General features: G+C 71.7%; 53 protein-coding genes and 1 pseudogene (1 of these 54 running past the window's edge). 27 read left to right on the top strand and 27 right to left on the bottom strand.

Features of this window, described 5'->3' with window-relative positions:
- The 9 genes in view from ACHUEU_RS11350 to ACHUEU_RS11310 are tightly spaced (at most 48 nt apart) and all read right to left on the bottom strand, a layout consistent with a single transcriptional unit that may run on beyond the window.
- Positions 1-41, bottom strand: the 5' portion of a protein-coding gene (locus ACHUEU_RS11350; RefSeq protein WP_394216235.1) for a PAAR domain-containing protein. Its footprint begins 235 nt before the window's first position; 41 of the gene's 276 nt are visible here — the first part of the coding sequence; its start codon is at positions 39-41; its stop codon lies beyond the left edge, outside the window.
- 4 nt (positions 42-45) lie between these two features.
- Entirely contained in the window at positions 46-1,770 is a 1,725-nt protein-coding gene (gene vgrG, locus ACHUEU_RS11345; protein WP_394216234.1) for a type VI secretion system tip protein VgrG, read from the bottom strand.
- Positions 1,767-2,474, bottom strand: a complete 708-nt coding sequence (locus ACHUEU_RS11340; protein WP_394216233.1) for a LysM peptidoglycan-binding domain-containing protein — start codon at positions 2,472-2,474, stop codon at positions 1,767-1,769. Before ACHUEU_RS11340 ends, vgrG begins: the two co-directional genes overlap by 4 nt.
- A gap of 6 nt (positions 2,475-2,480) precedes the next feature.
- Positions 2,481-2,657: a DUF5908 family protein gene (locus ACHUEU_RS11335; protein WP_394216232.1), complete on the bottom strand. Its 177-nt coding sequence runs from the start codon at positions 2,655-2,657 to the stop codon at positions 2,481-2,483.
- A 23-nt stretch (positions 2,658-2,680) separates the two neighbouring features.
- Positions 2,681-3,157: a phage tail protein gene (locus tag ACHUEU_RS11330; RefSeq protein WP_394216231.1), complete on the bottom strand. Its 477-nt coding sequence runs from the start codon at positions 3,155-3,157 to the stop codon at positions 2,681-2,683.
- Between the two features lie 22 nt (positions 3,158-3,179).
- A complete protein-coding gene (locus tag ACHUEU_RS11325) occupies positions 3,180-3,617 on the bottom strand; it encodes a phage tail protein (protein WP_394216230.1) in 438 nt (145 codons plus the stop codon).
- Positions 3,618-3,665: 48 nt separating this feature from the next.
- Entirely contained in the window at positions 3,666-5,216 is a 1,551-nt protein-coding gene (locus ACHUEU_RS11320) for a phage tail sheath family protein (protein ID WP_394216229.1), read from the bottom strand.
- An 18-nt stretch (positions 5,217-5,234) separates the two neighbouring features.
- On the bottom strand, positions 5,235-6,260 hold the full coding sequence (locus ACHUEU_RS11315; protein WP_394216228.1) for a hypothetical protein: 1,026 nt from the start codon (positions 6,258-6,260) through the stop codon (positions 5,235-5,237).
- Between the two features lies 1 nt (position 6,261).
- The gene (locus ACHUEU_RS11310; protein WP_394216227.1) at positions 6,262-6,888 is read right to left on the bottom strand and encodes a Pvc16 family protein; all 627 of its coding nucleotides are present in this window, start codon (positions 6,886-6,888) and stop codon (positions 6,262-6,264) included.
- A 215-nt stretch (positions 6,889-7,103) separates the two neighbouring features.
- Between ACHUEU_RS11310 and ACHUEU_RS11305 the strand changes: the two genes are divergently transcribed.
- Positions 7,104-7,748, top strand: coding sequence for a dihydrofolate reductase family protein (locus tag ACHUEU_RS11305; protein ID WP_394216226.1), 645 nt, complete (start codon positions 7,104-7,106; stop codon positions 7,746-7,748).
- Positions 7,749-7,776: 28 nt separating this feature from the next.
- Here ACHUEU_RS11305 and ACHUEU_RS11300 read toward each other — a convergent pair whose 3' ends face one another.
- A complete protein-coding gene (locus tag ACHUEU_RS11300; RefSeq protein WP_394216225.1) occupies positions 7,777-8,079 on the bottom strand; it encodes a hypothetical protein in 303 nt (100 codons plus the stop codon).
- 549 nt (positions 8,080-8,628) lie between these two features.
- Here ACHUEU_RS11300 and ACHUEU_RS11295 point away from each other — a divergent pair.
- The 10 genes from ACHUEU_RS11295 (at position 8,629) to ACHUEU_RS11250 (ending at position 18,489) form a co-directional block, all read left to right on the top strand.
- On the top strand, positions 8,629-9,831 hold the full coding sequence (locus tag ACHUEU_RS11295; RefSeq protein ID WP_394216224.1) for a substrate-binding domain-containing protein: 1,203 nt from the start codon (positions 8,629-8,631) through the stop codon (positions 9,829-9,831).
- Positions 9,831-10,586, top strand: coding sequence for an ABC transporter ATP-binding protein (locus ACHUEU_RS11290; protein WP_394216223.1), 756 nt, complete (start codon positions 9,831-9,833; stop codon positions 10,584-10,586). The genes ACHUEU_RS11295 and ACHUEU_RS11290 overlap by 1 nt, the downstream gene beginning before the upstream one ends.
- Positions 10,583-11,353 (top strand): ABC transporter ATP-binding protein, encoded by a 771-nt coding sequence (locus ACHUEU_RS11285; protein WP_394216222.1) that lies wholly within the window; start codon positions 10,583-10,585, stop codon positions 11,351-11,353. The genes ACHUEU_RS11290 and ACHUEU_RS11285 overlap by 4 nt, the downstream gene beginning before the upstream one ends.
- The gene (locus tag ACHUEU_RS11280) at positions 11,350-12,225 is read left to right on the top strand and encodes a branched-chain amino acid ABC transporter permease (RefSeq protein ID WP_394216221.1); all 876 of its coding nucleotides are present in this window, start codon (positions 11,350-11,352) and stop codon (positions 12,223-12,225) included. The genes ACHUEU_RS11285 and ACHUEU_RS11280 overlap by 4 nt, the downstream gene beginning before the upstream one ends.
- 9 nt (positions 12,226-12,234) lie before the next feature.
- A complete protein-coding gene (locus ACHUEU_RS11275) occupies positions 12,235-13,338 on the top strand; it encodes a branched-chain amino acid ABC transporter permease (protein WP_394216220.1) in 1,104 nt (367 codons plus the stop codon).
- Positions 13,325-14,899, top strand: coding sequence for a class I adenylate-forming enzyme family protein (locus tag ACHUEU_RS11270; protein ID WP_394216219.1), 1,575 nt, complete (start codon positions 13,325-13,327; stop codon positions 14,897-14,899). Before ACHUEU_RS11275 ends, ACHUEU_RS11270 begins: the two co-directional genes overlap by 14 nt.
- Positions 14,896-15,651, top strand: a complete 756-nt coding sequence (locus ACHUEU_RS11265) for a TetR/AcrR family transcriptional regulator (RefSeq protein ID WP_394216218.1) — start codon at positions 14,896-14,898, stop codon at positions 15,649-15,651. Before ACHUEU_RS11270 ends, ACHUEU_RS11265 begins: the two co-directional genes overlap by 4 nt.
- Before the next feature lie 95 nt (positions 15,652-15,746).
- A complete protein-coding gene (locus tag ACHUEU_RS11260; RefSeq protein WP_394216217.1) occupies positions 15,747-16,493 on the top strand; it encodes a 3-hydroxybutyrate dehydrogenase in 747 nt (248 codons plus the stop codon).
- Positions 16,490-17,428 (top strand): alpha/beta hydrolase, encoded by a 939-nt coding sequence (locus tag ACHUEU_RS11255; protein ID WP_394216216.1) that lies wholly within the window; start codon positions 16,490-16,492, stop codon positions 17,426-17,428. The genes ACHUEU_RS11260 and ACHUEU_RS11255 overlap by 4 nt, the downstream gene beginning before the upstream one ends.
- A complete protein-coding gene (locus ACHUEU_RS11250) occupies positions 17,425-18,489 on the top strand; it encodes an alpha/beta fold hydrolase (protein ID WP_394216215.1) in 1,065 nt (354 codons plus the stop codon). Before ACHUEU_RS11255 ends, ACHUEU_RS11250 begins: the two co-directional genes overlap by 4 nt.
- 130 nt (positions 18,490-18,619) lie before the next feature.
- On the opposite strand, the gene ACHUEU_RS11245 is transcribed toward ACHUEU_RS11250, so the two are convergent.
- On the bottom strand, positions 18,620-19,702 hold the full coding sequence (locus ACHUEU_RS11245; RefSeq protein ID WP_394216214.1) for a PQQ-dependent sugar dehydrogenase: 1,083 nt from the start codon (positions 19,700-19,702) through the stop codon (positions 18,620-18,622).
- 404 nt (positions 19,703-20,106) lie between these two features.
- Here ACHUEU_RS11245 and ACHUEU_RS11240 point away from each other — a divergent pair, with 404 nt between their 5' ends.
- The gene (locus ACHUEU_RS11240) at positions 20,107-20,868 is read left to right on the top strand and encodes an SDR family NAD(P)-dependent oxidoreductase (protein ID WP_394216213.1); all 762 of its coding nucleotides are present in this window, start codon (positions 20,107-20,109) and stop codon (positions 20,866-20,868) included.
- A gap of 72 nt (positions 20,869-20,940) precedes the next feature.
- Here ACHUEU_RS11240 and ACHUEU_RS11235 read toward each other — a convergent pair whose 3' ends face one another.
- Positions 20,941-21,825, bottom strand: a complete 885-nt coding sequence (locus ACHUEU_RS11235) for a hypothetical protein (protein ID WP_394216212.1) — start codon at positions 21,823-21,825, stop codon at positions 20,941-20,943.
- A 39-nt stretch (positions 21,826-21,864) separates the two neighbouring features.
- Positions 21,865-23,040: a MalY/PatB family protein gene (locus tag ACHUEU_RS11230; RefSeq protein ID WP_394216211.1), complete on the bottom strand. Its 1,176-nt coding sequence runs from the start codon at positions 23,038-23,040 to the stop codon at positions 21,865-21,867.
- 131 nt (positions 23,041-23,171) lie between these two features.
- Here ACHUEU_RS11230 and ACHUEU_RS11225 point away from each other — a divergent pair, with 131 nt between their 5' ends.
- From ACHUEU_RS11225 to ACHUEU_RS11215, 3 genes are read left to right on the top strand one after another with little or no spacing between them, the layout of a single operon-like run.
- A complete protein-coding gene (locus ACHUEU_RS11225; RefSeq protein WP_394216210.1) occupies positions 23,172-24,584 on the top strand; it encodes an FAD-binding oxidoreductase in 1,413 nt (470 codons plus the stop codon).
- Positions 24,585-24,641: 57 nt separating this feature from the next.
- Positions 24,642-24,950, top strand: coding sequence for an MGMT family protein (locus ACHUEU_RS11220; protein WP_394216209.1), 309 nt, complete (start codon positions 24,642-24,644; stop codon positions 24,948-24,950).
- Positions 24,947-25,699, top strand: a complete 753-nt coding sequence (locus ACHUEU_RS11215) for a pyrimidine reductase family protein (RefSeq protein WP_394216208.1) — start codon at positions 24,947-24,949, stop codon at positions 25,697-25,699. Before ACHUEU_RS11220 ends, ACHUEU_RS11215 begins: the two co-directional genes overlap by 4 nt.
- Positions 25,700-25,706: 7 nt before the next feature.
- On the opposite strand, the gene ACHUEU_RS11210 is transcribed toward ACHUEU_RS11215, so the two are convergent.
- Both ACHUEU_RS11210 and ACHUEU_RS11205 read right to left on the bottom strand, forming a co-directional pair.
- Entirely contained in the window at positions 25,707-26,357 is a 651-nt protein-coding gene (locus tag ACHUEU_RS11210) for a VOC family protein (RefSeq protein ID WP_394216207.1), read from the bottom strand.
- A gap of 268 nt (positions 26,358-26,625) precedes the next feature.
- A complete protein-coding gene (locus tag ACHUEU_RS11205; protein WP_394216206.1) occupies positions 26,626-27,156 on the bottom strand; it encodes a Dps family protein in 531 nt (176 codons plus the stop codon).
- A 167-nt stretch (positions 27,157-27,323) separates the two neighbouring features.
- Between ACHUEU_RS11205 and ACHUEU_RS11200 the strand changes: the two genes are divergently transcribed.
- Complete coding sequence (locus ACHUEU_RS11200) at positions 27,324-27,668, top strand: hypothetical protein (RefSeq protein WP_394216205.1); 345 nt, start codon at positions 27,324-27,326, stop codon at positions 27,666-27,668.
- 22 nt (positions 27,669-27,690) lie between these two features.
- Here the strand turns inward: ACHUEU_RS11200 and ACHUEU_RS11195 are convergent, their stop codons facing one another.
- On the bottom strand, positions 27,691-28,254 hold the full coding sequence (locus ACHUEU_RS11195; RefSeq protein WP_394216204.1) for an Lrp/AsnC family transcriptional regulator: 564 nt from the start codon (positions 28,252-28,254) through the stop codon (positions 27,691-27,693).
- A 153-nt stretch (positions 28,255-28,407) separates the two neighbouring features.
- Between ACHUEU_RS11195 and ACHUEU_RS11190 the strand changes: the two genes are divergently transcribed.
- From ACHUEU_RS11190 to ACHUEU_RS11170, 5 genes are read left to right on the top strand one after another with little or no spacing between them, the layout of a single operon-like run.
- Entirely contained in the window at positions 28,408-30,006 is a 1,599-nt protein-coding gene (locus ACHUEU_RS11190; RefSeq protein ID WP_394216203.1) for an ABC transporter substrate-binding protein, read from the top strand.
- 11 nt (positions 30,007-30,017) lie between these two features.
- Positions 30,018-31,085, top strand: coding sequence for an ABC transporter permease (locus tag ACHUEU_RS11185; protein ID WP_394216202.1), 1,068 nt, complete (start codon positions 30,018-30,020; stop codon positions 31,083-31,085).
- The gene (locus tag ACHUEU_RS11180) at positions 31,082-32,041 is read left to right on the top strand and encodes an ABC transporter permease (RefSeq protein ID WP_394216201.1); all 960 of its coding nucleotides are present in this window, start codon (positions 31,082-31,084) and stop codon (positions 32,039-32,041) included. The genes ACHUEU_RS11185 and ACHUEU_RS11180 overlap by 4 nt, the downstream gene beginning before the upstream one ends.
- Positions 32,038-32,841 (top strand): ABC transporter ATP-binding protein, encoded by an 804-nt coding sequence (locus ACHUEU_RS11175; RefSeq protein WP_394216200.1) that lies wholly within the window; start codon positions 32,038-32,040, stop codon positions 32,839-32,841. The genes ACHUEU_RS11180 and ACHUEU_RS11175 overlap by 4 nt, the downstream gene beginning before the upstream one ends.
- Complete coding sequence (locus ACHUEU_RS11170) at positions 32,838-33,680, top strand: ATP-binding cassette domain-containing protein (protein WP_394216199.1); 843 nt, start codon at positions 32,838-32,840, stop codon at positions 33,678-33,680. The genes ACHUEU_RS11175 and ACHUEU_RS11170 overlap by 4 nt, the downstream gene beginning before the upstream one ends.
- 55 nt (positions 33,681-33,735) lie before the next feature.
- Here the strand turns inward: ACHUEU_RS11170 and ACHUEU_RS11165 are convergent, their stop codons facing one another.
- A complete protein-coding gene (locus ACHUEU_RS11165) occupies positions 33,736-35,298 on the bottom strand; it encodes an arylsulfatase (protein WP_394216198.1) in 1,563 nt (520 codons plus the stop codon).
- A 554-nt stretch (positions 35,299-35,852) separates the two neighbouring features.
- The gene (locus tag ACHUEU_RS11160) at positions 35,853-37,214 is read right to left on the bottom strand and encodes a CynX/NimT family MFS transporter (RefSeq protein WP_394216197.1); all 1,362 of its coding nucleotides are present in this window, start codon (positions 37,212-37,214) and stop codon (positions 35,853-35,855) included.
- 282 nt (positions 37,215-37,496) lie between these two features.
- Here ACHUEU_RS11160 and ACHUEU_RS11155 point away from each other — a divergent pair, with 282 nt between their 5' ends.
- A complete protein-coding gene (locus ACHUEU_RS11155) occupies positions 37,497-38,135 on the top strand; it encodes an endonuclease (protein WP_394216196.1) in 639 nt (212 codons plus the stop codon).
- A gap of 200 nt (positions 38,136-38,335) precedes the next feature.
- Here the strand turns inward: ACHUEU_RS11155 and dld are convergent, their stop codons facing one another.
- Complete coding sequence (dld, locus tag ACHUEU_RS11150) at positions 38,336-40,045, bottom strand: D-lactate dehydrogenase (RefSeq protein ID WP_394216195.1); 1,710 nt, start codon at positions 40,043-40,045, stop codon at positions 38,336-38,338.
- 509 nt (positions 40,046-40,554) lie between these two features.
- Here dld and ACHUEU_RS11145 point away from each other — a divergent pair.
- Complete coding sequence (locus tag ACHUEU_RS11145; RefSeq protein ID WP_394216274.1) at positions 40,555-41,190, top strand: SDR family NAD(P)-dependent oxidoreductase; 636 nt, start codon at positions 40,555-40,557, stop codon at positions 41,188-41,190.
- Positions 41,117-41,653 carry a nucleoside deaminase gene (locus ACHUEU_RS11140; protein WP_394216273.1) on the top strand — a complete coding sequence of 179 codons (537 nt, stop codon included), beginning with the start codon at positions 41,117-41,119 and terminating at the stop codon, positions 41,651-41,653. The genes ACHUEU_RS11145 and ACHUEU_RS11140 overlap by 74 nt, the downstream gene beginning before the upstream one ends.
- 43 nt (positions 41,654-41,696) lie before the next feature.
- Here the strand turns inward: ACHUEU_RS11140 and ACHUEU_RS11135 are convergent, their stop codons facing one another.
- From ACHUEU_RS11135 to ACHUEU_RS11110, 6 genes are all read right to left on the bottom strand, one after another.
- Complete coding sequence (locus ACHUEU_RS11135) at positions 41,697-42,794, bottom strand: diaminopropionate ammonia-lyase (RefSeq protein WP_394216194.1); 1,098 nt, start codon at positions 42,792-42,794, stop codon at positions 41,697-41,699.
- A complete protein-coding gene (locus ACHUEU_RS11130; protein WP_394216193.1) occupies positions 42,791-43,960 on the bottom strand; it encodes an amidohydrolase in 1,170 nt (389 codons plus the stop codon). Before ACHUEU_RS11130 ends, ACHUEU_RS11135 begins: the two co-directional genes overlap by 4 nt.
- Positions 43,961-44,008: 48 nt before the next feature.
- Positions 44,009-44,974: a sucrase ferredoxin gene (locus ACHUEU_RS11125; RefSeq protein ID WP_394216192.1), complete on the bottom strand. Its 966-nt coding sequence runs from the start codon at positions 44,972-44,974 to the stop codon at positions 44,009-44,011.
- Positions 44,975-44,987: 13 nt separating this feature from the next.
- A complete protein-coding gene (locus ACHUEU_RS11120; RefSeq protein WP_394216191.1) occupies positions 44,988-46,220 on the bottom strand; it encodes a cupin domain-containing protein in 1,233 nt (410 codons plus the stop codon).
- Entirely contained in the window at positions 46,217-46,468 is a 252-nt protein-coding gene (locus ACHUEU_RS11115) for a BatC protein (RefSeq protein WP_394216190.1), read from the bottom strand. The genes ACHUEU_RS11120 and ACHUEU_RS11115 overlap by 4 nt, the downstream gene beginning before the upstream one ends.
- Positions 46,469-46,582: 114 nt before the next feature.
- On the bottom strand, positions 46,583-47,122 hold the full coding sequence (locus ACHUEU_RS11110; RefSeq protein ID WP_394216189.1) for a TetR/AcrR family transcriptional regulator: 540 nt from the start codon (positions 47,120-47,122) through the stop codon (positions 46,583-46,585).
- A gap of 99 nt (positions 47,123-47,221) precedes the next feature.
- Here ACHUEU_RS11110 and ACHUEU_RS11105 point away from each other — a divergent pair, with 99 nt between their 5' ends.
- The 3 genes and pseudogenes from ACHUEU_RS11105 to betT all read left to right on the top strand — a co-directional run bounded on the left by ACHUEU_RS11105 (position 47,222) and on the right by betT (position 52,406).
- Positions 47,222-48,733: an MFS transporter gene (locus tag ACHUEU_RS11105; protein WP_394216188.1), complete on the top strand. Its 1,512-nt coding sequence runs from the start codon at positions 47,222-47,224 to the stop codon at positions 48,731-48,733.
- Positions 48,734-48,783: 50 nt separating this feature from the next.
- Entirely contained in the window at positions 48,784-50,067 is a 1,284-nt protein-coding gene (locus tag ACHUEU_RS11100; RefSeq protein ID WP_394216187.1) for a flavin monoamine oxidase family protein, read from the top strand.
- Positions 50,068-50,145: 78 nt separating this feature from the next.
- Positions 50,146-52,406 (top strand): annotated as a pseudogene (gene betT / locus ACHUEU_RS11095) (choline BCCT transporter BetT).
- A 114-nt stretch (positions 52,407-52,520) separates the two neighbouring features.
- On the opposite strand, the gene ACHUEU_RS11090 reads toward betT, so the two are convergent.
- Positions 52,521-53,438, bottom strand: coding sequence for a ribokinase (locus tag ACHUEU_RS11090; protein ID WP_394216186.1), 918 nt, complete (start codon positions 53,436-53,438; stop codon positions 52,521-52,523).
- Between the two features lie 75 nt (positions 53,439-53,513).
- Entirely contained in the window at positions 53,514-54,542 is a 1,029-nt protein-coding gene (locus tag ACHUEU_RS11085; RefSeq protein ID WP_394216185.1) for a LacI family DNA-binding transcriptional regulator, read from the bottom strand.
- Positions 54,543-54,698: the final 156 nt, after the last annotated feature.

Here is a 54,698-nt window from a genome sequence, read left to right as displayed (position 1 = left end):
ACCACCAGGTCGGTGAGGCGCGCGGCGGGGAACATGGTCATCTCCTCAGTTCAGTCGGATCAGGCTGCCCGCAAGGGTGAGGGCACCGGTGGCGGTGACGTCGGCGCCGGCCATGCCCTCGGCGACGAACCGTCCCTGGGCCGCCAGGGAGATGTCCATCGCCGAGACGGTCACGGAGCCGGCCGCCTCGAGGGTGAGGTCGGAGGTGCTGGACAGGGTGATTCCGTTCCCGTCCAGCACCACGGTGCTGCCGTGCTGGTCGGCGAGCGTCACGGCCGTCTCGTCCTCGCTGAGGGTGAGCCGGTTCCCTCCGGGGGTGGCCAGGCTGATCTCGCCGGTCCCGTCATCGAAACGCAGCTCCAGCCCCTCCCGGCTGCGGTAGCCCTTGACCTGGTTGTCCTCGGTGGCGGGGAACGGAGCCGGGTGGGCACTGCTGTGCACCTGCCCCAGCACGACGGGATGGCGCGGGTCCGCGGCGAGGAAGCCGACCACCACCTCGTCGCCGATCTCCGGACGGAAGCAGGTGCCGCGCCCCTCCCCCGCGTCGAGGGTGGCCAGCCGCGCCCAGGTGCCCTCCGCGGTGTCGTCGGCCAGCGGCAGACGCACCCGGATGCGCTCCTGACCGGCGGGATCGCCGTCGAGGTCGGTGACCACACCGCTCTGCAGGGCGGGCACCGAGGGCAGCAGTCCGCCGGCGGGTGCAGCGCTGACCGGTGCGCCACCGCAGCCGGTGCCGGTCCCGGCAGCGGCCGGCAGGCCGATCACGAGGTCCGTCTCCCACGCCCCGTCGGTCATCGTGTGGCGGACAGCGGAGACGTAGTGACGGCCGGCGAAGCGGCGGCCGATACCGGTCACCTCGATGACGTCTCCGGCGGTGATGCCGCCGACGCCCCGCACCCGGACCCGGCCGCGCACCTGCGCCAGCCGCTCGCGCAGCAGGCGACCGTCGGCCCAGGCCTGCAGCTCCTGCGCGCTGAGCCGACCGCCGTGGCGCAGGGCCACGGGCGCGGTGCCGAGCACCTCGGCGAGGTCGGCGGGGGCGAGGTTCCCGGGGGGATCGAGCCTCGGCTCGGCGGCGTCGACCTGCAGGACCTGCTGATCGGCCGCGTCCCAGGCCGCCGCGGTGATGCCGCTGACCTGTACGGAGGCGTCGAGCTCGGCGTCGAGCTCGAGCAGGTCCTCCCCGAAGTCGGCGGTGGTCACCGGGTCGACGTCCAGGCGCGGCGGGCCGACAGTGACGATGCCGTCCCGGACGGCGACCACGTGCCCGTTGGCCTCGGCACGGGAGAGCAGGAAGTCCCAGTCGGTGGCGTCGTGCTGGACCAGCATCGGGTGCTCAGCACCGGTGGGGGCGACCTGGGCGACGAGGCCATGGGCCTCCACCAGCTCCTCGAGCGCCGCGGCGTCGGTGGAATCACCGAAGCAGCGGCTGCGGCGGCCCCGGGTCATCCGCACCGCCTCATCCCGGCATTCGACGGTGAGGCTGTTGCTCTGCCGTCGCACCCGGATCCGCTGGCCGATGACGGGACCGCGGAACACGCTCCACTCCCCCTCGTCCGTGCCGAGGCGGATCTCCAGGCGCCGCCCGGGCACCAGCTGGTCGGTGTCCGAGAGCGGGAAGGTCTGCCGGGCGGGCTCACCGTCGGCCAGGCGGAGGGTCGCCCGCGGGATACGGCCCAGCTCGTGGGCGACCGTCAGCGACAGCACCGCGTCGCCGGCGAGGATCTCCTCGTCGTCGACGAGCAGGCGGAGGCGCGTGGGCCCGCTCATGGTGTCCTCTCCTGTGCGGACAGACGAGGGAACAGCAGCGAGCTGCCCACCCTCAGGGTGCGGAAGTCATCCAGCCCGTTGGCCTCGGCGACGCGGAGATAGTGGCGGGGGTCGCCGTAGACGCGGTGGCAGAGACCGGGCAGGGTGTCCCCGGGGCGGACGGTGCGCTGGTGGGTGAGGTCGGGGGATTCCTTGGCCTCCTCCGCGCGGCGCCGCGCATCGGCGATCGAGCTGACGAACTGCACCGTCATCACCGCCCGCAGCGGCTTCCCATCGGGTCGGAACAGCTTGTACAGGGTGCTCGCGGAGACGGCCCGGCCGCTGAAGATCGCCTCTCCCCACACCAGCTTGAGGTGATACGGCTCGTGGCTCTTCCCGACGAAGCCCACCAGCACGGAGCGGAAGTCGTCGACGTCCTTCTGGATCCCCTCCGGCTTCGCGTCGCCGTCGATGATGCCGGAGGCGTCGAAGAGGAAGTCCAGGGTCAGTCCCTGCGGTGGGCTGTACAGGTACACCAGCTCGGTCCCGCCGGTCCCCTGCCCCTGCCGCTTCGCGAGCTCGAGCGTGTGCTCGAGGGTGTAGGACTCCGGATTGATCAGCACCTCGAACTCGCGCGCCGCCTGCAGGCGACCGCCCTGGGACGCGTCCTGCGCCGTCAGAAAGGCGAGGACCAGCATCTTCTCGAGGGTCCCGGACTGCGCCATGGCTGCTCAGCGCTCCTCTCGGTCCCGCAGGATCCGCAGCACCTGCTCGACGCAGTCGGCCAGGAGCTCGTTGCGCTCGGTCTGGCTGAGTCCGCTCCGGCCGCCGCCCGTGCCCGGCCCGCCGGTGGCGGAGTCGCCGTCGACGGTCATCCGGATGCGCAGCTCGTCGATCTCGATGGGCATGGGGCTGTTCCTGTCTGCTCTGCTCAGGCCGTGCGGGTCTCGGAGGCCTGCGGGGACGGGCTGACGTGGAAGTACCGGTAGGTCAGCTCGAGGGTCTCGATGACCACGGCGCTCTCCTGGGCGTCGAGGTCGCTGATCGACCACTTCTTCGGGATCGCGTGGACCACGTTCCAGGTGCGCAGCGGCTCGGACCGCTCGTTCAGCAGGGTGACGGTGAGGGAGCGCGGGGAGAAGACCCGATCGCGGAACGCCTCCAGGAACCAGGCGATCGTCTCGGAGCCGGTGAACATGCCACGGGTGAGCACCAGGTCGGAGTACGTGGTGCGCACAGGCAGCTTGTGCACGAAACGGTTCTCCCCGCCCTCGGCGTACTCCTCGGTCTCGTACTCGACGCTCAGCCCCGAGACCGACTGGAACCGGGCGTCATCCGGTGTGCTGCTGTCCTCGAACTCCACCCGGTAGTGGAAGGCCCAGGGCGGGTAATAGGTCACGGTCCTCACCTCCTCTCGCATCGGCGCCGGGTCAGATCTCCATCTGCGTGAGTCCTTCGTGCGCGATCTCCACGCTCTCGATGGCGATCTCGTTGGCGTCGGATTTCAGGTCGGCGCCGGAGGTCTTGACCGGGAAGCAGCGGATGGCCTTCCAGGCGGCCACCGGTTCGTGCTTCTCGTTCAGCAGGTTGATGAGCACGTCCCGACGGTTCTCGGCGCGGGTGTTGGTGACCGACTCGTGCCAGGTGGCGAAGTCGATGTCCTGCTCGAAGGTGCCGCGCTTGAGGGTGATGTTGCCGTTCTTGACCAGCCCCGGCATCACCAGCTTCGCGAAGTCCTTGGAGTCGCTGTGGCGGTACTCGATCTTCTCGCGCTCCATCACCAGGCCGGTGACCTCGGTGAAGTTGAGCCGGGCTGAGCCCCACTGCACCTGGAAGTGGTAGCGGGGGATCGGATAGTCCTGCGGCATGATGTGCTCCGTTCCGAAGTGGGGTCGGTCCCGGGATCACCCGGGCGGTCAGCTCTGCGCCATCGTGTGGGAGAAGCGCAGCACGATGAACTCGGCGGGTCGCACGGCGGCCATCCCGATCTCGACGATCATCCGGCCCTCCAGGATGTCCATCGCGGTCATGGTGCGTCCCAGGCCGACGGCGACGTAGAAGGCGTGCTCGGGCTTCACCCCCTGCAGCGCCCCCGCCCGCCACTGGAGAGTCAGGAAGTTCTCGATCATGGACTGCACCTTGACCCAGGTGTTGGCGTCGTTGGGCTCGAACACGAACTGCTCGGTGGCCTTGCGGATCGATTCCCCGGCGAACAGGAAGAAGCGGCGCACGCTCACGTAGCGCCACTCGTTGCTGTTGCCCGCCAGGGTGCGGGCGCCCCACACCACCGTGCCGCGGCCCGTGCGGGTGCGGATCGCGTTGATCGACTTCCCGCTGGAGTCGATGTTGAACTCGCCCTGTTGGGCGTCGGTGACCTCCACCGTCGGTCGCAGCACGTCGACCAGCGCCACGTTCGCCGGGGCTTTCCAGACGCCGCGCTCGCCGTCGATCCGGGCGCAGATCCCGGCGAGCGCCGCGCTCGGCGGCAGGACGACGGGCAGGTCGCGGATCGCGGCCACGGCCCGTTCATGGACCTGCGTGTTGGCTGCCGTCCATTCGTCCAGGGTCTTCGTGGTCGGGGCGCCGTCATCGATGGTGTGTGCGACGTTCGTGACGCTCGTGTCGACCACGACGTCGTACTGGGTGACCAGGTTCGGGGCGTAGGCGGCGCCGCGGTCCAGCGCGATAATCGGGCCCTCGTTGCGGAACGCGGTCACCGCCGAGTTCAGCGCGGTGCGGTCGACGGCGTCGTCGGCGCCGAAGAGGTCGAGCAGGGCGAAGCGGTCGCCCAGCTCCAGGCACTGGGTCAGGGCCGAGTTCCACACGCCGGCGAACGCTGCGATGTCCTCGAGCTGCTGCGCCTCGGGGATGACCAGGAGCGTGGGTTCGTCGACGGCCTCCAGCGCGGTGATCGCCGTCGCGAAGGCGGCGACCGTGAGCCCCGGGCCGACGGCGGCACTGCCACTGCCGCCGCCTCCCGTGCCTCCACCGCCGGCGCCCGGGTCGTCGTCCGTCGTGCCGTCGTCGGGGGTGCCGTCATCGCCGTCGCCGGGGGCGTCGCCGGTCGCGTCACCGTCCTCCGCGAAGCGTCCGGAGGAGACGATGTAGCAGCTCCCGCCTCCGTTGGCGAAGAACAGCCGCAGGGAAGGGAAGAGGAGATGCGGAGAGCGGTCGGCATCGGGGAGCGTGGCTGTCGCCGCGAACCCTGCTCCCTCCGGGGAGGAATCCGTCGTCTCCGCGATCGTGACCGTCACCGCGGTCTCCCGGGGCGGGCCGCCGAAGAGCTCCTGGAACTCGACCAGGGACTCGATGCGCGTCGGCACCTGGTGGAGGTCACCCGGCTCATCACGTCGAGCCTTCTCGGTGCAGCCGATGAAAGCGGGGATCGCCGTCGCGACCGGGGCGACGCTCGGCGGGAACGAGGGGATCTCCTCGATGTAGACGCCTGGTGTCGTGTACGTGGGCATGACAGTCCTTCTTCCGGGCTAGTGGACGGGGATGACGGAGACCAATCGGGCGATCCTCGTCGAGTCGGCAGGGTCGACCTCCACCGCGAGGGAGGAGGCTGCGGGCTTCTGGCGGTCCACGGCCCGGCCATGGTGGGTCAGCGGCAGCGCGTGCGGTTCCACGTGCTGCTCGACGCCGTCATCACGGCCGACGAACTGCCAGGTGGTGCGGCGGTTCCTGAAGTGCACCTCGAACACCGGAGGGGGCCGGCGGGCGGTGCCGTCCGCACCCAGCAGGTCGAACTCCGGGTCATCGGGCCGACGGGCGACCAGATCGATCACCGCCATCGTGTCCGCGGGCAGGGCCGGGGTCAGCTCCACGCCGCGCTCCGGTGCCCCGTCGATGTGCGGGGGTGGGACGATCCGGGGCACATCACCCTGGTGGACGTAGACGGGCAGCTCCGCCGTTGCGCCGAGCTCCTGGGTCCCGGCGCCGGGAGCATCACTGGTCAGATGCAGCAGGCGACCATCCTCGACCACGAGGTCCTCGACCCGCTCCCCCGGGCCGGCTCCGTACTCGCGAGACAGGAACAGCCGCCGGCCAGGCTCGCCGGCGGCGCCACGGGCCGTGCCCGTCAGGTTCGACAGCAGCGGGACCTCGGTGCGGTAGCGGCGCACCGCGAGACGGTCACCCTCCTGCTCGGTGGCCTCGACGGTGGTGCGTCGACGCAGCGACATCGCGGTATAGGCGCCGAGGTCGGCGACCCGCGGGCTCAGGGTGAAGGTGAACCGGACGTCAGCGGAGATGACTGCCTGCGACGGCACCGCGATCAGCACCCCGGTCGCGGTCACCCGCAGCACGCCCCGCAGCCCGCGCAGCAGGGACTCGGTCCCGTGGGTGGGTCGGATGGTCAGCAGGCGGCGCACGTCGTAGATGCACAGGCGACGGTCCCTGTCCGCGCCTCCGTCGGTCGCGAACACCGTGGCACCGTCATCCAACCAGTAGTGGTGCAGCAGTCGCACCTCCACCAGCGGGGTGAAGGCGGAGCGTCTCGCCTCGGCCATCTCAGGTCACCGCCACCTCGTGGGAGAAGGAGCCGAGGACCTCGCTGATCAGCGGATTCTCGCGCGGGGCGACCGGCAGGCGCAGCTCGAGCATCCGCATCGAGTACAGCGCGAAGGGGAACTGCTTCCCGCCCAGCATCCCCCACATGTCGTTGACCTCCTCCATGGTCGGCGACCAGAGGGTCAGCACCAGGCGGAAATCATCCAGTCGATCAAGAGGATTGACAGGCTGGCCCTCCTGCAGCGACTCGGGGGAGATCGTGTCCGGCGCGAACTCGGGGACGGCCTGGAAGAACGCGATCGCCCGGGACAGGCCCAGCAGAGCGTCGGAGTACTCGCCATGGGTGGCCGAGACCAGCAGGGCCAGGTTCAGGCAGATCGGCGGGTTCTCGTAGCGTGCCGTCAGCTGTTCCGGGTCTCGTGTACGGTTCGGCAGGTTCCGATGCGTCTTCTCCTCGGAGATGTTCACGACGGTCAGCAGCACCTTCTCCCGCAGCTGCCCGGTGCCTCCCTGCGGCGAGGAGACATCCGCCGGACTGCCCAGCGCGCAATGCGTCACGTTCTCGTCGAAGCCCTTCAGGTGCCTCTCGAGCTCATTCCGCACCACGACCAGCGCATGGGAGATCATGCCGGTCACCCTGACAGCGGCTTGTCACCAGGCGGTCACCACTGCGTCACCGCCGCGTCACCGCCGCGTCACCGGCAAGCGTGAGACGCGCCGGGAGATGTCGATGTCGCCACCGGCCGCAACGGCACCCCGTCCGGCGCCGTGAGCGGGCTGAGGGGTGACAGCCCCGCCCGCGAAGAGCACGATGGTGCACATCCCCTCGAGAGGATCCCGTCATGACGCAGCGCGTGCGCGTCCAGAGCTTCGGCGTCTCCCGCGACGGCATCGGCGCCGGCCAGGAGCAGACCCTGCAGCGGCCCTTCGGTCATGTCGACCCCGGAGAGCTGATGGCCTGGGCCTTCGAGACCGCGCACTTCCCCGGTCGCACGGCTCCCGGCGGCAGCCGGGGGTTCGAGGACCGGCTGACCCGCGACTTCGCCCAGGGCATCGGTGCCGAGATCATGGGCCGGCACAAGTTCGGCCCGCAGCGCGGCCCCTGGAGCGATGACGGCTGGACGGGCTGGTGGGGAGAGGAGCCGCCGTTCCACACCCCGATGTTCGTGCTCACCCATCATCCGCGGCCGCCGCTGACCGTCGGGGAGACCACCTTCCACTTCGTGGACGCCGCTCCGGCCGAGGCACTGGCGCAGGCGACGGCGGCGGCCGAGGGGAAGGACGTGCGCATCGGCGGCGGCGTCACCACGCTGCGCGAGTTCCTCTGGGCGGATCTCATCGACGAGATGCACGTGGCGATCGCGCCGCTCGAGTACGGGACCGGACTGCGGCTGTGGGAGCGTCCCGAGGAGCTCGAGGACCGCTTCCACCTCGAGCGGATCACCGCGCCGAGCGGCGTCGAGCACTGCTTCTTCTGGCGGCGGTGAACCCGGCGGCGGCCGGGGTCAGGCGGGATCAGAGAAGCAGGACGACGAGCCCGAGCAGAGCGATCGCGACCCCGCCGAGTCGCACGGCGAGCAGGAACCCGCGGCTGCTCGCGTCGATCAGCTCGGCGAAGCCCATCAGCAGCAGGTTCCCGAGAGCGATCAGCGAGAGCCCGGGCATCGCCTCGGCATCGATGACCACGGGAGCGACGAGCGTGATGACCAGCAGCACGGTGAACGCGGCCGCGCCGATCCGCGCGCGCACGATCGGGCGCGGCGCGCGGACGAGCTCCTCTCCCGGGGGGCAGCCGTGAGGCCGGGCGAGTCTGGGCATCGGGCCGGTCCGGCATCACTGCTCTCCTCCGCGCTGCTCTCCTGCGTGCTGGCCTTCCACCCTATGCACACCGACGTGCCGTCGACCCGCGATGCGCCGGGCACCGGTTCGCACCACCAGATTTCTGCCTCCGGTGAGGGATGGACGCCGCATGGCCGCATGGCCGTTCATCCGTCGTACACGTCAGAATTCTGGTGGCTCTGCTGGTGGCGCCGGGCACGGGCTCTGCTGGCGGCCCCGGGCACGGGCAGAGCGGTCCGGTGTGGTGGCCCCACCGCGGAGAGCACCCCCGCCCGGTCACGAATCCGTCACGATGCACCCCCACCCCCACCTGCCCGTTTGACGCAGGTCACTCTCGCGCGCACCATAGGACCTGAAGCCTGAACCACCTGTCAGGTTCATGATCCCCGCGATGCCCCACCACGACGTATCCGGCACCACGGCACCAGCACAGGTGCACGGCACGGCAGCAGCCCCGCTCCCGCGGCAGCAGCCTCCCGGACCACGCCGATGGACGCTCTCGGGCCCGCACTGCTCGAAAGGCACATCATGCGCAGAACGATGAAGTTCGCCGCCGCCGGCGCCGCCGCCGCGCTCGCCCTGGGGGCCTGCGCCCCCGCTGCCGATGAGGCCGCCGGAGGCGGGGCCGATGGCGCCGAGGGCGATGTCGCGGTCGAGGTCGGCATGATCACCTCGATCACCGGCCCGCTGGCCGCCTACGGGGCCACCTACCAGCAGGGCTTCGAGGCCGGTCTGGACTACGCCACCGACGGCACCGGCGAGGTCGACGGTGTCGACCTCTCCATCGAATGGGTCGATGATCAGGGCAATCCGGACACCGCCGTGCAGCACGCCCGCACCATGATCGGTGAGGGCACCGATGTGATCGCCGGCTCGGTCGCCTCCGGGGTGGCCGTGGCCGTCGCCGAGCAGGCCGCCCAGAACGAGACCCTGTTCCTCTCCGGTCCCGCCGCCACCGACGCGCTGACCGGCGTGAACGAGCAGACCTTCCGCTCCGGTCGCCAGACCATCCAGGACGTCGCCACCGCGGCGACCTTCCTCGAGGATCTCGACGGCGCGAAGATCGTGGTGTTCGGCCAGGACAACGCCTTCGGCCAGGGCAACGTCTCCTCCGTGGAGGCCGTGCTCGGCGCCGAGGGCGCCGAGGTCGAGCCGATCCTGGTCCCCGAGGACGCCACCGAGTTCACCCCCTTCGCCCAGCAGATCCTCGCCGCCGAGCCGGACATGGTGTTCGTGGCCTGGGCCGGTGCCACCACCGGTGCGATGTGGGAGGCCCTCTCCCAGCAGCAGGTCCTGGAGGACACCACCGTGGTCACCGGCCTCGCCGACCGCGCCTCCTACCAGGCCTACGGCCCCGGCTCCGGGGACATCCAGTTCCTGAACCACTACTTCCCCGGCGCGACCGGCAACGAGGCCTCGCAGGCCATGGACGCCTTCCTCGAGGAGAACGGCAACGAGCCCGATCTGTTCACCGTCGACGGCTTCGTCGCCGCGCAGATGCTGGTCCACGCCGTCGAGGAGGGCCAGGGCGAGACCCCGGCCATGATCGACGCGCTCGAGGGCTGGACCTTCGACTCCGTCAAGGGTGAGCTCACCGTCCGGGCCGAGGACCACGCCCTGATCCAGCCGATGTTCCAGGTGAAGCTCGTCGACCAGGACGGCGAGTGGGTGCCCGAGCTGGTCGAGACCGCGGACGCCGAGGCCGTCGCCCCGCCGGTGGCCGCAGAGTGATGAGCGACCGATCCGCGCTGCAGCTGACGCACATCGGCCTCCAGATCGGCGGCGCCCGCATCCTGAACGACGTGGACCTCGAGGTCGCCACCGGCGAGATGGTGGGCGTGATAGGCCCCAACGGTGCCGGCAAGACCACTCTTTTCAACATCATCTCCGGCGTCATGTCCCCCACCACCGGACGGGTCCTCCTGGACGGTGAGGACGTGACCGGCCGGAAAGTGCATCAGCGGGCGCGGGTCGGTCTGGGCCGCACCTTCCAGACCTCGAGCGTCTTCCCGGGCCTGACCGCCGGGAAGAACGTGCGCATGGCCGCGCAGTCCACGCTCGGCGCCGCCACCAGCCCATGGAGGTTCCCGCGGCGGGGGGACGAGGCCGACGTCGTCGCCGGGCGCTGCCTGGAGGAGGTGGGCCTGGCCCACCACGTCGACACCGAGGCCGGGACCCTCTCGCACGGTGACAAGCGCAAGCTCGAGATCGCCATGCTGATCGCCACCGACCCCCAGGTGGTGCTGCTGGACGAGCCCATGGCGGGCGTCGGCTCGGGCGATGTGCAGGGGCTGATGGAGGTCATCCGTCGGCTCCACCGGGGCGGCCGCACCGTCCTCATGGTCGAGCACCACATGGAGGTGCTGATGGACCTGGTGGACCGGGTCGCGGTGATGCACCACGGCGAGCTGCTCGCGATCGACACCCCCGATGCCGTCATGGCCGACCTCGACGTGCAGAAGGCCTACCTCGGAGAGACCGTATGACCCCCATCCTCACCGTGCGGGACCTCAATGTCCGCATCGCCGGCCAACAGGTCGTCGAGGACGTCTCCTTCGACGTCGCCGCGCACGGCGTGACCGCGCTGCTGGGCCGCAACGGCGTGGGCAAGTCCTCCACGCTGAAGGGCCTGCTGGGTCTGTACGAGCGCAGCGGCGAGGTGACCTTCGACGGCACCCGCATCGACGGGCTCATGACCCATCGCGTCATCCAGCAGGGCATCGCCTACGTCCCCGAGGACCGGGAGGTCTTCAGCCAGCTCACCGTGGCGGAGAACCTGCGCCTGGCCGAGCGCGGCGGGGCCCCGCACCGCACGCTGGTCGATGAGCTCTTCCCCGAGCTGCGCCAGCGTGCGGCCCAGCAGGCGGGCACCCTTTCGGGAGGGCAGCAGCAGATGGTCTCCCTCTCCCGGGCGCTGATGAACGACAACCAGCTGATCCTGGTCGACGAGCCCACCAAGGGGCTCGCCCCGCTGATCGTCGGCACCGTCACCGAGGCGCTGAAGACGGCGGCGGAGCTCACCCCGATGCTGCTGGTGGAGCAGAACCTGCAGGTGGTGCGCGACCTCGCGCACACCGTGATGGTGCTCTCCGGGGGCCGGGTGGTGCACGCCGGCCCGGCCGCGGAGTTCCTCGACTCCGACCTGGTCCAGCGCCATCTCGGCGTCTCCTCCGACGGGAAGACCGCGGACGGGCTCGCCGAGCAGGCCGCCGCCCCCGCCCCCGACGCCGACGAGAAGAGGTCCTCGACATGAGCGCTGTGATCCTCCTGCTCATCACCGGGGTGGGCCTGGGCGCCCTCTACTTCCTGGTCGCCTCCGGGCTGTCGCTCATCTACGGGCTGATGGGCGTGCTGAACTTCGCCCACGGCTCCTTCCTCACCCTGTCCGGCTTCCTGGGCTGGGAGGTCGGCAGGCGCGTCGGCGACGGCAGCTGGGCCGGGCTGCTGATCGGTATGGCCATCGGCGTGCTGGTCGGTGCCGGGTCCGCGGCGCTGACGGAGCTGGTGTTCATCCGTCGGCTGTACAACCGTCACATCGAGCAGGTGCTGGTGACCGTCGGCCTGGGCCTGGCGACCGTGGCCCTGTTCGAGGGGATCTGGGGCTCCGATCCGATCCAGATCCAGTCCCCCGGCTGGCTCAGCCGGACCACCGACATCGCCGGGGTGCACATCCCCAACGACCGGTGGCTGCTGATCGGCGCCGCGGTGGTGGTGCTGCTGCTGATCGTGCTGTTCCTGCGGAAGACCAGCTACGGCCTGATCATCCGCGCCGGGGTGGAGAACCGCACCATGGTCACCGCGCTCGGCATCGACGTGCGCCGCGCCTTCACCATCGTGTTCGCGATCGGCGGGGCCGCCGCGGGACTGGGCGGCGTGCTCGCCTCGGTGTACTACGGACAGGTCAGCGCCCATCAGGGCACCTCGCTGCTGATCTACGCCTTCATCGTCACCGTGATCGGCGGGCTGGGCTCCCTCTCGGGTGCCGCGATCGCCGCGGTGATCGTGGCGGTCATCCAGCAGTTCGCGAACTACTACTTCGGCGCCGGGGACCTCGCGGTCGTGCTGCTGCTCGCGGTGGTCATCCTCGTCCGCCCCACCGGCCTCATGGGCAAGGTCAAGCACTAGGAGCCTCAGATGCGCACTTTCCTCTCCTCCACCACGGGGATGCTCGTCATCGGTGCGGTGCTGCTCGCCGTCGCCGCCGTGCTCCCCCTGCTGAACCTGTCCCTGCCCGGGATCCTGCCCGGCCCCACCTACACGCCCGGCGCGCTCTCGATGCTCGCCTATGCCTTCCTGATCTCCGCCCTGGCGCTCAGCTACCACCTGATCTTCGGGATCGGCGGGATGCTGTCCTTCGGGCATGCGATGTTCTTCTCCGCCGGCGCGTACGGGCTGGGCATCGCCCTGAACCTGCTGGCGCCGACGGCGATCCCCGAGGCTGCGGTGTTCGTCCTGGCCATCGTGGCGACCCTGGTCGTGGCCCTGGTGGCCGGGAATCTGGTGGGCGCCCTCGCACTGCGGGTCACCGGGATCTCCTTCGCGATGGTGACCCTCGCCTTCGCGCAGGCGGTCAACGTGATGCTGCGGCGTGACACCGGTGGGCTCACCGGCGGCGAGGAGGGCGTCACGCTCGAGGTCGCCGTGGTCCCGGACCTCCTGATCGGCGTCCAGAACGCCCGCAACGTGTACTGGCTGGCGCTGGGGATCCTGGTGCTGGTGTACCTGGCCTGCGTATGGATCGAGAAATCGCGCCTGGGGCACGTGGTGGTCGCCTCCCGCGAGAACGAGCTGCGGGTGACCGTGCTGGGCCTGCGCCCGTACACGGTGCGGCTGTTCATCTTCGGGGCGGGCGCGGTGTTCGCCGCGGTCGCCGGGATGGGCTTCCTGCTGCTGCAGTCCACCGTCACTCCTCGCATCTCGACCGCGGATTTCACCCTCACCCTGCTGGTGATCGTGGTGCTCGGCGGGGTCGGCTACCGCTGGGGCGCGATCATCGGCGGGATCCTCTACACGCTGCTGGACCAGCGGCTCGCCTCCCTCGCCTCGGCCTCCTGGATCGCGGAGCTGCCGGCGGTGCTGCGGATCCCGCTGTCAGAGCCGCTGTTCCTGCTGGGGATGCTGTTCGTGCTGGTGGTGATGTTCGCCCCCGGCGGCATCGTGGGCCTGACCCAGCGGGTCACCCGGCGCCGCGACACGGCGACGGAGCGCCCCGAGGCGCTCACGGATGCGAGAACCTGACGTGATGGATCCCGAGATGTTCCTCCCCGCCGCCCGCACCGTCGCCGCGGTCGACGCCGACGACCGGCTCACCCTGGACCGGTGGATCACCCCGCATGCCGCGGCCGCGCCCTCGCGACCGGCGATCCTGGATCGCGGCGTGGTGGTCTCCTACGGGGAGCTCGAGTCCCGCGCGGCGGCTCTCGCCGAGGCGCTGGACCGTGCCGGTCACGGGCATGGGTCGCGGATCGCGACGGTCACCGGCTCCACCGCCGACCAGGTGGTGCTGCTGCTGGCCTGCGCGAAGACGGGGGCGATGCTGGTGCCGCTGTCCTGGCGGCTGACCGCCGGGGAGCTCGCCCAGCAGCTGCGGATCGCCGACCCCTCCCTGCTGCTGGTCGAGGAGGACCACCTGCCGGTGGCGGAGGACGCGGCGGAGCGGCTCGGTGGTCTCCCGCTGCCCTCGACCACCCTCGGCGCCGAGGGCGTGGAGACCCAGGTGCCCGGTGCCCGCACGCCCCGTCCCGCCGGCGTGCCGCGCCCGGCGGACGCTCTGCTGATGCTGTTCACCTCCGGCACCACCAGCGCCCCCAAGGCCGTGGTCCTCACGCAGGCGAACTGCGTGTGGGTGAACCGCTCGCTGCAGGGCGCGGCACCGCTGCGCCGCTCGGACGTGGTGCTGCAGGTGCTGCCCCAGCATCATGTGGCGGGCTGGAACATCCAGCCGCTGCTGGCCTGGCACCTGGGGGCGCTGGTGGTGCTCGAGCGCACCTTCGATGCCGGCCGCGCATTGGCCCTGGTGGAGCGTCACCGCGCCACGGCCATGATGGGAGTGCCCACCCTCTACCGGGCGCTCCTGCAGCATCCCGATGTCGCCATGCGCGACCTCAGCAGCCTGCGCACTGCGATCGTCGGCGGCGGGATGCTGGATGCACGGGCGCGCGAGGAGCTCGCCGGGCACGGGATCACCCTGCGCCAGGGCTACGGCCTCACCGAGGCCGCCCCGAACGTGACCATGACCCAGCACCCCTCGGATGCCGGCACCGCGGGCCGCGCCTACCCGCATGTGGAGCTGGCCCTGCTGGTCGAGGGCGAGGTGAGCCGCGCCCCCGGCACCGGCGAGCTGCTGGTGCGCTCCCCCGCCGTGTTCTCCGGTTACTTCCGTGATGAGGAGGCCACCGCGCAGACGATGCACGAGGGCTGGCTGCGCACCGGCGACCTGGTGGAGCTGGACGCGGAGGGCCGGGTGCGGATCGTGGACCGGGTCAAGGACATCATCCGCTCCGCCGCCGAATCGATCGCCCCGATCGAGGTGGAGCTGGCGCTGCTGGAGCATCCCCGCATCACCGAGGCGGCGGTCGCCGGCATCCCCAGCGAGCGCTGGGGCGAGGAGCTGGTGGCCTGGTTGGTGCTCGGTGCCGAGCTGGACGAGCGGGAGATCCGCTCGCACCTGGAGACCCGCCTGGCCGGCTTCAAGCATCCCAAGCAGATCGTGGTGGTCGAGTCGATCCCCCGCACCTCGAGCGGCAAACCGCTGCGCCGGGTGCTGGCCGACTCGCTGCTGGAGAGGAACCGGACATGACCCCTGCGAGGACCCCCGCCCCGTCGGGTGCGGCGTCGCGGGATGCGGTGCCGTCGGACGCCGATCTCGAGGCGCGCACCGCGATCCAGCCGCGCACCCGGCGCGGCGCCGAGACCAAGGCGAAGATCTTCTCCGCCGCCGAGCGCACCTTCGCCGAGCAGGGCTATCACGCCGCCTCCGTCTCCCGGATCACGGAGCGGGCGGGCGTGGGGCAGGGCACCTTCTACCTGTACTTCACCAGCAAGCTGGACCTGTTCGAGCAGCTGGTGGTGGACCTGAACCGGCGGGTGCGCAAGGCGATGAGCGACGGTGCCGCCCGCGGCCGCAGCCGGGCCGAGTCCGAGCGGGAGGGCTTCCGCGAGTTCTTCGCCTTCACCGCCGAGCATCCGGCGCTGTACCGGGTGGTGCGGGAGGCGGAGCAGGTCTCCCCCGGCGCGATGCGGCTGCACTACGAACGGATCGTGGACGGCTACCGCGAGGGCCTCACCCGCGCCCGGGACAGCGGAGAGATCGGCGCGGAGGTGGATCCGGAGGTCGCCGCCTGGGCGCTGATGGGCATCGGCGAGATGATCGGCATGCGCTACGTGCTGTGGCCGACGGGAGAGTCCGCCTCCGGCACCTACGGGGCCGATGCCCGCTCCGTCCCCGAGGACGTGTTCGAGCAGATGGTCGCGCTGGTGCAGCGGGCGCTGGGCACCCCGGCCGATGTCCCGCCGCCGGCGCCCGCCGGGCCGCCTCCCGGCGCCCCCTGACCCCTCACCCTTGCCCCCGCGGCGATCACCCCTCGCCGCGACCCCACCCCCGGCGACGTCGCCGTCGCCTCGACCCCGAAGAGAAGGATTCCCAGATGAGCACACTGAGCGGACGTCGCGCCGTCATCACCGGAGGAGCAGCGGGCATCGGTGCCGCCATCGCCCGTGCGTTCGCCGCCGAGGGCGCACAGGTGGTGATCGCCGATCTGGACGGCGCGGCCGCGCAGGCCCTGGCCACCGAGCTCGGCGGCGAAGCGTGGCAGGTGGACCTGATGGACACCGCAGCGCTGGAGAACCTGGACCTGAGAGCGGACATCCTGGTCAACAACGCCGGGATCCAGCGGGTCGCACCGCTCACCGAGCTCGAGCCGGAGATGTGGCGGAAGATCCACACCCTGATGCTCGAGGCACCGTTCCTGCTGGTCCGTGCCGCGATGCCGGGGATGATCGAGCGCGGCTTCGGCCGGGTGCTGAACCTCTCCAGCGTGCACGGGATCCGTGCCTCCGCCTTCAAGAGCGCCTACGTCGCCGCGAAGCACGGCCTGGAGGGGCTCTCGAAGGTGACGGCGCTGGAGGGCGCCGAGCACGGCATCACCTCCAACTGCCTGAACCCCGGCTATGTGCGCACCGCCCTGGTCGAGAAGCAGATCGCCGATCAGGCCGCGACCCACGGCATCGGCGAGGACGAGGTGCTGGAGAAGGTGATGCTCACCGAGGCCGCGATCAAGCGGCTGGTCACCCCCGAGGAGGTGGCCTCGCTCGCGACCTGGCTGGCCGGCCCCCATGCCGGGATGGTCACCGGCGCCTCGTACACCATGGACGGCGGCTGGAGCGCGCGATGAGCCCCACCCACGCCCGCGGAGCCGACCCGTCGGCCCCCACCACCGAGACCCGGGTGCAGGTGCCGGTCGACGGCGGTCTGCTCACCGGCACGCTGTGGCGCGCCGGGGCGCCCGGCACCCCGGTGGTCGCGATCCACGGCATCACCGCCAACCATCGCTCCTTCAGCGGCCTGGCCCTGCGGCTGGACGCGCCGGTGCTGGCGATGGACCTGCGCGGCCGGGGCGCCTCCCGCCACCTGCCCGGCCCGTACGCGATGACCCGGCACGCCGAGGACGTCGCCGCGATGATGCGCGGCGCCGGCATCGAGCGCGCCGTGATCGTGGGGCATTCGATGGGAGCCTTCGTCGCGGTGCGCCTGGCGGCGGCGCATCCGGAGCTGGTCGAACGCCTGGTGCTGGTCGACGGCGGTCTGCCGCTGAAGCCGACGCCGGCCGCGGCGGACCTCAGCCCCGAGGACGTGCTCGGCCCCGCGATCCAGCGGCTGTCGAAGACCTTCGACTCGGCCGCCGAGTATCGGCAGTTCTGGCGTGAGCACCCGGCGCTGGGCCCGTACTGGAACCGCGGCATCGAGGAGTACGTCGATGCCGACCTCGCGCTGGTGGACGGCCGGCTGCGGCCCTCCGCGATCCCGGACGCGGTCACCACGAACCTCATCGAGCTCGACGGCCGCGACGGCTACACCGAGCAGCTGGAAGGGCTCGAGGTGGCGATGACGGTGCTGCGCAGCCCGCGCGGCCTGTTCGACGAGGTCCCGGCGCTGTACGACCCCGAATGGTTCGCCTCCTGGCGGGCGACGCTGCCGGGGATGGCCACCGTGGAGGTCCCGGACACCAACCACTACACGATCCTGATGGGCTCAGGGGTGGACGCGGTCGCCGAGGCCGTGCGCCTGCTCCCGGCGACCACCGCCCCGAGCGAGGAGATCCGCCCATGAGCACCCTGCTGCCCGGCATCGAGCAGTCCGTCGTCCAGACCGAGCGGCTGCGCACCGCGGTGCTGCGCCGCAGCCTCGACGGCGACGGCGGCGAGCGGACCCCCGTGGTGCTGATCCACGGGAACATCTCCAGCTCCCTGTTCTTCCAGCCGCTGATGCTGGCGCTGGAGCGGCCGAGCATCGCGATCGACCTGCGCGGCTTCGGGGACTCCGCACCCGCGCCGGTGGATGCGCGGCGCGGACTGCGGGACTTCAGCGACGACGTCGCCGCGGTGCTGGACGCGCTCGAGCTGAGCGAGGTGCACCTGCTCGGCTGGTCGATGGGCGGCGGCGTGGTGCAGCAGCTGGCGCTGTACCGGCCCGAGCTGGTGGCCTCGCTGACGCTGCAGGCCCCGGTGCCGCCGTACGGCTTCGGCACCCTCGCCGACGGGACGCTGTGCACCCCGGACGGCGCCGGTACCGGAGGCGGCGGCGGGAACCCCGAGTTCGTGCAGCGCCTGGCGGAGGGGGACGCCTCCGACGAATCCGGTGCGAGCCCGCGCGCCGTGTTCCGCTCCAGCTATGTGGGCCCGGATCACCACGACGCCCACGAGGACCTCTGGGTCTCCTCGATGCTGACCACCGCGACCGGGCCGGACCACTACCCCGGCGACAGCAGGCCCAGCGAGCACTGGCCCGGCTTCGGCGCCGGGGACCGCGGGGTGCTGAACACCATGAGCGGCGTGCACCTGGACCTCACCGGCATCGTGGACCTGGTGGACAAGCCGCCGATCCTGTGGGTGCGCGGCAGTCGGGATGCGATCGTGGGTGATGAGTCCTTCTTCGACCTGCACACCCTGGGCAAGCACGGTGTGGTGCCGGGCTGGCCGGGCGAGGAGGCCGCTCCGCCGCAGCCGATGATCGCCCAGACCCGTGACGTGCTGGATCGCTACGCGGCGGCCGGCGGTCAGGTGCGCGAGGAGGTCTTCGCGGGGGCGGGGCATTCCCCGCACCTGGAGGATCCGGCGCGGTTCGTGCGGGTGCTGGGCGAGCACCTGGCGGCGGCCGAGCGGCGGGGCTGAGCGGCTGGCCGGGCAGCTTCACCACCGGATTCCTCACCTATACCAGCGTCGAACGCTCCACAGCCGTTCGACGCTCGCATAGGTCGGATTTCTGGTGGCGCCTGCGCCCGGCGGCCGGAACGGCCCGGGGTCAGCCGCCCGGCACCTCGACCCGCAGCACCCGGTCCCCGTCCGGCGCGGGGTCGCCCCGGCCGTCGGTGGTGTTGGTGAGCGCCCACAGCGAACCGTCGGGCGCGCTGACCACGTCGCGCAGGCGACCCACCTCCCCCACCAGCAGCTCGGTCTGTGCCGGCGGATCCGCGAGCGGCACCGCACGCAGCCGCTGCCCGCGCAGGCAGGCGATGAAGACGGTTCCGTCCCGGATCGCGATGCCGCTGGGGCTCGCCTCCGCAGGCGACCACTGCAGGAGCGGATCGGTCAGCCCCTCCTGCGCGCCGATCCCCTCGACGTCGGGCCAGCCGTAATTGCCGCCGGGTTCGATGAGGTTCAGCTCGTCCCAGGTGTTCTGCCCGAACTCGCTGGCCACCAGCTGCCCGTCCGCGGTCCAAGCGAGGCCCTGCGGATTGCGGTGGCCGTAGCTGAACACCGGTGAGCCGGGGAAGGGGTTGTCCGCGGGGACGGTGCCGTCCGGGGTGAGGCGCAGGATCTTGCCGGCGAGGGAGCCGAGGTCCTGGGCGGCGGGCCGGTCCCCCGCGTCGCCCGTGGTCGCGAAGAGCATCCCGTCCGGACCGATCGTCAGACGCCCGCCGTTGTGGTTCGCGGCCGAGGGGATGCCGTCGAGCAGCACCTCGGGCGCACCGAGCGCCAGCTGCCCGGGCTCCCCGCGGAGGGCGCGGTGCTCGATGCGATTGGCGCCGGCGATGGTGGCATAGGAGAACAGCACCCCCTCGTGCACGGCCAGGCCCAGCAGGCCGCCCTCCCCACCGGGGGTGACTCCCTCGATCACGCCGACCTCCCGAGTGGCGCCGTCGGCAGTGAGCTCGAGGACCCGGGCGGTGTCACGCTCGCTGAGCAGCGCCGTCTCACCGTGGAAGGCGATCGACCACGGGGCCTGCAGGCCGGAGGTGAGGGTCGCGGTGCCGGCGGGTGGCGCCTCGGTGCCCGGCTCGGGGCGGGCCGACGGGGCGGACCGCGGCGAGCCGGTGCAGGCGCTCAGCAACCCGACGGCCGCGAGCGGGACCGCGCTCAGGAGGAGGCGGCGAGACGTGGCCATGGCTCTCCCTCCCTCGGCGGCGCGGTGCTGTCATCCTCCCAGGTGAGCCCGGGCTCCGGAAGGGTCCGCGCTCAGCTGGCCTCCGCTGCCGCCAGCACATCCCGGGCGCCGCCGACGTGCAAGGGGCATCGGGCATCGCCACCAGATTTCTGCCCCAGGTGAGCACTGAACGCCTCACAGCCGTTCAACCGCCATATGCGTCAGAATTCTGGTGGCGCTCCTGCGGCCGGAACGGTGCTCGGCCGAGCCGGGCCGAGCCGGGCCGAGCCGAGCCGGGCCGAGCCGGGCCGAGCCGGGCCGAGCCGGGCCGACGCCGGCCGGGACGGAGCCGGGCGCCGCGGCTGGGGGATGATGGTCCTGCCGCCCGTCGAGCCGGTCGGGCGGCAGCGAGGAGAGGAGCCGGGATGCGGGGCGCACTGGTCACGGGAGCATCGCGCGGGATCGGCCGGGCCACGGCGATCGCGCTCAGCGCGCGGGGCGAGACGGTGGCCGTGCACTACGGCAGTCGCCGCGAGGAGGCGGAGCAGACCCTTGCCGCACTGCACGGCGAGGGCCATGTGCTGGTCGGCGGGGATCTCTCCGCTCCGGGAACGGCCCAGCGCGTCGTCGCGGAGGCGGAGGCCGGGCTCGGGCAGATCGACGTGCTGGTGAACAATGCCGGCATCGCCCCGGGCCCCGAGACCGATCACCGGGTGGACGAGGTCGACTTCGCGACCTGGCAGCAGCGGCTGACCCGCATGATCGACGTGGACCTCACCGCGCCCGCGCACCTCACCTACCTGGTGGCCCGCTCCCTGATCGCCCGGCAGGCACCGGGCGTGATCGTCAACGTCGGCTCCCGCGGCGCGTTCCACGGGGAGCCGGGTGCTCCCGCCTACGCCGCGGCGAAGGCCGGGCTGCACGCCTTCGGCCAGTCGATGGCGGTGGCGCTGGCGCCGCACGGGATCGCGGTCGCCTCGGTCGCGCCGGGCTTCGTGGCCACCGAGCGGCAGCAGGAGAAGCTCGCCGGGCCCGATGGGGACGCGCTGCGGGCGCAGAGCCCCTTCGGTCGGGTGGGCACCGCCGAGGAGGTCGCCGCCGCGATCCTCTATCTCACCGCGGCCGAGGCGCAGTGGGCCTCCGGCACCATCCTGGACCTGAACGGGGCCTCGCACCTGCGCAGCTGACGGCGCGCTGAGCGAGGCTGCTCATTCCGGGTCGTCGAGCTCGCCGGCCATCTCCAGGGCACCGAAGACCTCCTAGATCGCCTCGAGGCTGCCGTGGAACCGGGTGTCCTGCCCGTCCGGTGAGGTCTCGCGGTGCAGCAGCCCGTAGGCGGCCAGTGCCGCCAGATCCCGACCCGTGCGCCAGTACCGCTGGATCTCGTCCATGTCGGGGTCCCCGCCGGGGTCCTCCGGGACCAGACCGCGATCCAGCGCCACTCGGATCTCGGCCGGGAGCAGGAGCCCCTCGGGCTCCACGGTGTGCATCAGGGCGGCGAAGGTGTCGGGGTCCCCGAACAGGCCCCCGTCCTCGGGGCCCTGCTTCAGGGCGTCCAGGACCAGCAGCAGGATCAGCGCCCGGGAGAAGCGGACGAATGCCTCGGGATCCTCGGTTTGCGAGGCCGCCGGTGCGACCCCGTCCCCCGGCGTGACCCGGGTGCTGGTCAGGTCCAGCCAACCGCCGCTGACCAGAGCGTTCCAGGGGCCGACGATCTCTCCGACCTGCCACATCGAGGTGAGCTCCTGCTCGCCGAGGTCGAGCTGCCAGGACTCGAGCAGGGCGCGGACGTCAGACAGAGCCAGCGCACCGGTGTCGGTGAGCTCGCGGCCCTCCCCCACGTGCTCGAGCAGGCGCATAGCGCCGCGCACCAGGGGGATCTGTGCGAAGACCGCGGCTGCGGCGGCCGGGTCCTGGTCGGCGTCGACGGCGCTGTCCAGAAGATCGCGCCGCAGCCCGGACTGCGGGAGGAACCAGGGCCAGCCGGTCTGTCCCTGACCGGTGGAGTCGGCAAGGTCCGTGGCCTCGGGCTCCGGCTCCGGGGCGTGGGAGAAGAGGGCGGGGCCGCCACCGAGCCCCGGGGCCTGCATCTCGTGGTGGTCCCGGGGGTGGTGGTCGCGTCGTGGCTCTCGCTGCGTCGGCATGCTTCCCATGATGACGGCAGGAGGGACACCTCGCGAGCGTCAGCCCGCCCGGCCCGGCTCCAGCACCCGCGCGATCCGCGTGATCGCCTCGACCAGCAGCGGGTGCGGCATCGCGAAGATCAGCCGCACGTGCCCCTCCCCGACCGCGCCGCAAGCGGTGCCCTCGGTGCACTCGACGCGGGCGTGCTCGAGCAGATGGTCGTGGAGGGAGCCGGTGATGCCGTACTCGCGCAGGTCGAGCCAGGCCACGTAGGTGCCCTCCATCGTGGTCAGCTGCGCCCTGGGCAGCAGCTCGCTGACCAGCTCCGTGAGGGTGTCGCGGTTGCGGCGCAGGTAGGCGAGTATGTCGTCGAGCCACTCCCCTGACTCGTCATAGGCGGCGCAGGTGGCGGCGAGGCCGAGGTTCGCGGCGCCGTGGCGGTCGAAATGGCCGACCTGGACGAACCGCTCCCGGTCGGCGACGTTGCTGGTGATCAGCTGCGCGCACTTCAGCCCCGGCAGGTTGAAGGCCTTGGACGCGGCGACGGCGGTGATCGTGTGCGCGGCGGCGGTCTCGTGCAGCGAGGCATAGGGGACGTGCTCGCCCTCGAGCACCAGTGGCAGCCAGATCTCGTCGGAGAAGACCCGCCCACCCTTGCGGTCCACCAGTGCGGCGAGCGGCTCGAGCTCCTCCCGGGTCATCACCCGCCCAGTGGGATTGTGGGGGTTGGTGTGGACGAACAGACCGCCGCCGGCATCGAAGGCGTCCTCGATCGCGTCGAGGTCGTAGTGGTGGCGACCGTTCTCGTCCCGCGGCATCGGGACCTCGATGATCTCGCGGCCGTGCAGCGCGGGCACCTGGAGGAACGGCATGTAGGCCGGGGTGGGGACGATGATCTTCGCATCCGGGGCGAGGAAGTGCTCGAGCACCGCCGCGAAGATCGCGATGACGTCGGGCATCTCATGGATGTCCTCGGGCGGGACCTCCCATCCCGTCCGACGGCGCAGGAAACCGGCAGTGGCCTGTTGCAGCTCGCTCACCTGTCGTGCGGGAAGGTATCCGAAGGCGCCGCGGTCCACCTCCTGGTGGAGGCGGCGGGTGATGGGCTCGGCGATGCCGAAATCCATCTCGGCGACGAACGCGCCGATGACGTCGTCGCCGCGGGACCAGCGGGTGGCTCCGGCGGCGAGCAGATCGGCCCGGGTGATCGCGTCGAGCTCGGCGAGGGTGGGCACAGGGGTCTCCTTCGGGACAGGGGTCGCAGGTCGCGCAGGGCCGACGGTCCGTTGCAGCGGCTCGGCGCCGGGGGTACGGTCAGGAACAGGATCCCCGCAGTTCACAGCAGGGGCAAGGAGCGCAGGCAGCCATGGCAACCACGATGGGCGGATTCCCGATCCCCGAGGCGACGCCGGCCCTGCGCCGGCTGCGCGGCCAGGTGCAGGGCCGGGTGCTCGAGCCCGGCAGGCCAGGGTATGACGAGGCCCGGGGGGTGTGGAACCGGGTGATCGACCGGTATCCGCTGCTGATCGTTCGCGCCGCATCGATCGCGGACATCCCGCCCGTACTGGAGGCGGCTCGCGAGACCCGCCTGCCGTTGGCGGTGCGCGGCGCCGGGCACAGCAATGCGGGCCTCGGCACGGTCGACGACGGGATCGTGCTGGACCTCGGCGAGCTGCGCGAGGTGAGCGTGGACCCGGCGACACGACGGGTGACGGCCGGGCCCGGGGCCCGCGCCGGCGACGTCGACGCGGCGACCGCGCCGTTCCGTCTGGCCGTGCCGCTGGGGACGGTCTCCCTGCCCGGGATCGCGGGGATGACGCTCGGGGGCGGTGTGGGCTGGCTGGTGCGTTCGGCGGGACTGGCCCTGGATCGGCTGGTCCGGGTCGAGGTGATCACGGCCGACGGGCAGCAGCTCACGGCGAGCGCGACCGAGCATCCGGAGCTGTTCTGGGGGCTGCGCGGCGGCGGCGGCAACTTCGGTGTGGTCACCTCCTTCACCTTTGAGGCGGTGCCGCTGCCCGAGACGGTGCTCGGCGCGACCCTGTTCTACCGGCCCGCGCAGTGGCGCCGGGCCCTCGCCGCCTTCGAGCGCTGGAGCCGCGATCTCCCCGATCCCCTCACCTCGATCCTCACGGTGATGGTGATGCCCGCCGAGCGGGGGATGGGCGAGGAGCCGTGGCTGCTGCTGCGCTGCGTCTGGGTGGGCGAGGACGAGGCCCGCGGGAGGGAGCTGCTGGAGCGGCTGCGCGCGACAGCGCCGCCCGACGAGAGCGAGATCGGCCCGGTCTCCTGGCCGCAGTGGCAGAGCGCCGCCGACGAGTTCTTCCCCGACCAGGCACGCGGATTCTGGCGCAACACGGCGTTCTCCCAGATGGATGAGGATGCGCTGGACACGATCACCGCGGTCGCCGCGGCGCTGCCCGGACGGGGCACCTCGGTGGACATCCACCACCTGGGAGGCGCGTTCGCCCGCGTGCCCGCGCAGGCGACGGCCTTCCCCAACCGCACGGCCCAGTTCTGGATGACGATCAACGGGTACTGGCAGGAACCGGGCGAGGACGCCCCCTTCACCGCCTTCGCCCAGCGGGCCGAGGCGGCGATGACGCAGCTCGGCGAGCAGGGCGAGTACGTGAACTTCCGGGCCCGCGAGTACACCGGACCGCTCTCGGATCTCACCCGGAGGATCTACGGCGAGCAGACGTATCGTCGCCTGCAGCAGGTCAAGCGGCGGTACGACCCCGGGAACCTGTTCCGGGTGAACTACAACGTGACGCCGTAGCGGAGCGGGGCAGCCCACGCGGCGGAGCCGGTCGTGGCCAGGGAGAGAGGAGATGGCGTGGAGGATCCCCGCGAGGCTGTCCGTGCCGTCGCCGCCACGATCCGTGCAGGCCAGGTGATGACCTATGGCGACATCGCCGTCGAGACCGGGCTGCATCCGCGCCAGGTGGGTCGCCACGTCGCCGCCCTCGAGGACATCCCCTGGTGGCGCATCGTCCGCGCCGACGGCACCCCGGCCACCTGCCACGGCGGGAACGCCCCCTCCCTGCTCGCACACGAGCACGTCCCCTTCCGTGGCCGACGGGTGGACCTGCGCGCACTGGCACCGTCCCCCGACCCCGGCCACTCCCCAGGAGGCACCGCATGACCTCGATCCGCTCGCTCCGGCCCGCCCCCGCCGCGGCGCTGACCGACGACCAGCTGCTGCAGAGCTATGCCCCGCCGGCGGGGCCCTGGCTGCGGATGAACTTCGTCTCCAGCCTCGACGGGGCCGTCACCCGCGATGGGCTCTCCGGCGGGCTCGGCGACGACGCCGACCACCGCGTCTTCGAGCTGCTGCGCCGCTGGGCCGATGTGGTCCTGCTCGGTGCGGGGACCGCGCGCGCCGAGGGCTACGGCGCGATGCGACTGCCTGAGGAGTCCGAGCGCTGGCGGGTGGCGCACGGTCTCGCCCCGCAGCCGGTGTTCGCACTGGTCACCCGGCGCCTGGAGCTGGACCCCGACTCACCGATCTTCACCGACGCCCCGGTGCGGCCACTCGTGCTCACCGTCGCCGAGGCACCGGCGGAGCGTCGGGCGGCGCTCGCAGTGGTGGCGGACGTCGTCGAGGTGGGCACGAGTGAAGTGGATCCGGCGCGGGTGCGCGAGGAGCTCGGCCGGCGGGGGCTGGCGCGGATCCACGCCGAGGGCGGGCCCAGCCTGTTCGGCGCGTTCCTCACGGCCGGGGCGGTCGACGAGCTCTGCCTCACCCTCGCCCCGACCCTCGAGGCGGGCCCGGCGGGCCGCATCGCCCACTCGCCGCAGGCCGCGCCCACGGCGATGGAGCTCGCCGCCGTGCTGCAGGCCGGCGACGAGCTGCTGCTGCGGTACCGGCGGGCCGGAGACCGCAAGGGCTGAGGCGCTCTCAGATCTCGATCTCGCGTCCGTCCTCGGTGCGCAGGCGCAGCACGAACCGGGAGCCCTGCGCCTCGCGGATCGCTGCGACGCCGTCGCCGAGGCCGAGCGCGTCGGTGGCCTTCTGCTGCGGGCCGGGGTTCACCTCGATGCGCTCGAAGGAGACCAGGTCGATCGCGGGCAGGTCCCCCAGGCCCGGCTGGGTGGTCTCGCCCCAGTCGATGAGGAAGGGCACGGCGTAGTTGCGCGGGGCCTGCGCCTGGGTGAGCCGCCACGAGAGCTCTGTGCCGTCCGGGGTGCGGCGGGTGAGGTCCTGCACGTCACCGGGGTCGAAGCCGGCGGCCCGAGCGCGCTCGACGACTTGGTCGATTCCCTGGGGATGCACGGCATAGGTGATCAGCGTGGGCTTCTTCAGCCGATTGATGCTGAAGGTCTTCGGCAGCTCCTCGCCCTTGCGCTCGGGGTCGGGGCCGATCAGCTCGAGGTAGTGCGGGCGCGGCTCGCCGTTGACCGTGAGTGCGACCAGCGCGTTGGCGGTGCCGGTGGGGTGGGTGCCGCCGGGGGCGGGAGTGACGCCGGTGAGCTCGCGGAACCAGTCCACGGTCTCGGCCAGGTCGGGGCCGGCGATGACGACGTGGTCGAGCAGATGGGGGACGCTCATGGCGCTCCTTCGTCCGGGGTCGGGGCCCGGGGTGAACAGGGGACGGTGCGCGCGCCGAGCCGGGGGCGTGCAGGCTCAGGCGCGGGGGCTCCGCCGTGGATGGTGTCGACGGTACCCGCTCGCAGCGGCCGCCCTCGCGCCCGTGACCGCTCGGCTGCGGCGGCGGCGCCGCTCCGGGCATTCTCAGTGGTCGCACGGGGCACGGGCCACCCCGACGACGGGCGGGCGGCGGTCTTCCGCGGCCCGCCTCCGTCGTCGGGAGCGCAGGTCAGCGCTGCTGCGGGGTGCGGGTCTCCGCGCTGAGGAACCAGGCCTGCTGCTCGAGCTTCTCGAGGATGCCGTGGAGGATGTCCGCCGAGGTGGGATCGGCCTCGTCGACCTCGTCGTGGACGGTGCGCATGGTGCCCACCGTCGTCTCGATCGCCGTGGTGATGTGGTCGATCGCATCGTGGGTGTGCACCTCGCCCTGCGGGAACTCCGGCAGGGCGGTCTGCTCGGCGACGACGGCCGGGCGGGCATCGGGCGTCGCGTGGAGGGCGCGCATCCGCTCGGCGATGTCATCCGCGCTCGCACGGGCGATATCGACGACCTCATCGAGGTTCAGGTGCAGGTCGCGGAAGTTCGGTCCCACGATGTTCCAGTGCGCCTGCTTGCCCACCAGGTGCAGCGCCGTGAGGTCCACGAGGACTGCCTGGAGGTTCTTGGCGAGCGCCGCCGGGGCGAGGAAGCCGCTCTCGGCGTTCTCCTGCTTCGTGCGCGTCGCGCCGGCGGGTGCGGGGACGGCAACGGTCTCGTTCATGAGAGCTCCTTCTGGTCGATGAACTGCTCGGTCGCTCCCCACGCTAACGAGCACCGTCGGGCGCGGCAACGTTCCGCGTCGAATGGTCGATGGGCGGGACCGCGCCGCGTCCGCGCCCGTCGGCGACCGGTCGGGCAGGGAGCATTCCGATGCGCCATACTCGCCCCGTGACTACCCACTCCCCCCTCTCCCTCGACGGCCTCACCTTCGACATGCTCTCCTCCACGGCGTCGGCAGTGGATCCGGACTCCCCCACCCGCTTCGTCTACCACCAGCACGGCGAGCTGGTGTGGGGCAGCTACACCGGTGACACGGTGACCCAGGGGCGCTTCGTGGGTCGCCTCAGCGAGGCGACGCTCGCGATCTCGTTCGCGCACGAGCTCGTCGCCGATCGCAGCGTGGTGCGCGGCGACGCGACCAGTCGGGTCGAGCAGCGGGAGGGTCGGATCGCGCTGATCGAGGAGTTCGCCATCGACGGCGTCCCACACGACAGCGTCTGCCTGCAGGTCTGAGGCTGGGCCGCGGGCCCGGACCTCACTCGATGCTGCTGGGACGGTCCGGGTTCGCCCGCGTGTAGCGCAGCAACCCACGCTCGGCGGCCAGTTCCCGGCGATCGCCCAGATCCGTGGGGAGCAGCTGCCCGCGATCGAACACCTCGTCGAGGACCAGCACGGTCTCCACGCTCTTGACCTGCGGCAGCGCCGCGAGCACGCCCACCACGAAACTGTGCACGTGCTCGACCCCGGCGCCGCGGGTCAGCAGCATGACGTCGTGCTCCCCGGTGGTGATCTTCGCGGACTCCACCTCCGGGATGTCCGCGATCTCCTCGAGGAACTCGCGGAGCCTCTGGGGGTGCGTCGTGACGAACACCAGGGTGCAGATCCCCAGCCCGGCGCGGACCGGATCGATCCGCGCGGAATAGCCGGTGATCACGCCCGCCTCCGTCAGCGCTTCGACCCGCGCATAGGCATTCGAGCGGGACACGCCGACCTCCTGGGCGAGGGCCGCCATCGATATTCGACCGTGATCTCGCAGCACCTGGAGGATGCGATAGCTGATGTCGTCGATTCCTGCGGCGGAACGTCCTGAGGTGCTCATCGTTTCGCTCTCCATTCTGGACATTCTGCTGCATGTGTCGTCTCGCCCAGTAACGAAGTCCACGAGAGGATGTGACGGTGGACATATAGTTCGCTGACACACCCGTTGTCCCGCGACCCGTCCAGCACGGGTCACTCACCGTTGGAGGCTTCCGTGCTCCGCACTTCTCGTCGCACCGTCATCGCACTCGGGCTCGGCGCGAGCCTCGCGCTCGCCGGCTGCTCCGGCGGCAACTCCTCCGACAACACCTCGGGCGGCGGTGGCGACGGGGCCGGTGGAGGGACCTTGGTGATCGACACCGCGTTCTCGCTGGAGACCGGTGACCCGGGCCGCAACTATGTGCCCACGGGCAACATGATGCTGCACGCCGTCTACGACACCCTGCTGACCTTCGAGGGCTCCGCAGAGGACGAGCCGATCCCCTCCCTGGCCACGGTGGAGCAGAACGAGGACGCCACCGCCTTCACCTTCACGCTGGCGGAGGGGCGCACCTTCTCCGACGGGGCCCCGGTCACGGCCGACGACGTCGTCTTCTCCCTGACTCGGGTCCAGGGCATCACTGACTCCAAGGCGAACTTCCTGATGAACGGAATCACCGTGGAGAAGGTGGATGACATGACCGTCACCCTCACCACCGACGGGCCGTCCCTGGAGCTGCCGGCGATCGTGACGAACCCGGCGCTGTCCATCCTCAACTCGGCCGTGGTGACGGAGAACGGCGGCACCACCGGCGAGGACGATGCCGCCGAGGACTTCTTGGGCTCGACCTCCGCAGGCTCCGGCCCATACATGCTGGACTCGATGGACATCACCTCCCGTGCGGTGCTGGTGCCCAATCCGGAGTACGACGGCGACTACGCCCCGAGCTTCGACCGCATCGTGATCCGCAACGTCACCGAGAGCGCCACCCAGCTGATCAATCTCCAGGGCGGGGACTCGAACCTGGCCGTCGACCTCAACGGCGACCAGGTCGCCGGGCTGGGCGAGGGCTTCACCGTCTCCTCCTCGCCGTCCGCGCAGACGATATTCCTGCTGGTCAATCAGAACCAGGAGGTCGGAAAGGTCACGGCGAACCCGAAGTTCGCCGAGGCGGTGCGCTACGCCCTGGACTACGAGGAGCTCCTCAAGCTCGCCGGGGAAGGCTCCGAGCAGGCCACCGGCGTGATCCCGCCGATGTTCGTGGGCGCGCTGGACAGCGGCGTCACCCCGGATCCCGAGCGGGCGAAGCAGGCGCTCGAGGACTCCGGGTACGACGGCGAGACGATCTCCCTGCAGTTCCCGAGCGACAATCCCGTCGGCGGGGTGGAGTTCACACCGGTCGCCGAGCGGGTCCAGGCCCAGCTGAAGAGCATCGGGCTCGCCGTCGACCTCGCCCCCGCCCCGTTCGCCACCGAGATCGAGCCCTATGTGAACGGCACCGAGGCGTTCTCCATGTGGTATTGGGGTCCCGACTTCGCCGACTCCTCCTCCTTCCTTCCCTTCGGTCCCGGGGAGAAGGTGGGTCTGCGTGCCGGCTGGGAGGCCGAGGACGACCCCGAGATCGCTGAGCTCGTCACCGCCGCCCAGGATGCGACCTCGGCCGCGGAGCGCGAGCAGGCGATGCGCGAGTACGCCACGGCCATGCAGGAGGAGGGGCCCTTCATCCCCTTGATCGTGCCGGGCCTGAACCTGGCCAGCGACACCTCGGTCACCAACGTCCAGAACAACACCAACTGGACGCTCGACATCCCGCTGATCCGGCCGGCCGGTTGAGCCCGCCCACGATGACATCGACCGACACCTCGCTGAAGCCCGCCCCTCCGTGGCAGCGCTGGCCGCTGCTGGGGTACGTGCTGCGGCGCCTGGGCACCTCCGTGCTGCTGATGCTCGGCGTCACCCTGGTGACCTTCGTGCTCACCGCCCTGGTGCCCGGAGATCCGATCGCTGCCGCACTCGGTGAGGGAGCCGCGAGCAATCCCGCCACCGTGGCGGCGTACGTCGAGAAGCACGGCCTGGACAAGTCCATCCCCGAGCGGTATCTGATCTACCTGACGAACCTGCTCCAGGGCGATCTGGGCACCTCGATCACCACCGGCCGGCCGGTGGCGACCGAACTGGCCACCGCAGTCCCCGCCACGATCGAGATCGCACTCGGCGCGATCATCGTCAGCCTCGCCGTCGGGCTCACCCTCGGCACCATCGCGGCCCACCATCGCGGCCGAGCCACCGACCAGGTGCTGCGTGTGGTCTCGCTGCTGGGGCTGAGCGTGCCGACGTTCTGGCTGGCCATCATGGCGTACCACACCTTCTTCCTGCGCCTCGGCGTCGCGCCGGGCGCTGGCCGCCTGGATCCGGCGTTCACCCCGCCGCCCACGATCACCGGGCTGTACACGGTCGACTTCATCCTGAACGGTGACCCCGTCGGCTTCTTCGACGCACTCGCCCACCTCGCGCTGCCGGTGCTGGTGCTGTCGCTGTTCACGATCGGCCTGCTCACCAGATTCATCCGGGCGGCCGTGCTCGAGGTGCTCGACACCGACTACATCCGCGCCGCCCGGGCCAAGGGTCTGCCGTCTCGCCGGGTCATCGTCGCCTATGTGCTGCGCGGTGCCTCGCTGCCGATCCTCACCGTGGTGGGCGTGGCCTTCGGCGTGCTGCTGTCCGGCACCGTGCTGGTGGAGGCGGTGTACGCCTGGCCGGGGTTGGGCACCTACGCCTTCAACTCGGCGATCAACCTGGACCTGCCCGGCGTGATGGGCGTCGGCCTGGTGGTGGGCGTCATCTACCTGGTGATCAACTTCGCGGTCGACCTCTTGTACGGGGTCCTCGATCCGAGAGTGAGGCTGGCATGAGCGCCACGACCCCTCCGCGCACCCGGCTCCGGCGGGGCCGGCTGCTCCGCGCGATCCCCGCCGCCTGGCGCACTCCCCTGGCCGTGGTCGGCGCCGTGATCGCCCTGGCCTGGGTGGTCGTGGCGATCATCGCGCCGTGGGTGGCGCCGCACGATCCGCTGGCCCAGGAGCTGACCCGTCTCACCCCGCCGGGCGAGGTGTCCCTCCTGGGCACCGACCAGGTGGGCCGCGACGTGTTCTCGCGCCTGCTCACCGGGGCCCGGGTCACCATGCCGCTGGCCCTGCTCATGGTGGTGTGCGCGACCGTGCTGGGAACACTGATCGGCTCCGTCGCCGGATACGTGGGCGGCTGGGTCGACGAGGCGCTGATGCGCCTGACCGACCTGATGATGGCCTTCCCCACCGTCATCCTGGCGATGATCATCGCCGCGTCGCTGGGCCCATCCCTGTTCAACGCAGTGATCGCGGGAGTGGTGGTCTCCTGGCCGCAGTATGCCCGCGTGGTGCGCTCGCTGGTGCTGAGCCTGCGCACCCAGAACTTCGTGATCGCCGGGCGCCTGCTGGGCTATTCGCCGTGGCGCTCCCTGGGCAGCGACATCCTGCCCAATATCGCCGGCCCCGTGCTGGTGCTCGCCTCCCTCGACATTGGCACCGCGATCCTGCTGCTGACGGGCTTGTCGTTCCTGGGCCTGGGAGCGCAGCCGCCCACGGCCGAATGGGGGTCGATGATCTCCGGCGCGATGGATCACATCGACGCCTGGTGGCTCGGGGTGTTCCCGGGACTGGCGATCCTCACCGTCGTGATGGCGTTCAACTTCATCGGCGACTCCCTGCGCGACGCACTGGATCCGCTCTCCTCCGCGGAGCGCGAGGGCGCGGCCGGCACCACCGATCCCGCCGAGGCGGACCCCGCCGCGGCCCCGATCGAGACCCCGACGACGGAGGAGGGCCGATGAGCGTGCTCAGCATCCGCGATCTGACCATCGCCTTCGGTCGGCACGACCCGGTGGAGGTCGTGCGCGGCATCTCCCTGGATCTCACCGCCGGTCGGATCCAGGGCCTGGCCGGGGAATCCGGCTCCGGCAAGACCGTCAGCGCGATGGCCGTGCTGGGGCTGCTGCCGGCGACCGCTCGCGTGGGCGGCTCGATCCGCCTGGCCGGGACCGAGCTGGTGGGGATGCGTGCGCGCCGACTGAACACCATCCGCGGCCGGCGCGTGGCCATGGTGTTCCAGGACCCCTCCGCGAGCCTGCACCCGCAGCTGACCATCGGGGCCCAGCTCACCGATCATGTGCGTGCCCATCTGCGGCTGAACCGGCGGGATGCGCGGCAGCGGGCCGTGGACCTGCTGACCCAGGTGCGCGTGCCCGAGCCCGCCGAGGCGCTGCGCCGGTACCCGCACCAGTTCTCCGGCGGACAGCGTCAGCGCATCGCGATCGCGGTGGCGCTGGCGTGCGACCCCGAGGTGCTGCTGGCCGACGAGCCGACCACCGCCCTGGACGTCACCGTGCAGGCGGGGATCCTCCATCTGCTGCGCGAGCTGGTGGACGACCGCGACCTGGCGGTGCTGCTGGTGACCCATGACCTCGGCGTGATGAGCGCCGTGGCGGACGAGGTGGCGGTGATGCGCTACGGGCAGATCGTGGAGTCCGGCAGCACCCACGACGTCTTCACCGCTCCCCAGCACGCCTACACCCGCACCCTGCTGGAGTCGATGCCCGACGCACAGCAGTCACTCGTGGAGGACGACGAATGAGCACCGTACTGGACGCCACGGACCTCACGATCGAGTACCGCGGCCATCGCACCGTCCGCGCCGTGGACGGCGTCTCGCTGACGATCACGGCCGGGGAGGTGCTGGCGCTGGTCGGCGAGAGCGGCTGTGGGAAGTCCTCCACCGCACGCGCCGTGATCGGCATGGAGAAACCCCGCTCCGGGGAGGTCCGGTTCCGGGGCAGGCCCGTGCCGCCGCTGGGGCTGCGGCGCCGTGCCGCCGACCTGACCGCCATGCAGATGGTGTTCCAGGACCCGAACTCCTCCCTGAATCCGCGCAAACGGATCGGCGACCAGATCGCCGACGGCGTCGCCGCCGCCAAGGCCCGCGGTCTCAGCTCGGATGCGCCCGGTACCTGGCTCGGCGCCGTGGGTCTGGATCCCGCGATGGTCTCCCGCTACCCGCACCAGTTCTCCGGCGGGCAGCGTCAGCGGATCGCGATCGCCCGCGCCCTGGCCGCCCGACCCGACCTGCTGGTGGCCGACGAGCCGATCTCGGCGCTGGACGCCTCCAGCCAGGCCGAGGTCGCCTCGATGATGCGCCGGCTGTGCCTGGCCGCCGGGGCCGGGATGCTGTTCATCTCCCACGACCTGTCGGTGGTGCGGATCATGGCCGACCGGGTGGCCGTGATGTACCGCGGGAAGATCGTGGAGTCGGGGCCGACGGCGCTGGTCTGGGCCGATCCGCTGCACCCCTACACCAAGGCGCTGCTGGGGGCGATTCCCCGCCCCGATGGGAAGGGGGTGCTGCCCGCGGCGCCGGACGCCGAGGCGCCGGCGGCGTGGCACGAGGAGCTGCCGAAGGCAGTGGACCGCAGCTGAGCGCCGGTGGCGGTGCCTTCGGGTGCTCGTGGTGTGAGCAGCGCCCGCCCTCGGGTCACGACGTCGCCTGCCCGGGTCCGAACCCCCTCTCGGCGTGGTCGTCCAGGACGTCCTGCCAGTCGATGACGCCCTGCTCCTCGCACCACCGGGCATAGATCTGCGCGAGCTCGGCGACCAGCTCCGGGTGCTGCTGGGCGAGGTCGTGGGCTTCGATGCGGTCGGTGGTGAGGTGGTAGAGCTCCCACGGCCTGCCCCATTCGCGCACCAGCTTCCAGCTGCCGCGGCGGACGGCGGCGTTCCCGATGTGCTCCCAGCAGAGCGTCCGCTCGGGACCGGTGATCTCGGGGCGCTGCCAGGAGCTCAGGAGGCTCCTGCCCACCCCGGTACGGTCGGCACCGACGATGTCGAGGACCGTGGGCAGGATGTCCGTGACGTGGCCCAGGTCCGGGCTCACGGCGCCGCCTGGGGGGATCCCTCCGGCGGGCCAGGAGGCCAGGAACGGGGTGGAGATCCCGCCTTCATGGACCCAGCTCTTCCACTTCCTAAACGGGGTGTTGGAGACCGTGGCCCAGTTGACGCCGTAGCTCTGGAAGGTGTCTGCCGGGCCGGGCATGATCGCCGGATCGTTCCCGAACCGCACCGGGTCCCCGGTGCGGGTGGTGCGGGGCTCCGTCTTCCGCGGGAAGTGCGGGTTGTCCGTCGGCAGCTCCTCCGCGCACCCGCCGTTGTCCGAGAAGAACAGCACCAGAGTGTCGTCGTCGACCCCGGTCTCCTCGAGCGAGTCCAGCACCGCGCCGATCCCGCGGTCCATCGCCTCGACCTGGGCGGCGTAGACCGACATCCGCTCGATCTCCCACTGCGCGTTCTCTCCCCACGCCGGGAGGTCCTGGCCGGCGGCGACGTCATGGATCCCGCTGTACAGACCCTCCCGGTGCAGCCCCTCGAGCCGCTGCTGACGCATTCCGTCCCAGCCGCTCGCGTAGCGCTCACGGTATGTCGCGATCTCCTCCTCGCGGGCATGGAGCGGCCAGTGCGGGGCCGTATAGGTGAGCATCGCGAGGAAGGGTGCCCCGGCCTGGCCCCGGCGGCGGATGAAGTCGACCGCCCGCTGGGTGACGTGGTCGGTGAGGTGGAAGTCCTCCGGCAGCTCTCGCTCGTCCACTCGCTCCTCACCGTCCATCAGGCGTGGTCGAAAATATCCCGAGGAGCCCTGGAGAATGCCGTGGAACTCGTCGAACCCGCGCCGGGTCGGCCAGGTCTCGCCGGGGTTCTCGATGTCGCTGCTCAGGTGCCACTTGCCGAAGAGCCCGCAGGCGTACCCGTGTCCCGAGAGGTGCTCGGCGATCGTCGGCACCTCGGCGGAGAGGGACCCGGGGTAGCCGTTCGGGCGGTTGTCGGTGGTGAGCACCCCGATCCCGACGCTGTGCGGGTTCTGGCCGGTCATCAGGGCGGCGCGCGAGGGGCTGCATCGGGGCGTCACGTAGTAGGAGCTCATGCGGATGCCCCGGTCGGAGAGCCGGGTGAGGTGCGGGGTGTCGATCTCGCCGCCGAAGGGGGCGATGTCGGAGAAGCCGAGATCGTCGGCCAGGACGATGACGATATTGGGTCGAGCGGTCATGATGTACATCCTCAGAGAGTCTTGGGGGCCGTGCTATGCAGGTCTCCCTCGGCCAGTGGCCTTGTCAGGCGTCCTCCATGTACGGCCGGAGCATCGTCACGAAGAGTTGGAAGGTTCCGCTGCGGTCGAAGGCCTGCGAACGACCCCATCCCGCCCTGCAGCACGGCGAGCGGGTCCCGCGCGGCGGCCCAGAGCGATCCGTGGTCCGTGACGTCCGCGACCCGGGCCGCGAGGTCACGAGCCACGGCGCCGCGCGAGGGATCCTGCTCCGCCTGCGCGGTGCGATGCATGGAGTCACGGTGCCGGTGCGGTGACCGGCGCTCGGGGTGCCCGTCAGGCGTCGCCTTCGGAGCGGGCGTCCGCCTCCGGCTCGGACCGCAGCTGATCCGCGATCTCCTCCTCCGGGCGAGGCGCTGCCGACTCGTCCTCCTCGAGCGCGGGGACCGCCCCCCGGGGTCGCGGAACGGCTCGTGGCACGGATTCTCGGATCGAGCGGTCATGACGATGCCTCCCTGCCGTGGTCCTGTGCGGTCTGGATATGCACCGCAGCCTGATCAGTGCGCGCTGCACTCCTCGCCCGCCTCCCGTTCCGCAGCCTCGACGCCGTGTGCACCGCGGGCACGGATGTGCACCGGACGGCTCGCGACGACCCCGGAGACCAGCTGGAGGATCAGGATCGCGCCGAGAACGGCCAACGGCACGGTCCAGCTCCCGGTGAGGCTGTGGAGCGCGCCGACTCCGAGGGGGCCGAGCCCGGCGATCAGGTAGCCGAAGCCCTGCGACATCGTCGAGAGGTGCCCGGTGAGGTGCGCGGTCGGCGATCGCCACACGATGTACGTGAGCGAGAGGCTGATCGATGCCCCGAGCCCCAGCCCGAGCAGCGTCATCCACACCAGGGCTCCGTTCGCGGCGGAGACGATCAGCCCGAGATAGGCGGCGCCGAGGAGCAGCACGGCCAGAACCGGCGGCAACCAGGCCGGGCGCGTCCGCGACGCCAGCGCCGGCGAGACCAGCGCGGCGACGGCGGCGGGGAACGCGGAGTAGGCGATCATCGCCCCTGCGGCGCTCACCTCCATCCCCGCGTCCTGCAGGATGGTGGGCACCCACGTCACCGTCGTGTAGTAGCTCAGGCTCTGCAGGCCCATGAACCCGGTCACCGCGATCGCGACCGGGTCGGTGAGGATCGACCGGAACGGCGGCTCCCCGTGCTCGCTCGGCGCATCGGCGATCGATCGGCCGGCTTTCATCCGTCCCGGCGCGCGTCGCAGCTGGGGAACCCATACGGTCAGGGCGAGCAGCGCGGGCACCGCCCATATGGCGAGAGCCGCACGCCAGCTCCCTCCGAGCACGGGCAGCAGCGGCGCCGTCACCCCCGAGGCGAAGGCCGCGCCGACGAACAGCGCCATCGTGTACAGGCCCATCATCACCCCGACCCGATGGGAGAAGTCCTGCTTGATCGCCGCCGGCATCACGACGTTGCCGACCGCGATGGCGGCGCCGACGAGCACCGTTCCGGCGAACAGGGCCAGCATGCTCGGCTGCAGCCGCAGCAGGATCCCCGCCGCCAGGACGAGCAGCACCACCCCGAGGAGGCGGTGCATCCCGAACCGCCGCGTCAGGCCCGGGGTGAAGAACGCGAACGCGCCGAACACGACGACCGGGATCGTGGTCAGCAGGCTCACCGTGGTCGCCGACAGGCCGAGCGAGGCGCGGATCTCGCCGATCACCGGCCCGATCGCAGCGATGCCGATGCGCAGGTTCAGCCCGATCAGGATCAGCCCGATCCCGAGCAGCAGCAGCGCCCACCTGCCATGCGATGCCCCGGCGGGCTCGCCGGCCTCCGAGAGCGCCGGCGGTTCACCGCCCGGAGCGGGGGACGTCTCCCTCGTGGCGGTGTCGGTGGAGCGAGAGATCATGGGGCCTTGCCGATCAAGGGGTGGGTGACGTGGAGCACCGGGGACGCCGGCTGTTGCCGGACGGACCGTCTGGGTGCGGAACGGTGAGAAGCTCTCATCCTCTCTCGCACGACGGTCGGCGGGCCCCGATGTCCAGATCCGCGGTGTCCACGGGTGTGCACGGCCCGGGGACTGCCGCACCGAGAGATGACCGTGGGGGATGTTCTTCCGGAGCAGGGCGACGAAGGGTTCCATCGCGGCGTTATCGCCACCGGTGCCGACCTGCCCCATAGACTCGACCGCATGAGCGAACAGCGGGACCTCGCGCGTCGACTCCTGACGACGCACGGCCGCACGTTCGCAGCCGACGCGGCGATCACGCTGCGGGACGAGCCGGCGCCCCTGTGGCAGCTGCTCGTGCTGAGCCTGCTGCTGTCGACCCGGATCAGCTCCGACATCGCCGTCGCGACCGCCCGCGAACTGTTCTCCCGCGGATGGCGCACCCCCGAGCACCTGCGCGAGAGCACATGGCAGGAGCGGGTCGACGCCCTCGGACGCGGCGGCTACCGGCGCTACGACGAGAGCACCGCGACCCGCCTCGATGATGCCGCCGCGCTGCTGCTCGACCGCTGGAAGGGTGACCTCCGGAGACTGAGAGACGAGGCCGAGGGCGATCCCGGCCGCATCGCGGAACTGCTGCAGACCTTCGACGACATCGGACCGACGGGGGCGAACATCTTCCTGCGCGAGGCCCAACAGGTCTGGCCCACGGTCCGCCCCTTCGCCGACGAGCTGGTGCTGAAAGGCGCCCGGGCCGCCCGGCTGCCGCAGGACGCAGAGGCACTGGCACGCCTGGTCGACGACGAGGACGTCACCGGTCTGGCCTCGGCCCTCGTGCGTGTCGCCCGGGATCCGAATCTCCTCCATGATGCCGGGAGCTGAGCGCTGCCGCGTGGGACCTGCACCATGCGAGAGAACGGCGCAGTCACTGAAGTGCGTAGGGCTCTGCCCTTGCACGTCGATCTCACGAGGTGAAGCCCCGCTCGCGGGCGCCGACGGGATCGACGCCTCGTACTACGCCGGCAAGCCAGCCCCGGAGCACCGGCCGGGCTGAGCCCGGTGCCCGTGAACGGTCGCCGTCCTCACGCCCACCCCTTCCGCGGCGACGTCTCCCCCACGCCGGCGTTGAACATGTTCAGCGGGTCGAGCCGGCGGAAGTGCTCCACCATCGACGCGGGCGCGGGATAGATGCGGCCGTAATTGTGCTCGGCGGGCACGGCGGCGCCGCGACTCTCGAGCAGAGCCGTCATCTCCTTCTTCAGCGCGACGGGGTCCACGCCCTTCTTCGCGACATGGTCCTGGTGCAGCACGTGGCAGAAGAAGTGCCCGAAATAGACGCTCTCCAGCAGCTGGTCGGCGAGGTGCGGAGGCAGGTGCTCCAGCCAGTCCTCGTCGTCCCGGCGCAGGGCGACGTCGAAGGTGACCATGGCGAAGGCCTCGGCGCGGTGCATGACGAAGTAGCGGCTGGCGGCGCTGGCCACGCCGAAGCGGATCAGGGTGGCGCTCTGCGCCTCCTCGGCATCGCACTCGAAGAACGCTCCCTCATGCTCGGGGGCGGCGAAGAATTCCTCGAGCACGCGCGCGGTCGCCTCGCGCTGGCTGCCGCTGACCACCAGCAGCAGGTGATGCGCGTACCGGTCGCGGAAGCCGACCAGCCGCGGCGGGATCTTCTCCGGCACCAGGGAGAACAGCTTCTGGGAGATCGCGTCGGCGACCGACGGACCCATGCCCGGCAGCTTCGCGAACACTCCGTTCGCCCAGCTCTTCAGCGCGAGCATGCGCACCAGGGTGCGGGAGCCGGCGTGCTTGAGGGAGACGTAGGTGTCCTTGCCGTACTCGGTCGCAAGATCGACGGCGTGCGCGCTCAGGTACTCGCCGGAGATCGGCAGCGGAGCGTCGGCGGCGAGGATCGAGCGTCGCAGCGCCTCAAGATCCGCGGGGCGGTGCGTGCCGATGTAGAACGTGGCCTTGTCCCGCTCGAGCGGGAAGGTGCGGGTGCGCACGGCGAACACCATCAGCTTGCCCGCGCATCCGGAGGCCTCGTGGAGGAAGGTCGGGTCCGCGTTGAAGCGGGCCGGGGTGCCGGCCAGCTCGCGCACGTGGTCGGCGTAGGCGGTGCCGGTGGAGTCCGGCGGCGGCGGGGTGACATCGGCGGCCTCCCACTGGCCGCGCTGCAGCCGGTCGAGGAGGTGCGTGGGGTCGGTGCCGAGGTCGATGCCCAGGTGGTTCACCAGGTGGATCTGCCCCTGCTCGTCGACCCGGGCGAAGAGCGCCTGCTCCGTGTACGCGGGGCCCTTGCGGAGCTGGGTGCCGCCGGAGTTGTTCGCGATGCCGCCGACGACGCTCGCGCCGATCGACGTCGAGCCGATCACCGAGTGCGGCTCGCGCCCGTGCGGGGCGAGCATCTCCTCGAGCGCGAAGAGGGTGGCACCGGGCAGGCAGATCGCCTCGCGAGCGTGGTGGATCAGATGGATCTGGTCGATCCGCAGCGTGGAGAGGATGACGATGTCGCGGTCGTAGTCCTGATCGCCGGGCACGGATCCGCCCGTGATCCCGGTGTTGGCGGCCTGGGTGATGACGATGAGGTCATGGTCGACGCACACCTGCAGGGCCCGCCACATGTCCACCAGCGAGCCCGGCCGCAGCACGGCGAGCACCTCGCCCATCCCGAAGCGGTCACCGGTGGTGTACGGGGCCGTGGCACGTGCCGAGGTGAGGACGTGCCCCCGCCCCATGATCTCGGTGAAGGCCGGGACGGCCCCCGACGATCGGGGATTCCGCGGTGCATGCATGTGTGGGTTCTCCCTGTTCTCGGGGCGAGAGGAGGGACGGGGGCTGCTTCGGATGCCCCGATCTCCTTCGGTCACGGCGCCATGTAGTAGTTCTCGCGGAAGGGGTTCCCGGGATCGTCACGCTGCGTGACGCGCTGCAGCCGACGGTACTTCTGTCCTCCGCAGCTCGCCCGGGTGAAGTCCGTGTGGGTGCGCGTGACTTCGCGGGACCGGATATCCGGATGTGGTCGCCATGGCCTCGAACCCCCTGCGTCGGTGGGCCTCTGCCTCGGTGGGCAGCGTCGCGCTCTCGACGGTACTCGTGCAGGTGAGGGCTGACAATGGAGGGGCATCGATCAGCCGGGTGCCTTCGAGGACCGGTACCGAGGCGCCCCCGATCCGCAGTTGCGGGATCCGTCGGTCCTGCGCCGGAAGGCGAGCACGCGCATTCCTCGCAGCCCGCTCCGCTACGGTGACAGCGAGGCGGCACTCGCGCTGAGAATCGCGATGAAGGAGTCGTCGTGCCTGACATGTCAGGGAAGAACGGGATCGTCACCGGCGCGGGCGGGGGGGGCATCGGCCGTGCCAGCGCGCTCGCCTTCGCTAATGCCGGCGCGCGCGTGCTGATCATGGACATCGCCGCGGAGCCGCTCGAGGAGACCGCGCGGCTGATCGGTGAGGCCGGCGGCACCGCGGAGACCATGGTCGGCGATGCCTCCGACGAAGACTTCGCCGCGCAGATGGTGGCGCGCACGGTCGAGCTGTGGGAGACGCTCGACTTCGCCCACAACAACGCGGGCATCGGCATCGCCGCGACTCCGTTCGCGCAGCAGGAGCGCTCGACGTGGGACCGGGTGTTCACGCTGAACGCGTTCGGCGCCATGAGCTTCATGAAGCACGAGCTGCGCCAGATGGAGAAGCAGGGCTTCGGGGCGATCGTGAACACCTCCTCGATGTCCGGCAAGAACGGCAGCCCGGGCCTGTCCCCCTACGACGCCTCGAAGTGGACGGCGGCGAGGGGATCCTCGGTAAGCAGTGAGACAGCCGGGCGCTCTCGCCTTCGCGCGGCCGGTGTGGTGAGGTGGCTCCATGATGGATCCTTCTGCACCCACCGGCTCAGCCTCCGTCGAGTCGGTCGCTACCGCCGCTGCGCTCACCGATCGTGAGCGCACTTGGCTGCGCCGCTGCGTGGACCTCGCCGAGGAGGCGCTCGCTGCCGGGGACGAGCCCTTCGGTTCGCTCCTCGTGGGCGCCGAGGGGACGGAGCTGTTCGCCGATCGCAACCGGGTCGCCGGTGGTGACGACACCCAGCATCCCGAGTTCGCGATCGCCCGCTGGGCCGCGGAGCACCTCTCCCCCGCCGAGCGTGCCCGGGCGACGGTGTTCACCTCCGGGGAGCACTGCCCGATGTGCGCCGCCGCCCACGCCTGGGTGGGGCTCGGCCGGATCGTCTACGCCAGCAGCGGTGCGCAGCTGAGCGCCTGGGTCCAGGAGTGGGGCGTCCCGGCGGGACCGGTCGCTCCGCTGCCGATCCAGGTCGTCGCGCCGGGGATCGAGGTGGCAGGCCCGGATGCGGAGCTCAGCGCTGAGATCCGGGAGCTGCAGGCGCGAGCGCTCGGCCTCCGCTGAGCGTCTTGACGCCGGGCATCGCTCCGTGCGCGCCGCGGCGCGCTCATGCCGCCGGCACGGGGTTCGCCTCCGCCCCCTCGGTGATCATCAGCACCACCACGCTGTCCGGTCCCAGCCCCAGGTGCTGCCGGCGCGCCTGCCCCTCACGGACCGTCAGGATCTCCCGCGCGCCCGCCAGTGAGGCCGCCCCGCACGGCCCGGCCTGGACCCCGAGCGCCGCGAGGCGGTGCGCCGCGTCGATGGCTCCCTGGTCGCTCACCGTGACCGCGGCGTCGAGCCCGTCACGGATCAGCGGCCAGGCCAGCGAGGAGGGGGTGCCGCAGTTCAGCCCGGACATGATCGTCGTCCCGGTCTCCACGGTGACGGGATGGCCCACCTCGAGGCTGGGCCCGATGCAGGCCGCCGCGTCGGGCTCCACGGAGACCACGGCCGTGCTGCCAGAACTGCTGCGGCGGCGGTGGTGGGCCAGCGCGGCCTGCAGCAGCGAGCCGACCCCGGTGGGGACGAGCAGCAGATCCGGGCTGTTCCGCCCGGTCTCGTGCAGCTGGGCCTCGATCTCCGAGAACAGCGTCGCATAGCCCTCGACGATCCACCTCGGCACCTCCTCGTAGCCGTCCCAGGCGGTGTCCTGGACCAGCACCCCGTCGTGCTCCGCCGCATGGTCGGCGGCGGCGCGGACCGTCCGGTCGTAGGAGCCGTCCACCTCCACCACCTCGGCGCCCTCGGCGCGGATCGCCGCGATGGCAGAGGGGTGAACGCCCCCCGCCGGCACCAGGATGCGGGCCCGGCGACCGGCCGCGCGGGCGAAGTGAGCCACGGCCCGTCCGTGGTTGCCGTCGGTCGCCGTGATCACCTCGGCGTCAGCTCGTCGGCCCGCCGTCTCGAGCGCGCGGTGGACCGCCCACGACGCCCCCAGGGCCTTGAAGGCCGGCAGCCCCAGCCGGGTGGACTCGTCCTTCGCGACGACGGTGCCGACACCGAGCTCGCGGGCCAGCTCCGGCAGCTCGACCAGCGGCGTCGGGGCGTAGTCGGCGAGCGCGCGATGGAAGCGCTGCGCGGCCTCGTCCGGGTCCGGGCACGACCAGGACGGGTCGCGGTCACTCGCGACCCAGCGCCTGGTGGGGGTGCCGGCAGTGCTCATGCTCTGTTCTCCTTGGTCAGTCGGGCACGGACGAGTGCGGTGAAGAAGTCGATCCCCGCGGGGAGGATCGCGTCGTTGTAGTCGAAGCGCCGGCTGTGCAGCGGTGCCGTGCCGCCGTCGGCGATCTCTCCGGCGCCGAGTAGGGCGAAGCAGGCCGGCACGGCGCGGGCAAAGGCGGCGAAGTCCTCGCTCGCGGTGATCGGTCGGCAGGAGGCCTCGACCCGGTCGGCCCCGACGGCCGCCTCGGCCGCGGAGATCGCGTGGCGGGCGCAGTCCGGATCGTTGATCGTCGGGCGGAAGACGCGCGTGTACGACACCTCGGACGCGGCCCGGTGGGCGCGAGCGATCCCCTCGGCGATCTCGCGGATGCGCGCCTCGACCAGTGCGCTGTTCTCGTCGGTGAAGGTCCGCGCATCGCCCCGGATCACCACCTGATCGGGGAGGGCGTTGCGGGCTCCGTCGGTGTCCAGGTCCGTGCAGGAGACGACCACCGCGTCGAGGGGGTCGACGCTGCGGGAGACGATGGTCTGGAGGGCCAGGATGATCTCCGCGGCGATGACCAGGGGGTCGATCACGAGGTGGGGCGCCGAGGCATGCCCGCCTCTGCCGGTGACGGCGATCTCGACGTTGTCCTCCGCGGCCATGAGCGGTCCGCTGCGGGTGTGGATCTCTCCCTCGGGCAGCCCGGGCAGGTTGTGCAGTCCGAACATCTCGTCGACGGGGAACCGTGCGAACAGTCCGTCGGCGATCATGGCCTCGGCGCCGGTCCCGGGTTCCTCGGCCGGTTGGAAGACGAGGCGGACCGTGCCCTCCCAGTCGGCGTGCTCCGTCAGCGCGGCGGCGGCGCCGAGCACCATCGCCATGTGCCCGTCATGGCCGCAGGCGTGCATGGCGCCGGGGGTGCGCGAGCTGTGGGCGACCCCGGTGCGCTCCTCGATCGGCAGCCCGTCCATGTCCGCGCGCAGCGCGATCGAGCGGCTGCTCGCACCTCGCGTCAACGAGGCGACGACGCCGCTGCCGCCGACGCCGGTCGTCACCTCCCATCCGAGGTCCGTGCAGGTCCGGGCGACGAAGGCCGCCGTCTCCCCGACGTCGAAGGCGATGCCCGGTATCCGATGGAGCTCCCGGCGCCACCGGATGGCCGACTCATAGGGGTCTGCAGTCATGGCCTCAGCATCCCCGGCCGGTGCGGCGCCGTCCACCGTCCGCGGATCTCAGTGGCCGCCGCGTGCGGGCAGGACCTGCATCGAGACCGCCTCGAACCGGCGCACCGGGAAGGGCTGCCGGGCTCCGCAGGTGCTCAGCAGCGGCTCGGTCCACGTCTCCCGCAGGGTCACCACGATCTCGTCGTCATCGCGGAGCAGGCGGACGGTCGTGGGCTCGTCCCCGGAGCCGAGCTCCTCCGCCAGCGGTGCCAGCGCCTCCAGGCGCTTCTCCCCGAGCTGGTGGCGGGCGTGGTCCTCCGCCGCCTGGACGGCCGGGGTCCTCGCGCTGCGACCGCGGAAGTGCTCGGGCACGATCATCCCGCGCTCGTACTGCGCGGCGAGGTGCACGGCGGCCGGAGCCGGCACCCGCCCGTAGTAGAGGCCGTGCGGGAGCAGGATCATGGTGGCCGCGAAGCGGTCGCCGCCCAGGTGTGAGCATTCCCAGGTCTCGTCGGGATAGGCCTCGGCGAGCGCGGCGGCGACGGGCCTGCCCCGCACCGCGCAGCAGCGGTCGTGCCGGCCATGGGTGCAGATCAGGAATGCCGGGCGGTCCGTGGGCTCGCCTGCGGTGCCGTCCAGCGGCAGGTCCAGCAGTTCGGCGTGGTCCTCGATCGTGCCCCAGCGCAGCTTCTCGTGCCCGGGGCGGGAGTCCGCGATCGCCCAGCGCATGGTGGTGCGCGCTCGCCGCTGGTCGGCGCGGAGCCCGAAGCGGCGGACCGCGACGGGGCGCAGGCCGGCCCGTTCGGCGCGCACGGCGATGGCGCGGCCGAGCGTGCGCTCCAGGACCGGGGAGTCGAGGAAGGCGTGGGGGCCCCAGGCGCCGTCGACCTCGACCAGCAGCCAGCGCATACCCAGCCCGCCGGTCGCGCCGAGATCGTCCCCGCGCTCGCGGGAGCGGTCGCTGCACGGGGCCCAGTCGGTGCCCGCGTCCTCGACGTGCACGGCCTCGGCGGGGCCCTCGTCGGGGACCGTCATCGGCGCGCGCCCTTCACGCCGGCACCACCAGACCCTCGCGGAGCAGGCGCCGGGCGACCACCAGGGACGACTCCGCGTCCAGGCCCGGCAGCTCACCGGCGCGGCAGGGCGCCGCCCGGAGGGCGCGGATGGCGGGAGCGGCCTCGGCGGGCAGGGTCAGAGTCGTCGTGCGCAGTCGGAGGCGGATGTTGTGCTCGTCCTCCTCGATCCGCTCCTCGAGGCCGGCGCGCCAGGTGAGGGTGCGGTCGGCGGTGAGCGCCGCGATGGCGTCGAGCGTGGCCAGCGGTCGCACCGGCTCGGGACGGGTGGCCGCGGCGTGGGTGCGGTGCATCTGCGCGGCGAGCTGCTCGGGCTCGGCCCGCTCCAGCAGGGCGTGGGCGGCGGTGACGGTCGCCGCCAGGTCCTCCAGGAGCGAGGCGGGGTCGGTGAAGTCCACTCCGAGCGCCAGGGAGCGGCGCAGCTCCGGATCCTCCCCGGCGCGGGCCAGGAGGGTGGTGAGCAGATCGTGGCGGGTGGTGGCGCGCAGCCCGATGGTGAGGTGGATCGAGGTCTCGCCCTGGGCCACTGCCGAATGCAGCCAGCCGCGGGGCAGGTAGAGCACGTCCCCCGGCTCGAAGACCTGATCGATGTGCGGCGGCCGCTGTGCGGCCGCGGCGACAGCCTCGCGGTGGTCGCTCCAGGGCTGGTCGACCAGCGGGTGGGGATGGACCGGCTCGTGGAGGGTCCAGCGCTTGCTCCCGGCGATCTGCAGCACGAACACGTCATGCGTGTCGTAATGCGGATCGAAGCCTCGGGAGGAGGCAGGGGTGATGTAGGCGTTGACCTGGGCGGGGTGGCCCAGGTCGCGGACCAGGTCGCGGGTGAAGGCGGCGATCGGCTCCCAGGTGCGGTGCAGGCCCTGCAGCACCAGGGTGGCCCCGGCGGCGATCTGCGCCAGGACCTTCGCGGAATCCAGCTGATCGTTCACCTCGGCGCCGATCCCGCCGGAGGAGGTGAACAGCGAGGGGCTCAGCACCTCGCCCTCGACAGCCATGCGGGCGAAGGGGGTGCGCAGGCCGCGGTGGGCGATCAGCTCATCGACCGCCTCCGCGCTGAAGAGGTCGGCGAATCCGCCCGCGCTGCGGGTCAGCAGCGGGCGCTCACCCCAGTGCTCCTGGGCGAACTGCTGCGCGGACATCCCGGTCAGACGACGGAGCGCGGGGCGGTCGCCCGCTCCGCGCTCCGTCTGCGACGCGCTGTCGCTCATGCAGTGCCGTCCGCACCGCCGTCGTGACCGTGCGGGTTCGCGCCGCCGTCGGCCGTGCCCTCGCCACCGGCAGTGCCATCCGCACCACCATCGTGGCCCTGCGGGTTCGCACCACCGTCAGCCGTGCCCTCACCACCGGCGGTGCCATCCGCGCCGCCATCGTGGCCCTGCGGGTTCGCGCCGCCGTCGGCCGTGCCCTCACCACCGGCGGATCCGGTGGTCGTGATGTCCTCGTCCTTGATGCTCATCGCTGTCCTCCTCGGAGACCGTTCCTGGCGGGAGTCGCCGCTTCCGACGCTACCGGTCGGCGCGCCGCGGCGCGAGCACTTCGCGGCAGCACGACCGCTCGGTCGCGCCGGGCCTCAGCGCGGGGCGCTGTCCAGGAGGTGTCCGATCACCGGCATCAGCTCATCCGGCCCGAAATGCGCGGTCCCGGCATGGTCGGTGCCGCCGGTCAGCGCCGCATCGAAGTAGAGCCCGTCGCCGATGAGCAGGATCGCGCGAGCCGTCGGCAGGTGGGCGACCTCCTCGAGGATGAGCTCGAGCCAGCCGTCACGGGCCCGGGCCATCGCCGCGCGGGCGCCGGCATGGGATTCCTGGGCGAGCTGGGCCACGGCGACCAGGGCCCGGTCCAGCGGGGACTCCGTCCACACCGAGGTGCGCACGTAATAGTGCGACGGGCCGTCCTCGGCCTTCCGCATCGCCTCCCGGTCCTCGTCGACCAGCTCCTCGAGCCGCTCGATGAGGGCCTCGGCGAGCGCGTCCTTGGATCGGAAGTGGTACAGGAGACCGCCCTTGGAGACCCCGGCCTGGGCCGCGACGGCCTCGAGGGTGGTGGCCCGCTGCCCCTCGGCCAGGAGCAGGGTCTGATAGGCGGAGAGCAGGGCATCGCGGGCGGACATGAGAGCGACCTTACGCGCCTTGGGGTCCCAGCAATCTTGAACTGTACCGTCTGGACGGTTTAGTGTGAGCTCGTCCCGTACACATCCTGGAGGTCCCCCGTGCTGCCTGCCCTCGACACGGCCCCCTCCCCCACCCGCACCCCCTCGCGGTGGTGGGCGCTGGCGGTGCTGATGCTCCCGGTGCTGCTGGTCGCCATCGACAACACGGTGCTGGCCTTCGCGCTGCCCGCGATCTCCGAGGCGCTCACCCCCAGCGGCCAGCAGCTGCTGTGGATCGTGGACATCTACCCGCTGGTCCTCGCCGGCCTGCTCATCCCGATGGGCAGTCTGGGGGACCGTCTGGGCCGTCGGCGCCTGCTGCTGATCGGCGGCACCGGCTTCACGCTGGTCTCGGCCCTGGCGGCGTTCTCCCCGACGGCCGGGACGCTGATCGCCGCACGCGCCCTGATGGCCGTGTTCGGGGCCATGCTGATGCCGGCCACGCTCTCGCTGATCCGGAACATCTTCACCGACCCCAGCCAGCGTCGCACCGCGATCGCGATCTGGGCGGCGGGGTTCTCGGGCGGGGCGGCGCTGGGCCCGATCGTCGGCGGGTTCCTGCTGGAGCACTTCGCCTGGGGCTCGGTGTTACTGCTCGCCGTCCCGGTGATGCTCCCGCTGCTGGCCCTCGGCCCGCTCCTGATCCCGGAGTCGAAGGATCCTGCGCCGGGCCCTGTCGATCCCCTCAGTGTGCTGCTCGCGCTGGCGACGATGACGCCGCTGGTCTATGCGATCAAGCGCGTCTCCACCTCGGGCCTCGATGTCCTCTCGCTCGCCGGCGCGGTGATCGCGCTGCTGTGCGGGGCGGCCTTCGTGCGCCGGCAGCTGGCGCGACCGGTCCCGATGCTCGACGTCACGCTGTTCACCCGCCCGGTGTTCACCGGCGCGGTGGCCGCGAACCTGCTCAGCGTGTTCTCGCTGGTGGGGTTCTTGTACTTCGTCTCCCAGCACCTGCAGCTGGTCAGCGGTCACAGCCCGATGGAGGCAGGGCTCCTGCTGCTGCCGGGACTGGTGGTGACGATCATCGCCGGGCTGGTGGTGGTGCGGGTGGTCCGCCGCATCACCCCGGCCACCGCCGTGGTGGCGGGGCTGTGCCTGAACGCCACCGGATTCGCGCTGGTGATGGTCTCGGGCTTCTGGGGCGGCGACCTCACCCTGCTGACCGCGTTCGCGGTCCTCGGCGCGGGCGTGGGCACCGCCGAGACGATCAGCAACGACCTCATCCTCGCCGCCGTCCCGGCCGAGAAGGCCGGGGCCGCCTCGGCGATCTCCGAGACCGCATACGAGACCGGGGCCGTCCTCGGCACCGCCGTGCTGGGCAGCCTGCTGAACGCCGCCTACCGCAGCCACCTCGAGGTGCCCGCCGGGCTCACCACGGCGCAGCACACCGCCGCCTCGGAGACCCTCGGTGGGGCGACGGCCGTGGCCGCCGAGCTGCCGGCCCGCACCGGTCAGGCGCTGCTAGACTCCGCACAGCGCGCTTTCGACTCCGGGGCGCTGCTCACCAGCGGGATCGGAGCGGGGCTGATGGTCATCGCGGCATTGATCGCGCATCGCATGCTGCGGGGCTGAGGCCCGGGAGGGAGGCTCTACTCTGGACCCATCCCGAGCGGAGGAGCGGCATGGGCAGCACGGACACCGACGTCGTGATCATCGGCGCAGGCCTGGCCGGGCTGCAATGCGCGAGGCGGCTGCAGCGCGCCGGGCTGCAGGCCACCGTGCTCGAGGCCGCCGACAGCGTGGGAGGGCGGGTGGCCACCGAGCGCATCGACGGCTTCCTGTGCGACCGCGGCTTCCAGGTGCTCAACCCCGCCTACCCGGCGGTGCGGGCGTGGATCGACGAGGCGGCGCTGGAGCTGCAGAGCTTCGGCACCGGGGTCGACGTGCGCACGCCGGAGGGCATGCGCACCCTCGCCTCTCCGCTGCACCACCCGGGCCATGCGCTGCGCACGCTGCGCAGCGGACTGCTCGAGCCCCGCGACCTCGCCGCCCTGGCGCGCTGGATGGGGCCGACCATGCTCCGCGCGACCGTCTCGTCCCGCGCCACGCGGGATGCGACGCTGAGCGCCTCCCTGGACACGGCGGGCGCCACCGGACGCCTGCGCCGCGACGTGCTGGACACCTTCCTCGCCGGCGTCCTCGCCGACAGCACCGGCCAGAACTCTGCCAACTACGTCCGGCTCCTGCTGCGCTCCTTCGCCCTGGCGACCCCGGGCCTGCCCCGGGAGGGGATGCAGGCGCTGCCCGCCCAGATGGCGGCGTCGCTGCGCGAGCCCGTACAGCTGGCCACGCCCGCCGACGCCGTGAGGGAGGGCTCCCGCACCGTCACCGTGCACAGCGCCGCCGGACCGGTGCGCGCCCGCGCCGTCGTCCTCGCCGTCGGCCCCCAGGACCTTCCCGCGCTCACCACGGCCGGCAGCCTCCCGCCGCTCCCGGCGCCGCCCATGCACGGGCTGACCACCTGGTGGTTCGCCGCCCCGGAACCGCCCACCCGCAGCACTTTCCTGCGGCTGGACGCCTCCCGGGAGGGCGGCGGCCCCGCAGGGCCGATCTGGAACACCGCGGTCATCTCGAACGCGGCCCCCTCCTACGCCCCGCCCGGACAGCACCTGATCCAGGCGACGATCCTGCTGGACCAGCCGGACGGGCAGGCGGACGAGGCGGCGGTGCGCGCCGACCTCGGGCGGCTCTTCGGCACCTCGACCCGCTCGTGGGAGGTGCTCGCCCATCACGTCCTCCCGCACACCCTGCCCGCGCTGCCCCCGCCGCTGGTGGACCGCTCCCCCCAGCGCCTCTCCGCACGGGTGTTCGTGTGCGGGGACCATCGGGACACGGGCTCGATCCAGGGCGCGCTGGTCTCCGGGGACCGGGCGGCGCAGGCGATCACCGGAATCCTCGCCGTCTGAGGAGCGTCGCCCGGGAACGGATCGCGGAGCATCGGCGGTACGGTACGGAGGCTGTCACTCGACGGAAAGGAGAACGACGTGCCGGAGCCCGATGACGCGCAGCGATCCGCGGCGCACCTGCCCGCGCCGGGAGTCCAGCGCGGCCAGTTCGGCGCCACCGAGCGCCGCACCGCCGACAAGGACTCGCGCCCTCCGTCCTCGAGCACGGAACTGCGCACCAAGGGCCCTGCGGACTTCGCCGACCGTGCGCAGCCGCGCATCAACTGGCTCGTGTTCGTCAGCGCATCGGCCATCATCCTGGCCTTCTCGGTCTGGGCGATCCTCACCCCTCACGTCGCCGCCGGGACGATGAACCTCGCGGTCGACTGGATCTCCGTGAACCTCGGCTGGTTCTACGTGCTGACCATCACGCTGACGATCCTCTTCGTCCTCTGGGTCGCCTTCTCCAAAGAGGGCGGGGTCCGGCTGGGACCGGACCACTCCCGGCCCCAGTACAACCTGTTCACCTGGGTCTCGATGCTGTTCGCCGCGGGCGTCGGCATCGACATGCTGTTCTATTCCGTCACCGGCCCGGTCACCCAGTACATCGCTCCTCCGTCCGTCACGCCCGAATCCGCCGAGGCCGCGCAGGACGCGGTGATCTGGACGATGTTCCACTACGGCATCGCCGGCTGGTCCGTCTACGCCCTGCTCGGCATGGCGATGGGTACTTCGCCTACCGCTGGGGCATGCCGCTGTCGATCCGCGCGGCGCTGTACCCGCTGCTCGGCAAGCGCGTCCGGGGCCGGATGGGCGACGCGATCGATGTCTTCGCCCTCGTCGGCACCGTCTTCGGCGTCGCCACCTCGATGGGCATCGGCGTGGTCCTGCTGAACGTCGGTTTCTCCCTCCTCTTCGGGCTGCCCGAGGGTCTGGCGCTGCAGATCGCCCTGGTCGCCGTCGCCGTCGTGATGACGATCGCGGCCTGCACCTCGGGGGTCGACAAGGGGATCCGCATGATCTCCGAGCTGAACCTCTGGGTGGCCGGCGCGATGATCGCGTACATCCTGATCAGCGGGAACACCGCGTTCCTGCTCAGCACGATGGTCGAGAACATCGGCCGCTTCGTCTTCACCCTGCCCGCCCGGACCCTGGAGACCTTCGGATACGTCGACGGCGGCGCCGAGTGGATGAGCAGCTGGACCCTGTTCTTCTGGGCGTTCTGGCTCGCATGGGGGCCGTTCGTGGGCCTGTTCCTCGCCCGCATCTCCCGCGGACGCACCCTGCGGGAGTTCGTGATCGCGGCGATCACCGCGCCGGTGCTGTGCGACTTCCTCATCGTGACGATCTTCGGCAACTCGGCGCTGCGCAAGGTGCTGGACGGGGACTCCGCGTTCGCGGCGCTGGCGATGGCGAACCCCCAGCACGGCTGGTACGCCCTGCTCCAGTCCCTGCCCGGGGCGACCTTCCTGATCGGCCTGGCCACGCTCTCCGGCATGCTCTTCTACCTCACCAGCGCGAACTCCGGCGCCATGGTGATGGCCAACTTCTCCTCCTCCATCCCCGATCCGGCCCAGGACGGCGCGAAGTGGTTGCGCATCTACTGGGCACTGGTCACGGCGGTGCTGACGATCGCGATGCTGATCGCCGGGGGCGTGCGCACGATGGAGCTGGCGACGCTGATCTTCGCGCTACCGGTGACGATCATCGTGTATCTGGTGATGGCCTCGTTCTCCAAAGTGCTGCGGATGGAGCGCGCCGAGCGCGAGGGGATCACCCGCCGCATGCCCCAGGTGGCGGCCCATGGCGGTCACGCCCCCGAGAAGACGTGGCGGCAGCGGCTCGCACAGATCCGCTCCTACCCCTCCGAGCGCGCCGTCGCACGGTTCGAGACCGACGTGATCTCCCCCGCGCTGCGCGATGTCGCGGCGGAGTTCACGACGCTCGGCTACACCGCCGCGCTCACGATCGGTCCCGGTGCCGGTGGCGCGATCTCCGAGTACACGCTCCTGGTCACGATGCCCGAGGGGCAGCGGGACTTTCAGTACCGGGTCGCGCCCGTCCAGGCCGCCGTCCCCACCTTCGGCGCCCGCAGCATGTCCCGGGGCGCGGATGTGTACTACCGCCTGGAGGTGTTCACCCAGACCGGCTCGGAAGGGTACGACCTCATGGGGCTGACGTCCCAGCAGGTGATCGACGACGTCATCGATCGGTACGAGGCGCATCTGGCGTTCCTGCAGTACTCCAACGAACACGCGTACGAGTCCGTGATCACCCCGACCCACGTGCCGCACACCGATCCCGACTCCCACATCCCCGAGGAGCCCGACGACGTGGAGCCGATCGAGGACCGGGGGTAGCGGGTGCTCGGGCGGGTCGGCCCCGCGAGGGCCGCTCCGCCGAGAACGGCACCCCGCACCGCAGGATCACGGTCGAGTACGGGGTGGAGGACCCCCGGCGCTTCATGGTCCCGCTCAATCGAGCTGCGGCAGCTGGTCCTCGCGGCCGGGGTAGCTGGGCTGGGCGCCGGGGCCGGTGGCCGCGAAGGCACCGACCCGGGAGGCGAAGCGGGCCGCGACCGGGAGGGACTCGCCGCGGGCGAGGCCCACGGCGAGCGCGCCGATGAACGCGTCCCCGGCGCCGGTGGTGTCCACCGCGGTCACCGGCGCGACGGGGATGCGGCGCATCCCGTCGGCGTCGGCCACCAGCGAGCCCTGCGCGCCGAGGGTAAGGACCACGGAGGCGATGCCGGACTCCCGGAGCGCGGTGGCAATCTGCTCCGGCTGCTGGGGTGTCGCCGTCTCCGGGGTCAGCTGCGCGAGGACCAGGGCGGCCTCGTGCTCGTTGACCACCAGCGGGTCGGAGGCGCGCAGCACGGCCGGGTCCAGCTCCATGACCGGGGCGGGGTTGTGCAGGAACCGTCCCTGCACGAGCCCGGGCAGGGCCTCGATCCCCTCGCGGGGGATCTCGCCCTGGCACACCACGATCGCTGCACTCTCGAGCACCTCGCGGGAGGCGGTCACCTGGGCGGCGTCCACGGCGTCGTTGGCGCCGGCAACCACCACGATGGTGTTCTCGCCGTCCTCGGCGACGGTCACGATCGCGAGGCCCGTCGGCCCCTCGATCTCGCGCACGCCGTCCAGCCCTACGCCAGCCGCGCGCAGGCCGGACAGCCCCACCTCGGCCTGGGCATCGGTGCCGACGGCGCCGATCATCTGCACGCTCCCGCCGAGCTTCGCGGCGGCGACGGCCTGGTTCGCGCCCTTGCCGCCGGGCGTCATCTGCCCGCCCTGGCCGTGCAGGGTCTCCCCCGGCCGGGGGTGGCGGGCCACCTGGGCGCTGAGGTCGACGTTGATCGACCCGACCACCGCGATCGTCTCGGAGTGGCTCATTCGACTCTCCCCTCGACGTGGTCGGCGGGCAGTCGGACGGCGACGCCGTCGGGGGTAAGCAGGGCGGGCTGCGCGTCAGTCATGGCGTGGGGCCTCGACTTCCATGGGGATGGGGTGGGTGGTGAGCGTCGCGCCGGTGGGCAGGCGCAGGTGGGCGGGCAGGCGGTGCTCCGCGAGGGGGGTCTCGCCGCGCAGCTGGGCGTTCAGCAGCTGCACGGCGGTGGTGGCCATGCCCTCGAGGTCCTGGCAGATCAGCGGCAGCGGCGGCTGCAGGAGCGCGAAGGGGGCGATGTCGTCGAAGCCGATGAAGGGCAGATCGCGGGCCGGGACGATCCCGGTCTCGAGGCACTCCCGCACGGCGCCGAGCGTCATCCGGGAATCCGCCGCCAGCACCGCGTCCACCCCGGCGGCGAGCAGGGCCCGCATGCCGTCGTGGCCGGCCTCCTCCTGGAAGTCGCCGTGCTGGATGACTGTCTCGATGCCGATGTCCTCGACCGCGGCGGTGAACTTGGCCAGCCGCTCCACGCCGGTGGAGGCCTGGGCGGGGCCGGAGAGGAACCCCAGCCGCTGCGCTCCCCCGCTGGCGAGCACCTCGACGGCCTCGCGGATCGCGGGGCCGGTGTCGGAGACGACGGCCGGCACATCCATGCCGGCGATGGTGCGGTCCACGAACACCAGCGGCATCCCGGCCTCCTTCACGGCCGCCAGGGTGTCGCTCGCAGTGGAGAAGGGGGCGACGATGATGCCGTCCACCCGCTGCCGGCGCAGCACCAACATGTATTCGCGCATCAGCGCGGGATCCTCGTTCGCGCCGCACAGCACCACGGACAGGCCTGCCGCGCGGGCCTCGCGCTCGACCACATGGGCGAGCTCGGCGAAGAAGGGGTTGCGCACATCGGGGATCAGCAGGCCGATGGTCTCGGTGCGCTCCGAGCGCAGGGACCGGGCCTGGGCGTTGGGGATGAAGTCCAGCCGCTCGGCCGCGGCGAGCACCCGCTCGCGGGTCTCGGCGGCGACGGAGCCGTTGCCGGACAGGGCGCGGGAGGCCGTGCCGAGCGCCACTCCAGCCTCGGCGGCGATGTCCTTGATAGTGGGTCGAGACATCGGCGGCTCCTAGTCATCAGTGCCGATGGAAACGTTTCCAAACGGAATCGTAGCAGTGTGTGGTGTGAGGTTCAAGGCCCCGACGAGACTCACGAAAAGTGCCCGCGAACGGTCTTCGGTGCCTCATATGTTTTTGCCCGCGAAGCGAGGACCGTG

The sequence above is a fragment of the Brachybacterium vulturis genome, assembly GCF_043641765.1.
In the GTDB taxonomy this organism is placed as follows: Bacteria; Actinomycetota; Actinomycetes; order Actinomycetales; family Dermabacteraceae; genus Brachybacterium; species Brachybacterium vulturis_A.
This window is presented reverse-complemented; position numbering and strand designations above follow the sequence as displayed.

Bases quoted from the DNA above. Each gene is read 5' to 3' on its own strand.
- vgrG (WP_394216234.1), bottom strand. From the start codon at position 1,770: ATGAGCGGGCCCACGCGCCTCCGCCTGCTCGTCGACGACGAGGAGATC.
- ACHUEU_RS11340 (WP_394216233.1), bottom strand. From the start codon at position 2,474: ATGGCGCAGTCCGGGACCCTCGAGAAGATGCTGGTCCTCGCCTTTCTG.
- ACHUEU_RS11335 (WP_394216232.1), bottom strand. From the start codon at position 2,657: ATGCCCATCGAGATCGACGAGCTGCGCATCCGGATGACCGTCGACGGC.
- ACHUEU_RS11325 (WP_394216230.1), bottom strand. From the start codon at position 3,617: ATGCCGCAGGACTATCCGATCCCCCGCTACCACTTCCAGGTGCAGTGG.
- ACHUEU_RS11320 (WP_394216229.1), bottom strand. From the start codon at position 5,216: ATGCCCACGTACACGACACCAGGCGTCTACATCGAGGAGATCCCCTCG.
- ACHUEU_RS11315 (WP_394216228.1), bottom strand. From the start codon at position 6,260: ATGGCCGAGGCGAGACGCTCCGCCTTCACCCCGCTGGTGGAGGTGCGA.
- ACHUEU_RS11310 (WP_394216227.1), bottom strand. From the start codon at position 6,888: ATGATCTCCCATGCGCTGGTCGTGGTGCGGAATGAGCTCGAGAGGCAC.
- ACHUEU_RS11305 (WP_394216226.1), top strand. From the start codon at position 7,104: ATGACGCAGCGCGTGCGCGTCCAGAGCTTCGGCGTCTCCCGCGACGGC.
- ACHUEU_RS11300 (WP_394216225.1), bottom strand. From the start codon at position 8,079: ATGCCCAGACTCGCCCGGCCTCACGGCTGCCCCCCGGGAGAGGAGCTC.
- ACHUEU_RS11295 (WP_394216224.1), top strand. From the start codon at position 8,629: ATGCGCAGAACGATGAAGTTCGCCGCCGCCGGCGCCGCCGCCGCGCTC.
- ACHUEU_RS11290 (WP_394216223.1), top strand. From the start codon at position 9,831: ATGAGCGACCGATCCGCGCTGCAGCTGACGCACATCGGCCTCCAGATC.
- ACHUEU_RS11285 (WP_394216222.1), top strand. From the start codon at position 10,583: ATGACCCCCATCCTCACCGTGCGGGACCTCAATGTCCGCATCGCCGGC.
- ACHUEU_RS11280 (WP_394216221.1), top strand. From the start codon at position 11,350: ATGAGCGCTGTGATCCTCCTGCTCATCACCGGGGTGGGCCTGGGCGCC.
- ACHUEU_RS11275 (WP_394216220.1), top strand. From the start codon at position 12,235: ATGCGCACTTTCCTCTCCTCCACCACGGGGATGCTCGTCATCGGTGCG.
- ACHUEU_RS11270 (WP_394216219.1), top strand. From the start codon at position 13,325: ATGCGAGAACCTGACGTGATGGATCCCGAGATGTTCCTCCCCGCCGCC.
- ACHUEU_RS11265 (WP_394216218.1), top strand. From the start codon at position 14,896: ATGACCCCTGCGAGGACCCCCGCCCCGTCGGGTGCGGCGTCGCGGGAT.
- ACHUEU_RS11260 (WP_394216217.1), top strand. From the start codon at position 15,747: ATGAGCACACTGAGCGGACGTCGCGCCGTCATCACCGGAGGAGCAGCG.
- ACHUEU_RS11255 (WP_394216216.1), top strand. From the start codon at position 16,490: ATGAGCCCCACCCACGCCCGCGGAGCCGACCCGTCGGCCCCCACCACC.
- ACHUEU_RS11250 (WP_394216215.1), top strand. From the start codon at position 17,425: ATGAGCACCCTGCTGCCCGGCATCGAGCAGTCCGTCGTCCAGACCGAG.
- ACHUEU_RS11245 (WP_394216214.1), bottom strand. From the start codon at position 19,702: ATGGCCACGTCTCGCCGCCTCCTCCTGAGCGCGGTCCCGCTCGCGGCC.
- ACHUEU_RS11240 (WP_394216213.1), top strand. From the start codon at position 20,107: ATGCGGGGCGCACTGGTCACGGGAGCATCGCGCGGGATCGGCCGGGCC.
- ACHUEU_RS11235 (WP_394216212.1), bottom strand. From the start codon at position 21,825: ATGCCGACGCAGCGAGAGCCACGACGCGACCACCACCCCCGGGACCAC.
- ACHUEU_RS11225 (WP_394216210.1), top strand. From the start codon at position 23,172: ATGGCAACCACGATGGGCGGATTCCCGATCCCCGAGGCGACGCCGGCC.
- ACHUEU_RS11215 (WP_394216208.1), top strand. From the start codon at position 24,947: ATGACCTCGATCCGCTCGCTCCGGCCCGCCCCCGCCGCGGCGCTGACC.
- ACHUEU_RS11210 (WP_394216207.1), bottom strand. From the start codon at position 26,357: ATGAGCGTCCCCCATCTGCTCGACCACGTCGTCATCGCCGGCCCCGAC.
- ACHUEU_RS11205 (WP_394216206.1), bottom strand. From the start codon at position 27,156: ATGAACGAGACCGTTGCCGTCCCCGCACCCGCCGGCGCGACGCGCACG.
- ACHUEU_RS11195 (WP_394216204.1), bottom strand. From the start codon at position 28,254: ATGAGCACCTCAGGACGTTCCGCCGCAGGAATCGACGACATCAGCTAT.
- ACHUEU_RS11185 (WP_394216202.1), top strand. From the start codon at position 30,018: ATGACATCGACCGACACCTCGCTGAAGCCCGCCCCTCCGTGGCAGCGC.
- ACHUEU_RS11180 (WP_394216201.1), top strand. From the start codon at position 31,082: ATGAGCGCCACGACCCCTCCGCGCACCCGGCTCCGGCGGGGCCGGCTG.
- ACHUEU_RS11175 (WP_394216200.1), top strand. From the start codon at position 32,038: ATGAGCGTGCTCAGCATCCGCGATCTGACCATCGCCTTCGGTCGGCAC.
- ACHUEU_RS11170 (WP_394216199.1), top strand. From the start codon at position 32,838: ATGAGCACCGTACTGGACGCCACGGACCTCACGATCGAGTACCGCGGC.
- ACHUEU_RS11165 (WP_394216198.1), bottom strand. From the start codon at position 35,298: ATGACCGCTCGACCCAATATCGTCATCGTCCTGGCCGACGATCTCGGC.
- ACHUEU_RS11160 (WP_394216197.1), bottom strand. From the start codon at position 37,214: ATGATCTCTCGCTCCACCGACACCGCCACGAGGGAGACGTCCCCCGCT.
- ACHUEU_RS11155 (WP_394216196.1), top strand. From the start codon at position 37,497: ATGAGCGAACAGCGGGACCTCGCGCGTCGACTCCTGACGACGCACGGC.
- dld (WP_394216195.1), bottom strand. From the start codon at position 40,045: ATGCATGCACCGCGGAATCCCCGATCGTCGGGGGCCGTCCCGGCCTTC.
- ACHUEU_RS11145 (WP_394216274.1), top strand. From the start codon at position 40,555: ATGTCAGGGAAGAACGGGATCGTCACCGGCGCGGGCGGGGGGGGCATC.
- ACHUEU_RS11140 (WP_394216273.1), top strand. From the start codon at position 41,117: ATGGATCCTTCTGCACCCACCGGCTCAGCCTCCGTCGAGTCGGTCGCT.
- ACHUEU_RS11135 (WP_394216194.1), bottom strand. From the start codon at position 42,794: ATGAGCACTGCCGGCACCCCCACCAGGCGCTGGGTCGCGAGTGACCGC.
- ACHUEU_RS11130 (WP_394216193.1), bottom strand. From the start codon at position 43,960: ATGACTGCAGACCCCTATGAGTCGGCCATCCGGTGGCGCCGGGAGCTC.
- ACHUEU_RS11125 (WP_394216192.1), bottom strand. From the start codon at position 44,974: ATGACGGTCCCCGACGAGGGCCCCGCCGAGGCCGTGCACGTCGAGGAC.
- ACHUEU_RS11120 (WP_394216191.1), bottom strand. From the start codon at position 46,220: ATGAGCGACAGCGCGTCGCAGACGGAGCGCGGAGCGGGCGACCGCCCC.
- ACHUEU_RS11115 (WP_394216190.1), bottom strand. From the start codon at position 46,468: ATGAGCATCAAGGACGAGGACATCACGACCACCGGATCCGCCGGTGGT.
- ACHUEU_RS11110 (WP_394216189.1), bottom strand. From the start codon at position 47,122: ATGTCCGCCCGCGATGCCCTGCTCTCCGCCTATCAGACCCTGCTCCTG.
- ACHUEU_RS11100 (WP_394216187.1), top strand. From the start codon at position 48,784: ATGGGCAGCACGGACACCGACGTCGTGATCATCGGCGCAGGCCTGGCC.
- ACHUEU_RS11090 (WP_394216186.1), bottom strand. From the start codon at position 53,438: ATGAGCCACTCCGAGACGATCGCGGTGGTCGGGTCGATCAACGTCGAC.
- ACHUEU_RS11085 (WP_394216185.1), bottom strand. From the start codon at position 54,542: ATGTCTCGACCCACTATCAAGGACATCGCCGCCGAGGCTGGAGTGGCG.